The organism is Cupriavidus sp. 05L310 (genome assembly GCF_056398185.1).
In genome coordinates, this window is sequence record NZ_JBFTOX010000007.1 from 56,848 (window position 1) to 112,841 (window position 55,994).

Genomic DNA, 55,994 nt, shown 5'->3' on the forward strand with positions numbered 1-55,994 from the left:
CTTTACTCGCCCTCCATGTCAGGATACTTGTCGCCTCCGTTTCCTTAGTGAAGCAAAATGGAGGGCGGTGTGCGAATAGGTGATGACACGATATGCAACCGAGCATCGGGAATGGGTGGTGGAGCAGAGGCGGAGCAGATTCAGCAATGGCGTGAGGCGTGCGAGCAGGCCAATGCGGCTACGCCCGTCAAGCGAACGCTGGCGCAGCGGCGGGACGACGAAGCGGCGCGCAGGCGAGTGCGTGAGCTGGAACGCGAGCTCAAGCGCAAGAATGCGGCGCTTGCGGAGACGGCGGCACTGCTGGTCTTGCAAAAAAAAGCCGCAGCGATCTGGGGACGGGACGAGGAAGACTGATCAGCACCCCGGATCGCTTGGAAGCCATAGAGTTGATCGATGAAGCGGTGAGTGCCGGGGCCCGGCAGGAGAAGGCCTGCGAGGCGCTTGGTTTGACCGAGCGGACCTTGCAGCGCTGGCGGCACGCCCCCGCCGACGGGCGGCTGGAAGCGTGTCGCGAGGCACCGGCTAACAAGTTCAGCGAAGCAGAACGGCAGGCGGTGCTGAGGGCGGCGAACCAGCCAAGTTACGCGAGCCTGACGCCGCACCAGATCGTGCCAAAGCTGGCGGATGAGGGCATCTACGTGGGATCGGTATCGACGATCTACCGGGTGCTGCATGAAGCGGGACAAAGCCGTCGGCGTGGCCGCAGCAAGGCCCCGTGCACGCGCCCGCYGACGACGCAYCGGGCCACGGGTCCGAACCAGGTGTGGTGTTGGGACATCACCTGGCTGCCGACCACGGTCAAGGGCAAGTTCTTCTACTGGTACATGATGAAGGACATCTACAGCCGCAAGCTGGTAGCCAACGAGGTGCATGAGAGCCAGACGGCTGAGCACGCCAGCCGYCTGCTGATGCACGGCTGYTTGCGGGAGCAAACGGCAGGTCGTCCGCTGGTACTGCATTCGGACAACGGCAAGGCCATGAAAGGGGCCACCATGCTGGCAGCGATGTATGACCTAGGCGTGGTGCCGTCCTATAGCCGGCCTAGGGTGAGCAACGACAACGCCTATGCCGAAGCGTTGTTCCGTACGGCGAAGTACTGCCCRATGTGGCCGGAGCGCCCGTTCGATAGCCTGGAACAAGCGCGTGACTGGGTGTTGCGCTTCGTGCGCTGGTACAACGACGAGCACCGACACAGCGGCCTGAAATACGTCACGCCAARCCAGCGGCATCAGGGCAAAGCTACCGCACTGTTGGCGCAGAGAACGGCGCTGTATGAAGCCGCGCGCGCCCGGAATCCGCAGCGTTGGAGCGCGGGCATCCGCAACTGGGAACTCCCAGATGCGGTGTACCTGAACCCGGAGCGAGCGCAGAAAAACGCAGAGAATTACAAGCAAGCAGCGTAACGGCTGAGGCGACAACTACCTTGACACACGCCGCACCTCACCTCCAACCCCAACGACCGCTGCATCTGCGCAATAGCCTTATCAAGCGACCGGATCTGAAAACGCCCCGTCACATGCCTGGCCGCCACCTGCTTATCAAGCAACACCACCCTCCCCGGCCGATACCGATTAATCTCCTCAACCACCTCACGCAACGGCGCATCGGCAAACCGCAGGTAGCCATCCCGCCAAGCCGGCATCCACGTCGGATCGACACGCACAATCCGTCCGAGCGCAGCACTATCGTAGGTGAGTTGCTGCTTGCCGCTCAGCGTCGCGACACCCGCGGCATGCGCCACCTGCACCGTCCCCTCGACGCACGTCACGCACACACCGGCAGGCGTGACCCGCACTTCGAACCTGGCGCCCTGCGCAAACGCGCGCCCCGTCCCGGCGACGACCGCGAACGGCCGCGGCGCATTCAGGGTATCGACAGCGGCTTCGCCAGAGATCAGGTCGATGCCCTGCACGCGCCCCGCTCCGGAGCGCACGGCAATACTGGTGCGCGTATTCAGCTCGACGGTGACGTCCTCGGCCAGAGCCAGCCGGCGTTGCTCGCCGGTCGCGGTGCGGTAGTCCGCCCGCATCTCCTCCACGGAAGGCCACAGGCCCAGCGGCGGCTGGACGACGGCCACCGTCGCCGCCGCTGCCGCCGCGCTCATGGCGCCGCCGAGGAATGCGCGCCGCTGCCAGTCCGGCGCGCGCCGCGTCCCGGCAATGCGCCGGCTGGCCGGGTTGCGCGCCACCACCAGATGGCTGGCCTCGCCCAGTTGCTCCCATCGCTGCCGTGCCACGGCAAACGCAGCCCTGTGCGCGGGGTCCGCCATGCACCAGCGCCTGAGCGCCGCGCCGTCGGCCGGCGTCATCTCGCCCGCCGCCGCGCGGCGCACCCAGGCCAGCGCCTGCCGCTCGACCGCATCCAGCGCCCTGTCCTGTTGTCCCGGAAGATTCATCGTTCGTATCATGGCATCAAGCGAGCCGCCACCGTGGTTTGCCTGCACACATAGACAAGACGGTTGGGAAGCAACAGATCGGCATGCTTTTTTTCATCCATGCTTGGGCAGGTGCGCCATGCAGTATTCATGCGCCCGTTTCAGCTCCAGCCCGATCAGGCGCGGCGACACGCCGAAGCGCACCGCGGCCTCCTGGTTCGACAGTTCATCGACGCGCACCGCGAGGAAGATGGCCCGCCGCCGCGGCGGCATGCTCTCGATGAGACGGGCCACCGCTTCCACCTCGTCGCGTGCGGCCACGGTCTGCGCCGGGCCCGGGGCCGGGTCGGCGATCTCGGCCATCAGCGTCTCCACTTCTTCCGCGCTCATGTAGCGGCGGTCACGCTGCAGCCGATCCAGCGCCAGGTTGGTGGCCATGCGCATCAGGTAGGCGGCGGGGCTCTTGACCGGCTCGCCCTGTTCATTGCGTTCTTCCAGGTGTACCCAGGTGTCGTGCAACGCGTCGCTGGCGAGTTCGGCCGAACCCAGCCGCCACGTCAGGCGGCGTTTGAGGTCCTCGTAGCGCTGGGCCAGAAGGTCGCGCAAGGTCGAACGGCTGGAGTCGCTCATCTATCGGCTCATCTATCGGCTCGCCTGCCGGCCGCAGGGGAGCCTGCACGGTCCGGACTGCGCCGCTGCCGTATCGCAGCGGACGGGCTTGACCAGCAGCACGAAGGCTTTTGCCGGGTCCGCCGGCGGCTGGCCCAGGTCGACGCGCTCAACGGTTTCGACAATGGCCGCATCGCGTGCCTTGTCTCCCGTGGTGTCCAGCAGACGCACGCGCTGCACATGGCCGGACGCGTTGATCTGCACATAGAGCGCCAGCCGGTAATCCCCGAGCGCAAGGGCGGTACGCGCGCACAGCGCCTGGTAGATCTGCGACTGCACCGTGCCTTCGTATTGCCGCTGGGCACTGGCCGCTGGCTGGGCCACGGCCATGTCCGGGTTGGGCGCGCCGGGCACCAGCACGAAGGCATCGGCCGCCGTTGCCTGCACGTTCAGTCCCGTGCCCTCCAGCAATTTGCGCAGCGCCGCCTCCGGGCTGTAGCTCCCGTGAACGGCATTCGAGGTTCGCCCCGCAGCAAGCTCGGAGGAAAAGAAAACGGATAGGCTGGTCTGCGCATCGTATTGCGCCAGCGCCTGCTTCAATGGCTGGGCCGGCAGGTCGAATGCCATCTCCGTGGCGGGCTGCCCGGCGTGGACCTGCTGGCCGGCGAGGCTCAGAGCCAGGACCGCCATATAGCAGACCAGTGCACGCGCACCGGGGGATGCGACCAAGCTTGCCATCACGATCCAATGCCCTGTCCGTTGAGGAATCCATGCTGGGCCGGACGCACCGCCCGACCACATACCGGTCCGCATCGTAGGGATCCAATGTGACGCCGCCGTGACTCCATGGCAAGGATTGCCGTGACATGGCTCACTCCTCTTGCCCGGCGCCGGACGGCTGCTGCGTCTCGATGGCGATAAAGAGCCGCGCGCTGCCACGCTGGACCAGCAGCGCCACCGCGCCTTCCGCCGCGCTCACTTCTTCGGCCAGCGCCTCCACGCTGTCGACCGGCTGGCCGTTGAGCGCGAGGATCACGTCGCCGGTGTTCACGCCCGCGCGCAATGCTGCCGCGTTCACGCGCTGCACCAGCAGGCCGCCATCGATGCGCAGCACCTGCCGCTCCTGCGGCCACAGCGGCCTGACCATCATGCCCAGCGGCGCATGGCCCGGCGCGGCAACCCGTGCGACCCTGGGCGCGTCGAAGCGATCGGGCGTCACATGCAGCACCAGCGATGCACGTTCCCGCCAGATCCTGAACGGCGTTGCCGCGCCAGGCGGCAGGTCCGCGATAAAGATCAGCGCATCGGCGGACTGCGCGACGTCGCGCGGGCCCACCTGCAGGATCACGTCGCCCGGTTTCACACCGGCCCGGCTGGCGGCGCCGCCCGGCTGCACATAGCTCACCAGCGCCCCCGCCGGGCGCGGCAGGCGGAACGAATCGGCCAGGGCCTGCGTGACCTCCTGCACCGCCACCCCAATGCGGCCCCGCGTGACCGCGCCCTTGCTCTGCAACTGGTACTTGATGCGCATGGCCACATCGATCGGGATGGCGAACGACAAGCCCTGGTAGCCGCCGCTGCGGCTGTAGATGCGGGAGTTGATGCCGATCATTTCACCCTTCAGGTTGAACAGCGGCCCGCCGGAGTTGCCGGGATTGACCGGTACGTCGGTCTGCAGGAAGGGCATGTACTCGGCGCCCGGCAGCACCCTGCCCTTGGCGCTGACGATGCCGGCCGTGACCGAGTTGGAAAAGCCATAGGGCGAGCCGATGGCCAGTGCCCAGTTGCCGACCTCGACACTGGCGGGATCGCCGATCTTCACCGTCGGCAGGCCGGTCGCGTCGATCTTGAGCAAGGCCACATCGGCCACGGTATCCAGCCCGACCAGCCGCGCCTTGAACTCGCGCCGGTCGGTCAGCTTCACGCTGACCTGCGTGCCGCGCGCGACCACGTGCGCGTTGGTGAGGATGTAGCCGTCGCCGCTGAGGATAAAGCCGGAGCCCAGGCTGGTCTCGTCGACGTTGTCCTGGCGCGGCACGACGCCGGCGGAACGCCCGCGCGGCGGATCGGCGTAAAGACGCGCGGGCGACGCCTCGCGCGCGACGCCGATGTTGACCACGGCCGGGCCATTCTCCCGAACCAGCCGCGAGAAATCGGGTGCCGCCTGCAGCGGCGCGCATCCGGCGGTGCCGGTCGCCAGCACAAACAGGAGCGCCGCCGAGGCAGCCGCCAGCGCGCAACGCATGGCGCGGCTGCGGCCTGGTTCGAAAGCGTCCGCCACGTCAACTGGCCGTTGGGAAATCCAGCGCAAGCTCCATCACCATCGGCTGGCGCATATCCGGCGGCGGCGGCTCGGACAAGGCCTGCGTCATCAGCACGGCGCGCAGGTCCGCATCGGCCTGCGCATTGCCCAGCGAGTCGAACTCCACGCGCTCGACCCGGCCGCTGGGCGCCAGCCATACGCGCATCACCAACGACGCGGCCGGGTGCGGTGCGGCCTGCCGCGGCAGCAAGCGATCCTGCATCCAGCCTTGCAAGCGCAGCGCCGCCGCGTCGGCATGGTCGTCCAGCCGCGCCTGCAACTGCGTGCTGGCCAGTTGCGCATAGCGCATCCAGTGCTGCGGAAACGGCTGCGCGGGCGCCTGCCCGGAGGCGGAGGACACCGCGCCCAGGTCCACCAGCCCCAGGGTACGGCGCAGGCGCCGCCAGAACTGCCGCGGCGCGTCCCGCTTGCGGGCGACGGGGCTGGACTGCCGGCTTGGATCAATGGGGGAATACATCGGAGTTCCTGTCTGTCGTCATGGCATACGCTCGGCTGCGAGGGTCCGCACGCCGTCATACTGAGACGGAACTCACTGGCCGGAGATGTCGTTTGTCACAGAAACTTCATATGCCATGCGCATCAGCGCCCGTACCCGCACTTGCGCCAGCGCGCGGCAGTCGATCCAGATGTCGTTGCTGTTGAGGCCCTTGCGGTCGCGGTTGAGCGGCGCGTCGCGCTGCTCAACCGCGCTGCTGGCTGCTGGTGCAGATTGGTGTTTGGGGGCGGGGTTTTATTGCTTCTAGCTGCTAGAAGCAATAAAACCCCGCCCCCAAACGTCAGCAGCAACCAGAAACACCCAGACAAAACCCCACCCAAACCTCAACTCAAAACAACCAACCCACCAGGCAACAACCTGACCTGCAAATCAAAAGTATGCTGCAACTGAGCCAGCGCAAGATCCAGCGACGCCATAAAAAAACTCCCACTCACAGGCTTGTCACGCACAGCAGCATTCATCAGCACCACACGCCCGCGCCGGTAGCGATTGATCTCGTCAAGCACATCGATCAGCCGCGCCTGGCTAAACACCAGTTCACCGTTCCGCCATGCCGAAACGCCAGCCGGTTCGATCCGCGCAACGCCGCCGGCGGCAACATCGTCATAGACCGTCTGCTGGCGTGCCTGCAGCACCCGGTTGCCGGCCGGATGCTCCACCCTCAGCGCCCCCTCGATACATGTCACGCAGACCTTGTCCGCCAGGTGCCGGACCTCGAAGCGTCGGCAAGTCACCGGCACCATGTTGAAATCGCCATCGTGGCACCAGGACGTGACGACCTCGATACAAAAAGCCTGCTGGGTGAAACATTGGAGATGCACCGGCCCGCCCCGGCTGACGGCAGGCCGTACGTCAGATCACCATCGCGCGCAACGTCACGGGGAGGCAGTTTCCTCTTCCGCCAGCACGGCGGCGCCGGTGTCCAGCGCTTGCCCGTCTGCAGGCGCGTCGGACACGGCGGGCTGGAAGTTGCGCAGATGGAGGAAGAACTGCCCCATCATCTGCATCCACAGCTGCATCGCCACGGTGAGATAGTCGGGGCCCACGCCGCCGGAGATCACCACGTCCATTTCCAGGACCAGGAATTCGCCATGCTGCGCGACGCGTGCGAAGCGCTTTGCGCGATGCCAGTCGCCAAGCACGCCCTCGGGCAGGGCACCACCTTGCACCCGCAGCGGGCAGCTCAGCGTGAAGTCCAGGTACTCGCCCGGCGTTACCGAATTGCCCCACAGGACCTGGAAGCCGACCCCATGGCTGGCACTGTGCAGGCGCGGCACGCCGTCCTGCTCGATGGCCGCCACGGCGCATCCGGCGGCCTTGATGGCGTCAGCGACCTGGTCGGAAGTGGCCGCCATTAGCAGGGCGGGCTTGGTGTCTTCTGCGACTTCAACCTGGTTGGCATTTGCGTTCATGGTATTTCCTGAAACTTGAATGGGAAGGAGGATAGGTGGCTGGCCGGGGCAACATGCGCCCCGACCCGCGGCTTCAGTTCACTTTCTGCAGCACCGCGTCCAGCGCGGCGGTATCGATGCTCAACGTGCCCGCTTGCGTGAGTTTGGCAAGATAGGCCTGCACAAGCTGCTGCTGGCGCTGCTGGCGCATCGCCGCCACCAGCTGGGACTTGATCTCGTCCAGCGCCGCGGTACGGGCGGGCTGCGAATCCAGCAGCTTCACCACATGAAAGCCCGCGTCCGATTGCACCGGATCGCTGACCTGTCCGGCCTTGAGCCTGGCGACAACATCGCGCACTTCCGGCAGCATCTGGGCCAGCGGCAGCGTGCCGACTTCGCCGCCGCGCTCCGCGCCGCGGGCATCCTGCGAATGGCGCTTGGCCAGGGCGGCGAAATCGCCCTGGCGTGCCTGCCCGGCCAGCTTGCGCGCTTCATCGCGAACCCTGGCGGTGGCAGCCGCATCGCCGGCTTTGGTTGCCAGGAAAATCTGCGCGACGCGATACGTCGCTGGCACCTGGAAGTTCACCTTGCCCTCTTCGTAAGCCGCCTTGACCTCGGCCTCGGACGGATAGCCGGCCGGCACCTGCGTGACCGACTCCAGGTAGGTGGTGGATACGATCCGCGCGGAAATCTCGCGCACGGCGGCGTCCACGCGCGCCTTCACCTCCGGCTGGTCCGCCCATTCCTTGGCTTGCGCCTCGCGCAGCAGCGCTTCGCTGGCCAGGCGCTGGCGCAGCCAGTTCTCGATGCCCGCGCGGTTGCTCCTGGCGGCGGCCCGGTCCGCGTCGGGCAAGCCCTGCAGCAAGCGAGCCACATCGTCCTGGCCTACCGTGATCGTACCGAGGCGTGCCACGACAGGGGCGGCGGCGGGTTCCGCCGCCTGCACGGGTGCCGCGCTCAGCCAGGAAGCCAGCAAGATGCCGATGGCCGTACGCACCGGAGGCAGCACGGCCTGGACATGCAATTTCAATCGATTCATCTGCGTAGGTACCCTTTTCTCCGGACGCGCGGGCGCGCAGACGCGGGAACCGGCGGCGCCGCCCGGCCCACGCACAGCCGTGCGTTCCTCATTACAGCGCAGCAACATGACAAAGCACTCGCGCCCCAGCAACAGCAGGCTCGGCGCCACCGCGATGCACGGGCTGCTGCTGGATTCGCGGGTCACGGGCGCGCAGCCTCCGGCGCGCCTGTCGCCGCCCTGGCATCGGTCGAGGCGCTCGCCGCCGGCGCGGCCTGAGCCGCGCCGGCGGCCGAGAAGCGCCCTTCGTAGAGCTTGTCGCCATACTCCTGTGCGATCTGCTCGAACTTGACCCGGCTCTGCGCGGCAAAGGGCTGGCGAGCGATCATCACCGCGCCGATATCGACCGTCTCATACGCATGCAGGATCTCTTGCCCGACGGCGTACAACTGCGCGTTCTTGGCCTCGCATCGGGCTATCGCCGTGTTCCGCGACGTGGCCTCGACGGTCAGCCGCTGGCGCTCGGCCTCCGCCGCGCGCGCCAGCTTCAGCAGCTCGTCGTAGGCGTTGCGGTACTGGGCGACCTGCGCGCTCGCCTTCTCCGCGATGGCTTGCGCCTGCTGCTTTCCTTGCTGGTTCCTGTCGCTCAGCCTTTCGCGCTCCTGGCGCTCGGCCGCGAGCTGTGCGCGGGTGCGTTCCAGGTCTTTCCGGAGTGCCTCGGAATCCGTGGCGGGCGCAACGGCGCCGCCGCCCTGCGGCGCGCCGGCCTTGAGCGCAGCCAGTTCGTTCTGCGCCTGCTGCAATTGCGTGGTCGTGATGCGCAGCTGCGCACGCAAGCGCTCTTCCATGGTCTGGGCCTGCTGGGCGTGGGCGGTTGCCCCCGCCATCAGGAGGCTGGCGCATAGCGCCAGCGGACGCCAGGCGCCTCGGAGGCATGATGTGGATGACACGGTATCCCTCCTAGAAGCGCGTGTTGATCTCGACCTGCAAGATATCGATTGCCAGCGGCGGGCCATAGACTTCCTTGGTCGACGTCCAGCGGCCGGTGAACCAGGTGTTCTTGTCGACAGCGTACGAGCCGCCCACGTAATAGCCGCGCGCGTTGGTGCCGCCCAGGTGGAAAGTCGAATCGTTGTAGCCGTCCGGCATCGAATCCGGCTCGATGCGCTTGTAGCCAAGCAGCAGGTTCCAGTCGCCCCTGGCAACGGTAACGGGCTTGCCCAGCGTGGCCTGGAACATGTAGGCGTTGCCGCCGCTCTTGAAGTCGGCGCGATTGGTGCCGCCGCTGCCGCCGAAGTTGTTGACGATGCCGCCGTTGGCGCGCGTGAACATGCCGTTCTCGTCGTACGCCAGGTTGCGGACGTAGTTCGCATCCATGCGCAGGCCGAGGCTGCCGGCCACCTTGGTTTCCCAGCGGAAGTTCAGGTCGAGCAACTGGAACTTGGAAGCCAGGCCCACGTACTGGGGCTGCGGCGTGCCGGCCGGATCCAGCGGGTTGAGCGCGATATTGCGCAACAGCATCAACGTGTTGCCCTTCTGCATGAAGGCCGGCCGCGCCCAGTCCGTGCTGCAGCTGTCGGCGCCAGCGTACAAGGCGCAAGGCTGGGACACTTCGCCGCTGACATTGCGGAAGTCGTAATACGCCAGCGCTCCGCGCAGGCGGTTGTCGTTGTTGACCTTCCAACTGGCGCCGATCTGCGCGCCCAGCAGCCACTTCTTCTCGCTGCTCGCCTTGTTCTGGCTGCGGCTCGGGAAGTTGTCCGAGGAGTATTCGAGCGGAACCAGGCCGAGGGTGCCGAACAACGCCACGTCCCTGTTGGGCAGCGCCTTGTCGAACTGCGCCGCCAGGCCGTCGAAATTCAGGTCGTTCGAGAACAGCAGGTCGGACGACACGAACGGGTTGCCGAAGCGGCCAGCGGTCAGGTTGACCCACTCCGCCGGCCGGTATGACAGCCAGCCCTGGTCGAGCCACACGTTCTTCTTGGCAAGGCCGCCGCCAAGCGTCTGGTTGGTGGACACGGGGCTGTCGTCATTGCCGGTCGCGATGCGGATGCCCGCACGGGTGCTCTCGGAAATATCGGCGTAGACGCCGAACCTCGCACGGGCGCGCAGCAGGCTCACGCGGTTCTGGCGCGTGTTGAGCAGCGGCGGCAGCGACAGGTTGGTGTTCGGGTTGACGTCGAAGCCCGGGCCCTGGTTGATCGCCGACCAGTCGATGGCACTATCGGTGTTGTTGCTGGAGTAGAAGCGCGATTCGTCGCGCACGCGCACATCGCCTTCGATGCGGATGCGCTTGGTCCACTCCGGCGTCTCGTTCGGAGCCGCCCAGCCCTCGGCCTGCGCCTGGGCCATGACCTGCCCCTTGACCTCGTCGCGGATCTGGTCGCGGACCGTGTCCGAGATATAGGGCACACGCACATCGCCCGGCTCCACGCGCATGCCGCCGGCGGTAGCGGCCGGCGCCACCGACGCCACGCGCTGCGCCTGCTGGGCAGCGATCGCCTCGGTCTGGGCCTGGGCCAGCAGCGCCTCGCCGGCGTCCTTGTTCAGCGCGCCGCTCTGGATCAGGCTGCGGATCAGCCTGACCATGGAGGTGTCGCCGGGCGCCGCGGCTTGCACGTGGCCCGCGCCGCTCGCCGTCAGCAATGCGATCGCCATGGCCGCGGCCAGGACCTGCGTCTTGCGTATGGGCGCCGCCTGGTGTGAGGAGCGGCCCTTTGTTTCGTGCGTCTGCCACGCTGCACCACGGCCCAGATGTCGCTGGGGGATTGCTGGATGGTTCATCGGTTCGTTCAAGAGAATGGGATGGGATAGGTGGGACAGGCGGCGACGTGCCTCGGGCATCGTCACGGCCGGCGCCCCTTGATCGACATACGCATCGGAAAGCGCAGCGAAGCCGGCGGCCGCTCGTCGGCCCGGAAATCGCGCACCATGGCCAGCACGGCTTCGTCGGTCTGCGCGTTGCCGGTGCCGCGCACCAGTTGCGCGCGCGTCGCCTTGCCGTCGGCGTCCAGCCACAGATCGATGCGGATATCCTCGAACGCCAGTTGCCGGGTACGCTGGTCGCGCGCGAACGCCTGCTGCAAGGCATTCGAGACATAGCTCGCATAGGACCGGCTGCCGAGTCCGCCACCGCCGCCGGTCATGCCGCCGCCGCTCCCGGCCTGGATGCCGAAAGCGTCCGTGCCGGCTTGCGCCGCGCCGTCGATCGTGACCGGGTCGCCGAGGTCCTTCGACGGGCTTGGCGGCGCGTCGTCCTTCGGCGCTTCCTGCGGGTCCGCCGGTTTGGGCTCGACCACTTCCGGCTTGATCTTCTCCGGCTCCGGTTCGGGCAGCTTCTCGGGTTCGGGCGGCGGAGGCGGCGGCGGTGGCAGCACCAGCATCGGCGTGGCGGCCACCTCGCGCCTGGTGCTGGCCGTATCGGACAGCAGGCGCCAGACCAGCACAGCCAGCCCGACGATCACCAGCGCGCCGATGAGCAGCCCGCCCCAGCGGCGCCACAGGACGGCCGCGCGCTGCCGGGGGCGAGGAGTTGGATCGCGATGTTTCACCCGACTCTCCTCACGCCGGCTTGCCGGTGACGAGGCCGATCTGGTTCAGGTCGATGCGCCTGAGCAGGTCCAGCACCTCCACGACCTTCGCGTACTGCACGGCGGCATCGCCACGCACGATCACGGGGAAATCCGGTGTCAGGGCCTTCTCCGTGCGCAGGCGCTCCTCCAGTTCCGGCAGCGTCACCGGATAGGCATCGAGGAACACCTGGCCCGCGTTGTCGATCGTGATGGCCTTGGTCTTGGGCTTCTCCAGCGCGACCGACGAACTAGCCTTGGGCAGGTCCACCTTGATGCCCGGGATGCTGGCATTGCTGGTCAGGATAAAAATCACCAGCACCACCAGCAGCACATCGACGAAGGGAGTGATGTTGATGCCGCTCGAGCGCTTCTTGGTGCCGAACTTGGCTGCGTATGCCATGGCCGCGCGCTCCCCTTAAGCCCGGTGCAGGGCAGCGGGGACGCGACGTCCCTCGCCCTGCTCTTCGGCCAGGCGCGTGGCGAACTCATCCACGAACACCGCCATGTCGGCGCCGATCGAATCCGAACGAGAGGCCAGCCAGTTGTAGCCGAACAGCGCGGGAATCGCGACGCCCAGGCCGGCGGCGGTACACAGCAAGGCCGCGGCCATGCCCGGCGCCACCGAGTTGATATCCACCGCGCCGGCCATGGCCGCCACGACGAATACCAGCATGATCCCGATCACCGTGCCGAACAGGCCGACGTACGGCGCGCCCTCGATGGTGGTCGACAGCCAGTTCATGCGGGCCGCCATGCGTTCGCTCTCGCGCACCATCACGCCATCCATCGCCGCGCGGATCGCGCTGATGGTGGCATCGGAAACCGCATTGAGGTCGTAGCCCATCTGATGGCGGCGGTGCATTTCCTCGACCGCCATTTCATACAGGCGCCACAGCGACGAATCCGCCTTGACGTCCTCGGGGATCCGGTTGCTCTTGGCCAGTTGGTCCAGCGGCGCGCCGGACGCCTGGCGGAAGTGCACCATGAACGCGGCATTGGCGCGCGAGTTCGCACCGAAGCTGCGGCCCTTGCTGATCATGATGGCCCACGACAGCGCCATCATGATGCCGAGCAGGCCCACCACGATCCACGCGTCGAGCGGCATGGCCGCCAGGATGAAGCCGAAGTGGCTCTTGCCGGCCTGCTGCTCGTCGGCACCGAATACGGCAAGCCGCGACTCGGCGCCCTGCGATACGGCGTCCGCCAGGATCAGCGCATCCGGGCGTGCGATCTTGGACAGGCGCACTTCATCGATGGCGCCGGTGAAAGGGGCCAGTGCGGAGCCGGCAGCCGTGTCGGCACCCAGCGAGGCCGGCGTGTTCAAGGCCGGCAGGCTGGCCGCCAGCGACGCGGCGGGGCGTCCGCCGACATAGAGGGCCACGCTCTTGCCATCGGACTTGACCGCCAGGTGCGACCACTGTCCGGCCTGCACGGGCTGGCCGGGATTGCTGCGTTGGCCGTTGACCTGCACAAAGGGCACGCCCTGGTCGATGCCGATGACGAGTTCGCCCGCGCCATCGCGGCGGGCGTAGATGACTTGCAGCGGCCCAAGCTTCTCGGGGCGTACCCATGCGGAAAAGCCGAACTGCGCGCCGGCGGCCAGCGCCAGCGAAGGAGACGACGGCAGCACCAGCGGCGCGGCGCCGAGCTGCGCGCCCTTGCCGATGACCGTGCCATCGATGCTCACCACGGCGGTCTGGCTATGGTTGCCATAAGCCGTGGTATCGCGCGCCGGCACGCTGCCCTCGGCAAAGTGATAGACGAGGGTGTAGTCCGGGTCGAAGGTCCGCTGGCCATTGCCCGATGCCGGCGCCTTGGCATTGCCGTAGTACATCCACAACTGCTGCGGGCCGCCCGCCGATACCGCCGGCACATCGACCCAGACCAGCGCGATGCCCAGCAGCGGATCGAACTGTTCGATCTGGTGGTTGAGCACCGTCTTGTCGTCCGCCGCGACGAAGCGCAGGTCGGCGCCGGTCTCGCTCACGCCTTCGAAACTGAAGTTGCCGGTATGCAGGCGCAGCAGCACCGGAGTACGGCCCGCGTCGCCGCCGATCGCCCCGCCCTTGGGGCCGGCATCGATCGTGACCGGCTTGCGGTAAGCCCAGTCGGGCTGCCACCAGGCATGGGCCAGGTCAGGCAGTAGTGTGCTCAGCAGCGTGAGCACGAGCAAAAGGATGCGTCGCATGACAGTGGTTCTCGGTTAGCTCGTAAGGAATGGATGTAAAAGAGGCTGGAGCGAAGGTCAGTAGCTCGCGGTGACGCTGAAATTCACCCGCGGGTCGCCGCGCTCCGTGCGTGGCCCGGCCTTCAGCGGATAGCCCAGGTCCAGGCGCCCGGTGACTTTCTGGCCGAGGCGGAAGGTGGTGCCCATGCCCACCGAGGCGAGCGAGAAATTGCTCTGCTGCTCGGGCAACGGATCGCGCAGGCGCACCTGGCCGGCATCGGCGAACAAATAGGCGCGCCAGTTCTCGACCACGGAGGTAAAGAACGTGAGCGGCGGCGTGCGCATCTCGACGGAACCGACCACGCCGTAGTCACCCGTGGTTTCGGCCGACAGGTAGCCGCGCACGGAATTCATGCCGCCGGCGGCGATCTGCTCGTTCGACACCAGCGGGGAATCCGTGATCTGGGCAGCCAGGCGCCATCCCAGTTGCGCGTTCCCCGCAAAAGTGTACGTGCCATTGGTATCGCCCTTGAGCACCATGAAGCTCGGCGAAGCCTTGTAGCGCTTGTAGTCGAATTGCTGCGCCGTGCTGCCATAGCCGAGGAAACTGCGCGTGCCCGCGACCAGCGACAGGTTCAGGCCAAAGCTGCCGCGTTCCGTCTGCCCGAAGCCCGAATAGCCCAGGGTGATCGGCGCGTATTTGAGCGGCACGGTGTCGCCGCTGCTGCCCAGGCGCGTGACCTCCTCGTTGTCCTTGAAGTCCACGCCCGCGCTGAACGCGTGCCACCACGCGCCGGTGTTCGGCACGGTGTAGGTCGCCTTCACGCCGACCGCATAGCCCTTGCCCAGTACGTTCGTGCCGCCCACCGTCGCGACGTTGCTGTCCGACTTGTAGCCAGAAGCCTCGACGCCCCAGTTGGTCCCACGCAGCGGCGCCACATAAGAGCCCGACCACACCTGCGTCTGGTTCAGGTCCTGCGGCGCGCCAAAGAAGCTGACCGATGCGCTGTGGCCAAGTTGCCAGAGATTGTCGTGGCCAAGCGAAGCCGTGGCCCGCAGCTGTTTCGTGTCCGCGCTGTAGTCGTTGTTCAGGCCGACGCTAGCCCGCCACGGGCTGCTGTCGTCGACCTTGAGATCCACGTCCATCGTGCCGGGCAGCGTGCCCTGCCGGACCAGCGGCATCACCTGCCGGTTCCCGCCGCGGTTCAGCGCGGTCAGCTCCGTCTGCGCCTGGTTGAAATCCGGCACCGCGCCCTCCGCCAGCGCGGGCACCTGCTCACGCACCTCCACCGGCGAGTTGTATTGCGCGCCAACCACGCGCACGCGCCCCACCTTGGTCTCGCTCACCTGCAGGAAGACCACGCCGCCGACAGCCTGCTGCTCGGGCAGGTCCACGTACACCGACTGGAAACCCTTGGCCTGGTAAGCCGCGAGCAAGGCATCGCGCGCGCCCTCGATATCCTTCATGGTGCGTTTGGGGCCGAGGTAAGGCGTCACCGCGCGCTCGATCGAGCGTGCGTCCAGCACCGTGTTCCCACGCACGATGTACTCATTGATGTCGACGCGGCGTTCCGCTTCGGGCTGTACGGCAGGCGCCGGCGCCTCCGCCGCTGCATCGGCCGTAGCCTGCGCCATGGCTGTTCCCTGCGCCCCTAGTCCCAGTATCGCGAGACACACCGCCCTCCAGCGCCCGGACGCTTCTTTCTTGTTCTTGCCTTGCATGTGTTTACTCAATTCCTTGCGAAACAATTGCCGTCGTTCCCTTGCGCCGGCGCCCCCACCAGAGGCAAGTCGCATGCGATCGCATCCGCGAGGCCATGATGAGCGGTCATCATTTCAGCGCCGCGTACGAATGGTTAGACGAACGGCCCGCGCGGCGACTGTCGTTTGTCACGAAAGCTTCATGCGCGCAGGCGGGCGTTGGCGATGCGCTTTAAAGGCAGGTGTTCGCGGATAGGAAATTACGTGCCGCGCGGTCTGAAAGGCGGCGCTACACTTCAGGCATATCGCCAATGCCGTTTTTGGCGAGCAACGATGACGGAGCACGAAATGGGCAAGTGGCTGGCAGTTGCGGCAATGACCGTGGGTAGCCTTGGGACGGCCGGCTCCCTGCTCGCTTCGGAGGCGCCCCCACCGATGGGGGATGCCGCGGCGAGTTGTGTCGAGGTCGAAGTCGATGGCGTGCGGGCCCCGTCGTTTACCTGCCTGACGCAAAAGCTGATTCCCAAGCCCGGCCCGGGGGAGCCGCCCTCTGACCGGAAGCTGGCATCCGAAGCCATCGTGGAACGCCCCTCCAATGCACTGGGGCTGTTCAACTATTCGGCGACAAGCCACCGCATGGGCAACACCTTCGGTACATCGGTCACGCCGCAGCGGCCATCCAATCCGGCGCCATAGGCGGGCCGGTTAATTCATTTCCATTTTTTTAAAGGAAAAGACGTGCCATTCATCATCGCCGGCCTGGCATTGATCGGTGCCCTCATCTACGGCGCGGTCCGTCTCTACGCAACGGTAGCCGCCGCCTTTGGCTGGCTCGCCGGTACCGCTGCCGTCGTGTTCTGCGCGGCACTGCTTGCTGCATTCGTCGCAAGCCTGGTGCGCCGCTATCGCGCGATCCACGGCGTGACGGTCAAAGGGGAACGCATCCTGTCGCTGGAGGGATCGTGGGGAAAGGTCCGTGTGGACCCTGAGCGCAAACGTGGCGCACTGGACGTCGACGGCCAGCAGACGAAGTTTATTTTTGCGGATATCGCGGGCGCCAGCGCGCTGGAGAACGGCGGCGAATGGAAGCTTGCATTGCGTCTGGAACACAATGCGCAAGGCGGCTGGAATATACCGATGGCGAATCGGAAGGAGGCGTTGCGCTGGGCGAAGATATTCGACCTGGCTGCCGTGCAGAAGCTTTGAATGCTCGCATGGCAAGGATCGGCGGAGCACGCGCCGAGGCCATCGCAGAAAAGAAAAAGCCCCGCAGAAACTTGCGGGGCTTTTCTCAATAATGGTGGGCCTCCCGTGAGTCGAACACGGCACCAACGGATTATGAGTCCGCTGCTCTAACCAGGCATGAGCTAGAGGCCCAGGAAAGTCAGACCGGCATGATACCGATCAACTACCTTCGAGGAAACTCTTAAGCTTATCAGAGCGGCTCGGATGGCGCAGCTTTCGCAGTGCCTTGGCTTCTATCTGGCGGATCCGTTCGCGGGTGACGTCGAACTGCTTGCCGACTTCTTCCAGCGTGTGATCGGTGCTCATTTCGATGCCGAAACGCATGCGCAGCACCTTGGCTTCGCGCGGCGTGAGCGAGTCCAGCACGTCCTTGACGACGTCGCGCATGGAGCCGTGCAGCGCTGCTTCGGCCGGGGCCAGCGTGTTGGTGTCTTCGATGAAGTCGCCCAGATGGGAGTCGTCGTCGTCGCCGATCGGCGTTTCCATGGAGATCGGCTCCTTCGCGATCTTCATGATCTTGCGGATCTTGTCTTCCGGCATCTCCATCTTCTCGGCCAGCGTTGCCGGATCCGGTTCGTTGCCGGTTTCCTGCAGGATCTGGCGCGAGATGCGGTTCATCTTGTTGATCGTTTCGATCATGTGCACCGGGATACGGATGGTGCGCGCCTGATCGGCGATCGAACGGGTGATGGCCTGGCGGATCCACCACGTGGCGTAGGTCGAGAACTTGTAGCCGCGGCGGTATTCGAACTTGTCCACCGCCTTCATCAGCCCGATGTTGCCTTCCTGGATCAGATCGAGGAACTGCAGGCCGCGATTGGTGTATTTCTTGGCGATCGAGATCACCAGGCGCAGGTTGGCCTCGGTCATCTCGCGCTTGGCTTCGCGGGCGCGCTTCTCGCCCTCGCTCATCTTGCGGTTGACGTCCTTGAGCTCCTTCAGCGGCAGCACCACGCGCAACTGCAGGTCGATCAGCTTTTGCTGCAGTTCACGCACGGCCGGCACATTGCGCTCGACGGTGACGCTGTACGGCTTGCTGTCGGCGATGATCGTGTCGATCCACTCGAGGTTGGTTTCGTTACCCGGGAAGCGGGCGACGAAGTCGGCGCGCGGCATGCCGCACTTGTCCACCACGATCTTCAGGATGGAGCGCTCAAGCTTGCGCACTTCGTCCACCTGGCCACGCAGCGTGTCGCACAGGCGTTCGACGTTGCGCGCGGTGAAGCGGATGGTCATCAGTTCGTTCTGGATGGCTTCCTGGGCCTTGACGTAGGCCTTGGACTTGTAGCCCTCCTTCTCGAACGAGCGGCGCATCTTGTCGAACTGCTCGGCGATGACGCGGAATTTTTCCAGAGCGCCCTGCTTCAGTTCTTCAAGCTGGCGCGCGGAGGCAGCCAGGCCACCGGCATCGTCGTCCTCGTCTTCGTCGGACTCTTCATCGTCCGACTCCTCGTCGTCTTCCTCGGCCACTGGCGCGGCAACAGGCGCCGGCGGCGCCACGGGAACATCCTCGGCGTTGGGGTCGATCAGGCCATCGACGAACTCGTCGATCTTGATCTCGTCGCTGGCAACGCGTTCGGCCAGGGCCAGGATCTCGGAGATCGTGACCGGGCACGCCGAGATCGCCATCACCATGTCTTTCAGGCCGGCTTCGATGCGCTTGGCGATTTCGATTTCGCCTTCGCGCGTGAGCAGCTCCACCGTGCCCATCTCGCGCATGTACATGCGCACGGGATCGGTGGTGCGGCCGAACTCGGAGTCCACCGTGGAAAGCGCGGCCTCAGCTTCTTCCTCGGCTTCTTCCTCGCTGGTGGCGGACGGGGCATTGTCGTTGAGCAGCAGCGTTTCCGCGTCCGGCGCCTGCTCGTAGACGGCGATGCCGATGTCGTTCAGCGTGGCGACCAGGGTGTCGATCGTTTCCGAATCGACCATGTCGTCCGGCAGGTGATCGTTGATCTCCGCGTACGTCAGGTAACCGCGTGACTTGCCCAGCTTGATCAGCGCCTTGAGCTTCTGGCGGCGCACCTCCAGTTCTTCCTCGGTGCCCTGCTGGGTCGAGGCGAACTCCTTGAGCAGAGCCTTTTCCTTGGCCTTGCGGTCGCGAGCCTTCTGCTTTTCGGACTTGGGGGCGGCCGCGGGCGCTGCGGCGGGGATCTCGTCTTCGTAAAGCTCTTCAGTCACGTCGTCTGTAGTGCTGTCGTCGTGCTGCGATCCGGCCTTGGGCTTGCGGCCACGCTTCTTCGGCTCCGGCTTGACTGCCGGAGCGGCGGGACGCTCGGATGCAACGGGGGCGGAAGTTGTGGCAACCGGCGTGTCCTCGGACGCGGGCGCGCCTGACTTGGCGTCTCCCGTCTTGGCGCTGGCCGCTGCCGTTCGCTTGCTCTCGACTTCGGTATTCTGCTGTTTCGCCACGGTAATACTCTTGCCTTTCACAGGTACAGACGCGGCGTTCTTGCCGCTTGTATTGGCGCTATCGCCGCTCTCGCGTGCCGAAGTCGAGGGCCTCAAGTTCTCGGATATGCGAGTCCCGGTGGTGGTGGACGCTGCGGGCGCCTTGGCGCTTCGAGCAGTCTTAGCTGGCACAGGCTGGGCTGGCGTCTTGACTGACGCGGCTGTCTTCGCAGCCGCCGATGTCTTCGCGGACGCCTTGCCGCTCCCTGATTGGGGAGCATTAGTGGGAACCTTTTCGGTTGCTTTGGCCTTTGCCATTGGCACGCTCACTTTCACCAGAACGGGAGAGAAAGATTTCGCTATCCAAACCGGCTATTGTAGCACGTCGCAATTAGCCGGCTTCCCAACAGGTGAGGATTTCACCTGATAAATCAAGGCTTAAGCTCAACAAGGTCAAGCTAAACCTTCACCTATTTGTCACCACAAGCCTTGACCGACCTACCGGACGGTCAACCTAACTGGCGCCGGCGGTTGATCTCGCTGACCAGCCATCGCATCCGGCTCTTGCCAGCCTCGTCCGCCGTACCCATTACCACCGACTGCTGCAGGCTGGCGAGTTCCCGCTGCAACGGCCCCGCCAGCAGCTTGGCGATGGCCGCGTCGAATTCCTGCTCCGCCGGTTCCTCGTCGATCTCTTCGCGCAGTACCGCCGCACGCACATTGGCGTAGACCTCGGCATACGGCGACTGCGCCAGATGCTCGCTAAAGGCCGCGAAATTCACTTCACCCTGTAACTCGTCGCACGCGGACACCAGGTGCGACAGCACCTCGGCATCGGCTTGTTCATCCTCCAGCAGTAGCGCGCGGCTATCGGCGTCGAGCCGTCCGGAGAGCTGCGGATAGCACATCAGCAATTGCAGCACACGCTGCTCCAGCCCCGTGGGCGCCTGACGCTTGGTGCGCGGCCGCGGCTGGGCAAAGCGGCCGACCCGCGCCGGGTCGCTGGCCAGCCCGCAGACCGCCTCGATCTCGGCAGGCGTGGTGCCGGTAGCGTCGGCCAGTTCGCGCACGATCTGCAGGCGCAGGCCGCCGCTGGGCATGGCCTGCAGCAATGGCTTGGCCTCGTATTGAGCGCGGGCGCGGCCCTCTGGCTGGCGCAGCTCCTGGCCTTCCGTCACCACCTGCAACAGGAAGCGCGAGAGTGGCATGGCGTCGCGCACCTGGGCGGCGAAGGCATCGGTACCCTGCTCACGCACATAGCTGTCCGGATCGTGCTCGGTCGGCAGGAACAGGAAGCGGATGGTTTTGTTATCCGCCACATAGGGCAGGCATGCCTCCAGCGCCCGGCGCGCCGCGCGCCGCCCGGCGGCGTCGCCGTCGAACGAGAACACCACGGCGTCGGTCTGCCGCAACAGCTTTTGCACGTGCACGGGGGTGCAGGCCGTGCCCAGCGTGGCCACGGCGTTGGCAAAGCCCAGCTGAGCCAGTGCCACGACGTCCATATAGCCTTCGACCACCAGAACGTAGCCGGTTTCCCGGATCGCATGGCGTGCCTCGAATAAGCCATATAGCTCGGTACCCTTGCTGAACAGCGGGGTTTCCGGCGAGTTCAGGTACTTCGGTTCACCCTGCCCCATCACCCGGCCGCCGAAGCCAATCACCTGGCCCTTGGCATTGCGGATGGGAAACATGATGCGGTCGCGGAAGCGGTCGTAGCGGCGCGGCTTGCCGTCGGCGTCGCGCTTCTCGGCGCTTTCGATCATCAGGCCGGCTTCCACCAGCGGGCCGGCGATGGCGTCGTCGCGATAGCTGCCGAACACCGATTCCAGCCCCTGCCAGTCGTCAGGCGCATAGCCCAGCCCGAATTGCGCCGCGATCTCGCCGGTCAGGCCGCGGCCCTTGAGGTACTGGATCGCCTGGGGCGCGCTGCGCAGTTGCCGCCGGTAGAACTCGGTGGCGCGCGTCATGGCGTCGGTGAGCGCGAGCGAGCGCGCCTGCTGTTCGGCGCGCTGTGCCGGCGGCAGCCGGTCGCGGTCCTCGGGCACGGACAGGCCGACCGATTGCGCCAGTTCGCGCACCGCGTCGGGGTAGGACTGCCCGGAGTACTCCATCAGGAAGCCGATGGCCGAGCCATGCGCGCCGCACCCGAAGCAGTGGTAGAACTGCTTGGTCGGCGAGACGGTAAAGGACGGCGACTTCTCGTTGTGGAAGGGGCAAAGGCCCATGAAGTTGGCGCCGCCCTTCTTCAACTGCACGTACTTGCCCACCACATCGACTATGTCGACACGGTTGAGCAGGTCCTGAATGAAGGATTGCGGAATCACCCGGCTTGTCGTCCTCTGGCCAAACCGCCCGTTGCAGCGGGCGGCAATATTGTGAATGCGTGACCGGCACTGCGCTTTCCGGCTCTACAACACTACATTGTAGTGCAGACGCAACGGATTGCAGCCAGGGCCGGCGAGGGGTGTCGGATCAAAAGCGTTTTAAGACGCACTTCCAGCAAAAAGCCGGATCGGCGGCGACTGGCCCCGATCCAGCGGCTGCCAGAGCTAGCTCAGCGCGCCGTCAGGGCGGCCTTGACCAGCCCCGACACGGCAGTCATGTCGGCGCGGCCGGCCAGCTTGGCCTTGAGCACCGCCATGACCTTGCCCATGTCCTGCGGACCGGCGGCGCCGCTCTCCGCGACTGCGGCCTGTACTTCCGCGGCAATTTCGGCCTCCGACAGCGCGGCGGGCATATAGACCTTGAGCACCTCGATTTCAGCGCTTTCCTTGTCCGCCAGGTCGATGCGGCCGGCTTGCGTGAACTGCGAGAGGGAGTCCTTGCGCTGCTTGACCAGCTTTTCGATCACGGCCAGCACGGCGGTGTCGTCGAGTTCGATGCGCTCGTCCACTTCCTTTTGCTTGATGGCCGCCAGCAGCAGCCGGATGGTGCCGAGGCGATCGGTTTCGCGGGCCCGCATGGCGGCCTTCATGTCATCAGTGATACGGGCTTTGAGGGACATGGCAATTTTTCCAGGAAAGTGTGGGCGGGACATTGCCGGCCGGGCGAAACGCGCCGGCCGTCGGACCGCCAATGCAAAAACCCGCCGGAGCCTTGCCCACAGCGGGTTTTGATGCAGAAGCGAAGGGTGCGTTCAGTACAGCTTCTTCGGCAGCATCTGGCTGCGGATGCGCTTGTAGTGGCGCTTCTCGGCGGCGGCCTTCTTGCGCTTGCGCTCGGCCGTCGGCTTTTCGTAAAACTCACGTGCCCGCAATTCAGTAATCAAGCCGTTCTTTTCGATGGTGCGCTTGAAACGACGCATGGCGACTTCAAACGGCTCGTTTTCTTTGAGGTGGATCGTGGTCATCTTGCTGAAATATGTAGCAGCTGTTGGCGGTTTTACGAAAGCTACAAGTGTAGCACACACACTGTCAAGCCCGCGTGGCGCAAATTTTCCGCCGTGCCGCCTAGGCCACTCCCGCCGTCGCGGCGCGTGCGTTTTCCGCAACGGCCTGGCCGGCAGCCACGCCCGATGCCCAGGCCCACTGGAAGTTGTAGCCACCCAGCCAGCCGGTCACATCGACCACCTCGCCGATGAAGTACAGGTTGGGCACCGTCCGGGCCATCATGGTGGCCGATGACAGGGCCCGGGTATCCACCCCGCCGAGCGTGACCTCGGCCTTGCGATAGCCCTCGGTCCCCGCCGGGATCAACTCCCAGCTATTCAGCGCGGCCCCGAGCCGGCGCAGTGCCTTGTCCGGCATATCATGCAGGGGCTGCGCGCCGTTCAGGCCGGCAGCGGCGCACCAGGCATCGGCCAGGCGGGCCGGCAGGCGTTCGGCCAGCAGGTTGGCCAGGTGCTTGCGGCTGCTGCCCTTTTGCGCAAGCAGCCACTCACTTGCGTCGTTGCCGTCGAACAGGTCGATGGCGATGGGCGTGCCCGGCCGCCAGAAGCTGGAAATCTGCAGCACGGCGGGACCGGACAAACCGCGATGGGTCCACAGCAAGTCCTCACGGAAAGCGCCGGCCGTCTTGCCGCCGCCCGTAGCGATATCGACTTCCATCGATACGCCGGCCAGCGGCGCGAATGGCGCCCAGCCCTGTCCGTCGAAGGTGAGCGGCACCAGCGCCGGGCGCGTCTCGACCACGCCCAGGCCGAACTGGCGGGCGACGCGGTAGCCCAGGTCGGTGGCGCCGATCTTGGGAATGGAAAGTCCTCCGGTGGCCACCACCAGCGCGCCGGCGCGGATTGGCCCATTCGCCGTCATCAGCAGGAAATCGTCGCCTTCGCGCCTGACCTCGTCCACGCTGCAGCCGGTGCGCCAGTGCACGCCGCCGGCGCCGCATTCGGCGCGCAGCATCTCGATCACCTGCTCGGCGCTATCGTTGCAGAAGAGCTGGCCGCGGTGCTTCTCGTGCCAGTCGATCTCATGGCGCCGCATCAGGTCGAGGAAGTCCTGCGGTGTATAGCGCGCCAGCGCCGAACGGCAGAAGTGCGGATTACCAGACAGGTAATTGGCGGGCCCGGCCTGCAGGTTGGTGAAATTGCAGCGCCCGCCGCCCGAAATGCGGATTTTCTCTGCCAGCTTCGTGGCATGGTCGATCAGCACCACGCTGGCACCGCCCTGGCCCGCCACGGCGGCGCACATCATGCCGGCGGCCCCGGCGCCAAGCACTGCCACATCGAAGCGCCCTGCGCGCGCGCCAGCGTGGCCGGTCTGTGCGGTCTGCTTGCTGCCCATGTTTTTCTTGCCTACTGAATGCCCGCTGAAGAAGCGGCGATTGTAGCGAAAAGCAGGGCAATCGCCGCTGTGCTACCCTGCTGGCCTCACGCCAGGCTGCCGGTCCGATGGTCCGCCGCCCGCGCCAACCCCTTGATTTGCCGGCTTCCTTTGGTACCGGCCTTAGCTTCCCCCCATGCTTGTCCTTGGCATCGAATCTTCCTGCGACGAAACCGGCCTCGCCCTTTATGACACCGAGGCCGGGCTGCTCACCCACGCCCTGCACTCGCAGATCGCCATGCATCGCGACTACGGCGGCGTCGTGCCTGAACTCGCCTCCCGCGACCACATCCGCCGCGTGCTGCCACTGCTGCGGCAGATACTCGACGAAGCCGGCCGCACCCGTAAGGACATCGATGCGATCGCCTTCACGCAGGGGCCCGGCCTGGCCGGCGCATTGCTGGTGGGCGCGTCGGTGGCCAACGCCCTGGGCTTTGCCCTGAACGTGCCGATGCTGGGCGTGCACCATCTCGAGGGCCACCTGCTGTCGCCGCTGCTGACGCGCGATCCGCCGCCGTTCCCTTTCGTGGCCCTGCTGGTTTCCGGCGGGCACACGCAGTTGATGGAAGTGCGCGGCATCGGCGACTACGCCTTGCTGGGCGAAACGCTGGACGATGCCGCCGGCGAGGCCTTCGACAAGACCGCCAAGCTGCTGGGCCTGAGCTACCCTGGCGGCCCCGAGGTATCGCGGCTGGCCGAGTTCGGCACGCCCGGCGCGTATGCCCTGCCCCGCCCGATGCTGCATTCGGGCAATCTCGATTTCTCCTTCGCCGGCCTCAAGACGGCGGTGCTGACGCAAACCCGCAAGCTGGGCAACGTTTGCGAGCAGGACCGGGCCAATCTGGCGCGCTCCTTTGTCGACGCCATCGTCGACGTGCTGGCGGCCAAGTCCATGGCAGCGCTCAAGCAGACCGGGCATCGCCGGCTGGTGGTGGCCGGCGGCGTGGGCGCCAACCGGCAGCTGCGCGAGCGCCTGGACCAGCTGGGCGCGCAGAAGAAGATCCAGGTCTACTACCCGGACCTGGCCTTCTGTACCGACAACGGGGCCATGATCGCCTTTGCCGGCGCGATGCGGCTGCAGGCCGCGCCCGAACTGGCGCAGCACAGCTACGGCTACGGCGTGACGCCGCGCTGGGAACTGTCGGATATTCGCCTGCCGGCACGCTAGTCTTCCGCCGCTAAGCGAACAAAAAAGCCACCTTCGCGGTGGCTTTCTTGTTGGCTGAAGCGCCGGCTTACCGCACCGTGCGCTTGTCGCGCTCGATCACGGCATAAGCGCTGTGGTTGTGGATGGACTCGAAATTCTCGGCCTCCAGCACATACGCCACGATGCGATCGTCCGCATTCAGGCGCATGGCGATGTCGCGCACCAGGTCCTCGACGAACTTGGGATTCTCGTAAGCGCGCTCGGTGACGAACTTCTCGTCCGGACGCTTGAGCAGGCCCCACAACTCGCACGAGGCTTCTTCCTCGGCCATGCGCACCAGCGCCTCCACGGGCAGGTCGCCCGCCAGCTCGACATTCATGGTGATATGCGAGCGCTGGTTGTGCGCGCCGTACTGCGAAATCTTCTTCGAGCACGGGCACAGGCTGGTGACCGGCACCAGGGCCTTCAGGAAGACCTTGGTGGCACCGCCGCGCACTTCACCGATCAGCGTGACTTCGTAGTCCATCAACGATTGCACGCCCGACACCGGCGCGATCTTGTTGATGAAATAGGGGAAGGTGACTTCGATGCGCCCGGCCTCGGCCTCCAGCTTGACCAGCATCTTGTCCAGCAGCGAACGGAAGGTCGCCAGTTCGAGCGGCTCGCGTTCTTCCTCGAGCAAGGCGACGAAGCGCGACATATGCGTGCCTTTCTGGTCGGCAGGCAGGTGCACGTCGAGGTTGAAGGTGCCTACCGTGGCCAGCACGCCGGCAGGTGTCTTCAGCGACAGGGGATAACGCACGCCCTTCACGCCCACCCGCTGGATCGGGATCTGGCGGGTATCGAGGCTCGACTGCACGTCGGGCATCACAAAGGCGGGATTGATGTCATTCATATTGATCAGGTTTCCTCTACGGTCGCGGCATTTTTCGCAGTCAACCTTGCCGCGCAACGAGTGTGAAACCGCGGGCGAGGGCAAGGGATGCCTTCCCGCAGCTGCGAACACAGAACTTGCGATTCTAAGGGAAATTGCCTGGTGCTGCCCATGAACGGGCGATACCCGCACGAACCATGCGGTGATAGCGGCAGAACGACAGTCGTACGATGACGAAACGCGAAGATTGCCGGCGCGCCCGCCTGCGGCGGGCACGCCGGCACCGGGATGGATCAGGCCGCGCGCGTGGCGACCGCCGCCTGAGTCAGCTTGAAGCGCTCGCGCACGGAGTGCTCGATGCCCTTGGCGTCGAGCCCGCATTGCGACAGCAGGAAGGCCGGATCGCCATGGTCGACGAAGCGGTCGGGCAGGCCAAGCTGCAGCACCGGCACGGCGATGCCGGCGGCGGCCAGCGCTTCAAGCACCGCGCTGCCCGCGCCACCCATCACACAGCCTTCTTCGACGGTGACGAGATAGTCGTGCTCGTCCGCCAGCTTCTTCACCAGTTCTTCGTCGAGCGGCTTGACGAAGCGCATGTTGGCCACCGAAGCATCGAGCGCCTCGGCTGCGCCCAAAGCCGGGTGCAGCATCGAGCCGAACGCCAGGAAGGCCACGCGCTGGCCGGCGCGCGCGCCGCCGGTACGGCGCATCTCGCCCTTGCCGACCGGCAGCGCGGTGAGCGCGGTCTCGGTCGCCACGCCGGCGCCGGCGCCGCGCGGATAGCGCACGGCGGTCGGGCAGTCCTGCTGGAAGGCCGTGGTCAGCAACTGGCGGCATTCGTTCTCGTCGGCCGGCGTCATCACCATCATATTGGGGATGCAGCGCAGGAAGGCGATGTCGTATGCGCCGGCGTGGGTGGCGCCATCGGCGCCCACCAGGCCCGCACGGTCGAGCGCGAACACCACCGGCAGGTTCTGCAGCGCCACGTCGTGGATCAGCTGGTCATAGCCGCGCTGCAGGAAGGTGGAGTAGATCGCCAGCACCGGCTTGAGGCCTTCGCAAGCCAGGCCGCCCGCGAACGTCACGGCGTGCTGCTCGGCGATGCCCACATCGTAGTAACGATTCGGAAAACGCTTTTCGAACTCCACCATGCCCGAGCCTTCGCGCATGGCCGGCGTCACGCCGACCAGCTTGGGATCGGCGGCAGCCATGTCGCACAGCCAATCGCCGAACACCTGGGTATAGGTCTTGCGGGCCGGCTTGGGCGACGGACGGATGCCTTCAGCCGGGTTGAACTTGCCGGGACCGTGGTAGAGGATCGGGTCGGCTTCGGCCAGCTTATAGCCCTGCCCTTTCTTGGTGACCACGTGCAGGAACTGCGGGCCGCCGCCCTCGAGGGCGCGCTGGCGGATGTTCTGCAGCGTCGGCACCAGCGACTCGAGATCGTGGCCATCGATCGGGCCGATGTAATTGAAGCCGAATTCCTCGAACAGCGTGGCCGGCACAACCATGCCCTTGGCATGTTCCTCGAAGCGCTTGGCGAACTCGAGCACCGGCGGGGCCACCGACAGCACCCGTTCGATGCCCTTCTTGGTGGCGGCGTAGAACTTGCCGCTCATCAGCCGAGCCAGGTGGTTGTTGAGCGCGCCGACTGGCGGCGAGATCGACATGTCGTTGTCGTTGAGCACCACCAGCAGCGGCAGGTCCTTGTAGACGCCGGCGTTGTTCATGGCTTCGAAGGCCATGCCGGCGGTCATCGCGCCATCGCCGATCACGGCGATGGAGACGCGCTTCTCGCCCAGCGTGCGGGCGCCCAGCGCCATGCCCAGCGCGGCCGAGATGGACGTGGAGGAATGCGCGGTGCCGAAGGTGTCGTATTCGCTTTCGCTGCGGCGCGGGAAACCCGAGATGCCGCCCCACTGGCGCAGCGAATGCATGCGATCGCGGCGCCCGGTCAGGATCTTGTGCGGATAGCTTTGGTGGCCGACGTCCCATACCACGCGGTCGTCCGGTGTATGGAAGACGTAGTGCAGCGCGATGGTCAGTTCGACCGTGCCAAGGTTGGACGACAGGTGGCCGCCGGTTTGCGACACCGATTCGAGCACGTAGGCGCGGAGTTCGTCGGCCAACGTCTTGAGCTGGCGGCGGTCCAGCCGGCGGAGGGCTGCGGGGTCGTCAATAGTTTTGAGCAGTGCGTAGGTCATGATGTCCGTTCGGCGGCCGGATTCTTGTGCCCGGTTGTCGGTTTTCCTGCTTGTCAATTCAGCTCGCGCTCAATTCGAGCGCAGCACGATGAGATCGGCCAGTTCGGCCAGGCGTCCGGCGCGCGCGCCGAAGCCTGCCAGCGCCTCGTGCGCGGTGGTCCGGAGCTGCCCGGCCAGCTGGCGGGCAGGTTCGAGTCCCATCAACGACACATAGGTCGGCTTGTCATGGGCCGCGTCCTTGCCGGCGGTCTTGCCCAGCGTGGCGGTATCCGCGGTCACGTCGAGGATATCGTCCACCACCTGGAACGCCAGGCCCACGGCCGCGGCATAGCGGTCGAGCGCGGCCATGCCTGCCTCGTCCACCGTCCCGCAATAGGCGCCCATGCGCACGCTGGCCCGCAACAAGGCACCGGTCTTCATGCGGTGCATTGCCTCGAGTTCGCCCAGCGACATCGCCAGGCCGACATGCTGCAGGTCGATTGCCTGCCCGCCCGCCATGCCGACCGAGCCCGAGGCCCGGGCCAGCTCGGCCACCAGGCGCAAGCGCGCGGCGGCGTCCAGTGAGGCAAGCGACGCCGACTCGGCCAGCACCACAAATGCCTGCGTTTGCAGCGCGTCGCCCACCAGCAGCGCCGTCGCTTCATCGTAGGCCTTGTGCACGGTAGGACGGCCGCGACGCAAATCGTCATCGTCCATGCAGGGCATATCGTCGTGCACCAGCGAGTACGCGTGGATCATCTCCACCGCACTGGCGGCCGCGTCGCAAGCCTCGGGCGCTGCACCGGCCACTTCGCCGGCCGCATGCACCAACAAGGGGCGTACACGCTTGCCGCCGCCGAGCACAGCATACCGCATGGCTTCGTGCAGCGTGCAAGGCACTGTTGCATTCGTGGGCAACGCGGCATCGAGCGCAGCCTCGGTCCTGGCGCCCTGGGCGCGCATCCAGGCGGCGAAATCGCCGGCTTCCACATTCTGGCGCGAGTCGCTCATTCCGCGTCTCCCTGGATGCCGGCTTCGGCGGGCATGGGCTTGAGGACGTCGCCTTCCAGCACCTTGACCTGCTGCTCCACGCGCTCGAGCATCTGTTGGCAGTACCGGACCAGTTCAGCCCCGCGCTTGTACGCCGCCAGCGAATCTTCCAGCGGCAATGCGCCACCTTCCATGCTGGCTACCAGCCCCTCCAGTTCGGCCATGGCGGCTTCGTAGGAGGCGGGCGGCGCGGAGGCGGACCGCTGGTCGGTCGCGGCCGGATCGGTCTGGGCCGGGGAGCTCGTTGTCTTTGGCATTGCGGACATGGAATCTGGGGAAGCAGGGATTTTACGCCAAAGCGAGGCGATGCCCGCATCCCTTGCATAGGGATGCCCCTCAGGCCGTTGCCCGAAAGTGACTTGTGCGCTTGGGTCGTCTTTCCGAATGCGCCCTGAACGGCACCTTCATGACGACCCGGGTCGACTTTTTCGCTAAAAAGGCAAAAAAATCAGTCCCTTAACTTTTTGCCTCGGGTACAATCCGCGGTTCGTCAGCGCGAACTAAATCCACTGGCCCGGAAGCGGACCAGCGCGCGGCTGACTGTCTTTCCCATATCGATTATCTTTTCGATGGTTGGGTTGTTCACTGCTTTCGCCTGTCATAGGGAGTGGGGATAATGTCCAATCTCAGCACCGCGCTGAAACTGGTGCCGGCTGATACGCAACTGCCCGTCAACGTCTACATCGACGAGGCACTGCACCAACAAGAACTGGAACTGCTGTTCAAGAAGGGCCCTGGCTATGTCGGCCATGAACTGATGATCCCCGAGCCGGGCGATTATCACGCGCTCGCGGCAGAGGATGAGGGCCGCATCCTGGTACGCAATGCCGACGGGATCGAGCTCATGTCCAACGTCTGCCGCCACCGGCAGGCCATCATGCTCAACGGCCGCGGCAATGCGAAAAACATTGTCTGCCCCTTGCACCGCTGGACCTACGACCTGAAGGGCGAACTGCTCGGCGCACCGCATTTCGCCGAGCAGCCGTGCGTCCACCTGAAACGCTCGCCGCTGCAAAACTGGAACGGCCTGCTGTTCGAGGGCGAGCGCGATGTGCGTGCCGACCTGGCGCGCCTGGGCGTGGCCGAGGACCTGAACTTCGACGGCTACCTGCTCGACCACGTCGAGATCCACGAGTGCAACTACAACTGGAAGACCTTCATCGAGGTCTATCTGGAGGACTACCACGTCGTACCGTTCCACCCGGGCCTGGGCAGCTTTGTCTCCTGCGACGACCTGAGCTGGGAGTTCGGCGACTGGCACAGCGTCCAGACGGTGGGACTGCACGCCGGCCTCAAGCGCCCCGGCAGCCCCACGTACCAGAAGTGGCATGAGGCTGTCCTGCGCTTTAACAACGGCGTGCTGCCCAAGTACGGCGCGATCTGGCTCACCTACTACCCCAACATCATGGTGGAGTGGTACCCGAACGTGCTGGTGATATCGACCCTGCACCCGCTCGGGCCGAACAAGACGCGCAATGTCGTGGAGTTCTACTACCCCGAGGAAATCGTGCTGTTCGAGCGCGAGTTCGTCGAGGCGGAGCGCGCAGCGTATATGGAAACCTGCATCGAGGACGACGAGATCGCCGAGCGCATGGACGCCGGGCGCCGCGCACTGGCAAAGCGTGGCGTCAGCGAAACAGGACCCTACCAGTCGCCGATGGAAGACGGCATGCAGCACTTTCATGAATGGTATCGCCGCGCCATGTCCTTTACCGGCTGACCGGCGGGACAAGGCTTTGCGGGCCGCACAGGCATCGCGGCGAACAAAACGGACCGCCCGGGCGGTCCGTTTTGCGTTTGGTGCGGTGCACTCGCGCTGCTACAATCGCCGCTTCCGGTGTGCGCCCGGCGCCTCGCCGTCCCTGCACCGGCCATTCGCTTCGCGCGAAGCCTTTCGCGATGCCGCCCTGTTTGTCCATCACCAGGCGCGGCTCGCGCGCTGTTCATTCTTCCTTTCGCCTCGCCATGCAATCGCTCTGGATGCTGTTCGCCGCCTTCGCCTTTTCGTTGATGGGGGTGGGCGTCAAGCTGGCGTCCGAGTTCTATGCCACCGGCGAGATCGTGTTCTACCGCAGCCTGATCGGCGTGATCATCATGTGGACGGTGCTGGCTTCGTCGGGTACCTCGGTACGCACGCCGCATATGTCCATGCACATCAAGCGCAGCCTGTTCGGCGTGACCGCCCTGCTGCTGTGGTTCACCTCGATCACCATGCTGCCCCTGGCCACGGCGATGACCCTGAACTACATGTCGCCAGTCTGGATCGCGCTGATCCTGGGCGCCGGCGCCGCGCTGGCGGGCACGGGCGGCGCAGACCGCAAGCTGATCGGCGCCATCCTGATGTCGTTCGCCGGCGTGCTGTGCCTGCTGCAGCCGTCCGTCGGCCACAACCAGCTCACCGGCGGCCTGATCGGCCTTATCTCCGGCATCTTCACCGCGCTGGCCTATGTCGAGGTGCGCCAGCTCGGCCAGCTGGGCGAGCCCGAAGGCCGCATCGTGTTCTATTTCTCGGCAGTCGGGATGGTGGTGGGCCTGGCCTGGATGCTGCTCACCGGCCCAAGCGCCCACACCTGGCATGGGGCGGGCCTGCTGCTGGCCATCGGCATCCTTGCCACGCTCGGGCAGACCGCGATGACGCGCGCCTACAAGCGCGGCAACACGCTGCTCACCGCCAACCTGCAATACGCCGGCATTGTGTTCTCCAGCTTCTGGGGCATGATCATCTGGCGCGACCAGCTCAACTGGCTGTCCTGGGTGGGCATGGCGCTGATCATCGCGAGCGGCATCGCCACCACCCTGACCCGGGCCCGCGAAAGCTCCAACAAGCAGCCGACCGCCGATACCCCGGTCAAGTCCCCCGAGGCGGAAGTGCACCCCGAGGTGTAGCATCGAAGGTGGCGAACGGTGCTCACCCGCCGATGCCGTACAGCCCTCCCAACCCAAGGTTATGCCATGTTCACCACCCTGATCTCCAGCCAGGACCTGCGCGCGCTGCGCGAAGACAGCAGCCGCCACAGCGTCGTGATTGACTGCAGCTTCGACCTGGCCAACCCCGCCGCCGGACGCGATGCCTACCATGTGGGCCACCTGCCGGGCGCCTTCTACCTGCACCTGGACAACGAATTGTCCGGCGAGAAGACGGGGAGCAACGGCCGCCACCCCTTGCCCGATCCCAATACGCTGGCCGCGCGCCTGCGCGCGCTCGGCGTGAATGAAGACACCCAGGTCATCGCCTACGATGCGCAGGGCGGCATGTACGCGGCACGCGCCTGGTGGCTGCTGCGCTGGCTGGGCCACGGCGCGGTGGCGGTACTGGATGGTGGCAAGAACGCATGGGTGGCAGCCGGCCTGCCGCTCGAGGCCGGCAATACGCCGGACCCCGAAACGCCCGGCAACCTGATGCGCAAGGCCTCGCTGGTGCCCACGGTGGATGCCGACGCGGTGCTGGCCAACCTGGCAAACCCGACGCGGCTGGTGGTGGATGCCCGCGCAGCGGACCGTTTCCGCGGCGAGAACGAAACGCTCGATCCCGTCGGCGGGCATATCCCTGGCGCGGTCAACCGCTTCTTCAAGGACAACCTGGAAGGCAATGGCAGCTTCAAGCCGGCCGCCACGCTGAAGCAGGAGTTCGGCCAGGTGCTGGCCGGAACGCCGGCCAGCGAGGCGGTCATGCAATGCGGCTCGGGCGTGACCGCCTGCCACAACCTGCTGGCGCTGGAGGTGGCGGGCTTGCCGGGCGCCGCGCTCTATCCGGGCTCCTGGAGCGAGTGGTGCGCCGACCCGGCGCGGCCGGTGGCGAGCGGCGCCTGAACGCGGGCGTCCTTATCTGGCGGGAGCCGCCACGCCGTGCGCATGGGCATGGCCATGCGCCTCGTGCACGCCATTGGTGATGAAGAAGATCGCGCAAATCCCGGTGGCCACCAGCACTACCTGGATGATCGACTCGCGCCAGCGCGGCTTGCGCTGCATCTGCGGCATCAGGTCGCTGACGGCGATATAGACGAAGCTGCTCGATGCGATCACCAGCACATAGGGAATCCAGCCGCTCATCTGGTCGAGCAGGAAGTAGCCCACCACGCCGCCGGCAATGGCAGCCAGGCTGGACAGCAGGTTGAAGGCAAAGGCGCGCGCCTTGGAGAACCCCGCGTTGAGCAACACGATGAAATCGCCCACTTCCTGCGGGATCTCGTGGGCGGCAATGGCCAGCGCGGTGACCAGGCCGATATGCGGATCGGCCAGGAAGGCGGCGGCGATCACGATGCCATCGGCAAAGTTGTGGAAGGTATCGCCCACCAGGATGGCCATGCCGCTGCGGCCGGCTTCCTCGCGGTCGTGGCCGTGATGGTGGTGGTGCCCGTCGCCTTCGTGATGGTGCGAGTGGCGCAGCAGCGCGACCTTCTCCAGCAGGAAGAAGCCGAGCAGGCCGGCCAGCAGGGTGCCGAACAAGGCACGCGGATCGGCGCCCGATTCGAAGGCCTCCGGCAGGGAGTGCAGCAGCGCCGTGGCCAGCAGCACGCCTACCGAGAAGCTCACCATGCGCTCGACCACGCGCGAGGCTACCGTCAGCGACAGCAGCGCCGCCCCCAGGATACTGCCCACCCCCGAGATGGTGGCGGCAAGCAGGATGTAGACAAGCGTGGAATGGATGATGGGCTCCCGGGACCGGCTATCCGCTCAACAGTAGCGGCACCGACCTTAGACGCAACACTGTTGCAAGAAACGAAGCACGCATTGTACGTAGATTGGCGCCGACTTTGCAAATCCTGCGGCACAAGCCGTATTTGCCGCTCGCTCCGCCGGCGCCAGGATTCAACGCAAGCTATCGCACCGCCCTACACACCGTGTTGCTTGAACCACGCCAGGCAGCGCTGCCAGCCATCCTTGGCGTCGGCTTCCCGGTAGCTGGGCCGGTAGTCCGCATTGAAGGCATGGCCGGATTCCGGATAGACCACGAAGGTGGAGGCCTTGGCAAAGGGATCGCTCGATGCCGCCAGCGTCGCCTTCATTTTCTCGACCTGTTCCTGCGTGATGCCGGTGTCCTTTCCGCCATAGAGGCCCAGCACCGGCACCTTGAGCTGGCTGGCCAGGTCGATCGGATTCCTGGGCTTGACCGGGGTCGGCTCGCCCACCAGCTGGCCATACCAGGCCACGCCCGTCTTGACCTGCTGACTATGCGCAGCGTACAGCCAGGTGATGCGTCCGCCCCAGCAAAAACCGGTGATGGCCAGTCTGCTGGCATTGCCGCCGTTGGCCTTGGCCCAAGCCACCGCTGCGTCGAGATCGCCCATGACCTGCTCATCCGGCACCTTGGAAATCAGCTTGGACTGCAGTTCCTGGATGGTGCCGAAGCTGCTGGGATCGCCCTGGCGCGCGAACAACTCCGGCGCGATGGCGAGGTAGCCCAGCTTGGCGAAGCGCCGGCAGATATCGGCGATATGTTCGTGCACGCCGAAGATCTCGCTCACCACCAGTATCACCGGCAGGTTGGTCTTGCCTTCCGGCTGGGCGCGATAGGCGGGCATATTGAAGCCGCCCGAGGCAATGGTGACCTCGCCGGCGGTGAGGCCGGCGAAATCGGTCTTGATGGCCTGCGCCATCACGGGCATGGCGGCCGCGGCAAATGCCGAGCCCAGCGCTGTCTTGACGAAGGCGCGGCGGTCATAGGACTGGCCGGGTACGAGGCTTTCCACTTCTGGCTTCAGCATGCGGTCTCCTGTTTGGCTTGGATGGCGAATCCGGGTGGGCAAGACATGGGGCGGCGCTGCCGGTCAATACTGGCAGCGCCGGGAGTCCGATTCTAAGCAAACATGGAGTTCAGCGCACGCGGCCGGCAAGAGGGGCGAACCTCGCCCTAACACGGCTCATGCGGCTCATGCGGCTCAACTTAGTGCAGCTTGACGCGCGGGCTGGTCTTGCTGCGCAGCCAGTGGGTCACGGTATCCAGTCCCATGCCCACGGCACCGTGCAGCGCCATGACATGCATGCGGTACAAGGAGGTGTACATCACCCGGGCCATGAGGCCTTCGATGAACATCGAGCCGCCGATCAGGCCGCCCATCAGGCTGCCGACCGCGCTGAAGTGCCCCAGCGACACCAGCGAGCCCAGATCCTTGAAGGCGAACGACGGCAGCGGCTTACCGGCCAGCCGCGCGCGCAGCGCGTTGTAGAGGAACACGGCTTGCTGGTGCGCGGCCTGGGCACGCGGCGGCACGGTGCCCTGTTTCTCGGGCCAGGGGCAGCTGGCGCAATCGCCGAAAGCGAAGATATCGGGATCGGCTTCGCTTTGCAGCGTGGGCTTGACCACGATCTGCCCCATCCGGCTCACCGGCAGGCCAAGCGTGGAGAGCACCGGCGGCGCGGTGATGCCCGCGGCCCACACCGTCAGGTCGGCATCGATGTGCTTGCCGCTGGCGGTCAGCACCGCATCCTCCGTGACTTCGGTGACGCGCTCGGCGGTGAGGACCTCAATGTCGAGCTTGTGAAGCAGTTTGGTGGTTTCCGCGGAAACCCGCTCGGAAAGCGCGGGCAGGATGCGCGGGCCGGCCTCGACCACGTGGATGCGCACGTCGCGGCGCGGATCCAGCTGGTGCAGCCCGTAGGCGCTGAGCACATGCGCGGTGTTGCGCAACTCGGCCGAGAGTTCGACGCCGGTAGCGCCGGCCCCGATGATGGCGACATCCACGCGCGGGCGGCCGTCGTCGCCGATGCGCCCGCGTCCGTTCTGGGCGCGCACGCAGGCCGAGATCAGCTTGCGGCGGAAGCGTTCCGCCTGGTCCACGGTGTCGAGCGCGATGGCGTTGCCCGCGGCGCCGGGCACGCCGAAGAAATGCGTCACGCAGCCGATGGCCAGTACCAGGGTGTCGTAGGGCAGTTCGCGCGCGGGCAGCAGCTCCGTGCCGTCGAGGTCGACGCAGGCCGCCACCGCGATGGTCTTGCGGGTGCGGTCGATGCCGGTCAGCTCGCCTTGCTGGAACTCGAAATGGTGCCAGCGCGCCTGCGCTACGTATTCCAGCTGATGGGTGTGGGGATCCATGCTGCCGGCGGCGACTTCATGCAGCAGCGGTTTCCAGATATGCGTGGGGGAGCGGTCCACCAGTACCACCTGCGCGGCCCCGCTCTTGCCGAGCTTGTCGCCCAGCCGCGTGACCAGTTCCAGACCGCCTGCTCCTCCTCCGACTACGATGATTCGATGCGCCCTTCCCTCTGTGCTCATGATCTACCCAGTGTCGTCGATATTCTTTTGCGGGGCCTGACGCGAGCCAGTGACCCCGGCTTTCCGCCAGTCTGCTGCACAGCAGCAAGACTGGCAAGACGCCAATCACCGATTCAGCGGTCGCTTCAATCGGAACCAGAATGCAGGAATAGCGGGACGGGGGCAATCCCGGAGCGGCCCCAGGGGCCGCCCCGTCGTTTAGTGCGCCTCCTCCCAGTTGCTGCCGGTACCGACCTCGGCCACCAGCGGCACGCGCAGCTCAGCCACCGAGCACATCAGCTCCGGCAGCTTCACCTTGACCAGTTCCAGCTCGGCCTGCGGTACTTCCAGCACCAGTTCATCGTGTACCTGCATCACCTGGCGCGTACCCAGGCCGTCGCGCTCCAGCCAGTTCTGCACGGCGATCATGGACAGCTTGATCAGGTCGGCGGCGGTGCCCTGCATCGGCGCATTGATGGCAGCCCGCTCGGCGCCCTGGCGGCGCGGGCCGTTGCCGCCATTGATGTCCGGCAGCCACAGGCGGCGGCCGAACACGGTCTCGACGAAGCCCTGCTCGCGCGCGGTCTGCCGCGTTTCCTCCATGTACCGCGCCACGCCGGGGTAGCGCATGAAATAACGGTCGATATAGTGCTTGGCCGCCTCGCGCTCGATGCCGAGGTTGCTGGCCAGGCCAAATGCGCTCATGCCGTAGATCAGGCCGAAATTGATGACCTTGGCGTAGCGGCGCTGCTCGCTGCTGACCGCATCCGTGCTGACGCCGAAGATCTCGGCCGCAGTGGCGCGGTGCACGTCCTCGCCTTCGGCGAACGAGCGCATCAGGTTCTCGTCGCCCGAGATATGGGCCATGATGCGCAGCTCGATCTGCGAATAATCGGCCGACACGATCACATTGCCGGGGGCTGCGATGAAGGCCTCGCGGATGCGGCGGCCTTCCTCGGTACGCACCGGGATGTTCTGCAGGTTGGGCTCGGTCGAAGCCAGCCGGCCGGTCACCGCGGTGGTTTGCCCATAGCTCGTATGCACGCGCCCGGTGGCCGGGTTGACCATCTTGGGCAGCTTGTCTGTATAGGTGGACTTGAGCTTGGCCAGGCCACGGTAGTCCAGCAGCAGCTTGGGCAGCGGGTAATCCTCGGCCAGCTTCTGCAGCACTTCCTCGTCGGTGGAAGGCGCGCCGCTGGCGGTCTTCTTGACCACCGGCAGCTTCATCTGGCCGAACAGGATCTCGCCGATCTGCTTGGGCGAGCCAAGGTTGAAGGGCTGGCCCGCGGCCTCGTAGGCGGCTTGCTCCAGCTCCAGCATGCGCTGGCCGAGCTGCGCGCTCTGTGCGCCCAGGCGGTCGGAATCGATCAGCACGCCGTTGCGCTCGATCTTCTGCAACACCACGGAAACCGGCATCTCGATCTGCTCGTAGACGTAGCGCACGCCCTGCAAGGCCTCCACCTGCGGATACATGTTGCGGTGCAGGCGCAGCGTGACGTCGGCGTCCTCGGCGGCGTATTCGGTGGCGCGCGCAATGTCGATCTGGTCGAAGCCGATCTGGCTGGCGCCCTTGCCGCACACTTCCTCGTAGCTGATGGTCTTGAGGCCGAGCAGGCGCTCGGCAAGGCTGTCCATGCCGTGGTTGCGGTGGGACGCCAGCACGTAGCTCTGCAGCATGGTGTCATGCGCGATGCCACGGAAATTCACGCCGTGGTTGGCGAAAACATGCGAGTCGTATTTCAGGTTCTGGCCTACCTTGGCGCGCGACGGATCCTCCAGCCAGGCACGCATGCGCTCCAGCACGGCCTCGCGCCCGAGCTGGCCGTTGGCCTCCAGGCCGACCACATCGGGGCCGCGGTGGGCAACCGGGATATAGCAGGCTTCGCCCGGCTCGATCGACAGCGAGATGCCGACGAGTTGCGCCTGCATCGGGTCCAGCGAGGTGGTCTCGGTATCGATGGACACCAGCGGCGCGGTTTCGATACGCCGCATCCAGGCCTCCAGCGCCGCCTCGGTCGCCACGGTTTCGTAGCGGATCTCCGCGGGCGCCGGAGCGTCGTCGAACAGACCGCCCTGGGCCGGGCCCGCCTCTGCCGCCGCCGTACCGCCGGCAGCGGGCTGCGCCGCGCTGGCGCGCGCCTGGGCACGGGGGTTCGGCAGGCTTTCGCCGGTCGCCTCGCGCAGCCAGGTCTTGAAACCATAGCGCGCAAAGAAATCGATCAGCTTTTCCTTGTCCTCGCCGCTTTCCCGGAGCTGGTGGAAATTGGCCAGCGAGCTCTTCAGGTCGCAGTCGGTCTTGACCGTCACCAGCTCGCGCGCCTTGGGCAACCACTCCAGCGTATTGCGCAGGTTCTCGCCCACCACGCCCTTGATGCCGGCGGCGCCGGCCATGATGTCGTCGAGCGTGCCGTATTCGGTGAGCCATTTGACCGCCGTCTTGGGGCCGACCTTGGGCACGCCGGGCACGTTGTCCACCGCATCGCCGATCAGCGAGAGGTAGTCGACGATGCGCGCCGGCGGCACGCCGAACTTGGCCACGACGCCGGGCGGGTCGAGCACTTCGCCGCTCATGGTGTTGACCAGGGTGACATGGTCGTCGACCAGCTGGGCCAGGTCCTTGTCGCCGGTGGAGACCACCGTGCGCATGCCTTCGGCGGTAGCCTGGCGGGCCAGCGTGCCGATCACGTCGTCGGCCTCCACGCCCTCCACCACCACGATCGGCCAGCCCAGCGCGCGCACCGCCTCGTGGATCGGCTCGATCTGCCTGGCAAGGTCTTCGGGCATCGACGGGCGATGCTCCTTGTAGGCAGGATAAAGATCGTCGCGGAAGGTCTTACCCTTGGCGTCGAACACGCAAGCGCTATACTCTGCCGGGAAATCGTTGCGCAGCTTGCGCAGCATATTGATCATGCCGTAGATTGCCCCTGTGGGCAGCCCCTCCCCGTTCCTCAGATCCGGCAGGGCGTGATACGCGCGATACAAATAGCTCGACCCATCGACGAGCAAGAGTGTTTTTGGACTATCCGACATTCCCATGGACTCAAAATTGACTGGTGCCGCCGCAGGCGGTGCGAACGCCGCCCCCCTCTCCGACGCAGCCGGCGCCGAAAACCCGGCGGCGGCCCTCAAGCAGGCCGCGGAAGGCAGTATTACCACCGCGGCCGATATGGACGTGAACGTGACGGTCAGCACTGCCGCCGAAGGCCCGGGAGATACGGCTCCCGCCTCCGGCATCCGCGCCAACCCGCGCAAGATGATTCCCAGCCTGCGTGCGCTGGCCGACGAAGACCGCGCGACTGCAAAGAAGGCGCGCGCCTCGTGGCAAATGTTCACGATTATGGCAGAGTTCATCGAGGCGACCGAGTACCTTTCGGAGATCCGCCCGGCCGTCTCGATCTACGGCAGCGCGCGCCTGCGCGAGGATTCCCCCTACTACCAGCGCACCATCGAGATCGCCCGGCTGTTCTCCGACGCCGGCTTCGCGGTCATCTCGGGCGGCGGCCCGGGCATCATGGAAGCGGCCAACAAGGGCGCCCACGCAGGCAAATCGGCCAGCGTCGGCCTGAACATCGAGCTTCCGCACGAGCAGCAAGGCAATCCCTACCAGGACATCGCCATGCGCTTTCGCCACTTCTTCACGCGCAAGGTGACCTTCGTCAAGAATTCGGACGCCTTTATCGTGATGCCGGGTGGCTTCGGCACGCTCGACGAGCTGGCCGAAGTGCTGACCCTGGTACAGACCGGCAAGTCCCGTGCCGTGCCGGTGGTGCTGTTCGGCAGCCGTTTCTGGAAGGGCCTGCTCGACTGGTTCCGCTTCACGCTGCTGCCGATGGGCCTGATCGCCGAGCATGACCTCGACCTGATGAAAATCGTGGACGAGCCGCATGAAGTGCTCGAAGCGGTCTATGAGTACTACGAGCAGCGCGGCGGCGACAACCCGATCCCGCCCAAGGAAGAGATGTTCTACCTGTAAGCAGGGCTTGCACCGGGGCCGCCCGCCCTTCCGGAGCCGCAAGGCCCCGGAGGCGGCATGTTGCACCGCCGACCGACAGCCCCCGCCATTTCCGGACCCGTGCCCGGGCGGCCGCCTCTTAAAGGTGGCCGCCGGGTCACCGCAAGGGGCCCGGCGCGGGCAGGAATTGCTAGAATGGAAGCCTGACACACTGCCAAAGCCCGGCGCCGCCGGACTGCAGCGCCATTCGTGGTGCCGCATGCCCAGAGCCTGCAGCACTGCACAGGAGCCTTCAATGACCTCCCCCACTCTCCTGGCCACCGCGCGTGCGGAAGAGCCGGAGCCGTTCCCGGCCGCCGCCCGCGCGCTGGGTTTTGCAGCCCTGCTGGCGCTTTGCGCCCCCGCTGCGGTGATGGCGCAGCCGAACACCGAGCAGGCAGGCGGCGCCCTGACCCAGCAAGAGCTGAACCAGATCAACAACCGGCCGATCACCTCGCCGGCCAAGACCCAGCTGAACCAGCCGCGCGAACCGAGCTTCCAGCTCAATGAGCGGGATGGCACCCAGGTCCGGGAATACAAGAACAAGGGCCAGGCCACCGATATCGAGGTCAAGTCCGGCATGGGCACCAAGTACCAGATGAGCAAGCCGGAAGACAGCTCGCCGAAGATCCGGGACCATGACACGAACCGCGTACCATCGGTCAAGGTGCTGCAATTCTGAGCACCGGCCGCCGGGTTTTAGCACCCCGGCTCCCGGGCCCTGGTTTTCGCTGTCTGCTGTCTGCTTTCTGCTTCTTGTTTTCTGATTTCTGATTTCCCACGACCCCGCCAGACGATCACGGCGGGGCCGCGCCGGCGTTTCCGGCATCCATGCCGCGAGAGCCAAGCTTGCTTGCGCCCGCCGCCATCCGTTTCGATTCAAAAAAAGAGTATGGCCGTATTCACCACGGTCTCGCCGGACGAGATCGCCAGTTGGCTCCTTGATTACAACCTGGGCGAAATGCGCAATTTGCGCGGCATTGCCTCGGGCATCGAGAACAGCAATTTCTTCCTGACCATGGAGCAGGATGGCTGCACGCATGAATATGTGCTGACCATCTTCGAGCGCCTGACGTTTGAGCAGTTGCCGTATTACCTGCACCTGATGGCCCACCTGGCGGCGCACGGCATCCGCGTGCCGGCCCCGGTCCCGGACCGCGACGGCGAAATCCTGCGCACCCTCAAGGGCAAGCCGGCCACCATCGTCACGCGCCTGCCGGGCGGCTCGCAGCTGGCCCCCGGGGCCGGGCATTGTGCGGAAGTGGGCGACATGCTCGCCCGCATGCACCTTGCCGGCCAGAGCTATCCGCGCCAGCAGCCGAACCTGCGCAGCCTGCCCTGGTGGCAACAGACGGAGGGCGAGATCCTGCCTTTCCTGGATGCCGGCCAGCAAGCGCTGCTGCGGCAGGAACTGGCCCACCAGACCGCCTTCTTCGGCAGCACCGCTTACGCGGCCTTGCCGGGCGGCCCCTGCCATTGCGACCTGTTCCGCGACAATGCGCTGTTCGAGGACGACCAGGGCGGCCAGGACAAGCTGGGCGGCTTCTTCGACTTCTACTTCGCCGGCAACGACAAGTGGCTGTTCGACCTGGCGGTCACCGTCAATGACTGGTGCATCGACCTGGCCACCGGCACGCTCGACGATGCCCGCGTCCAGGCCTTGCTGCGGGCTTATCATGCTGTGAGACCGCTGGGGCCCACCGAGGCGCAGCACTGGCGCGACATGCTGCGCGCCGGCGCGCTGCGTTTCTGGATTTCCCGGCTGTGGGACTTCTACCTGCCGCGCGAGGCCGACATGCTGCAACCGCACGACCCAACCCATTTCGAACGCATCCTGCGCCGGCGCATCGAAGCCGACGCGCTGCCCTGGACCTGACCGTCATGCAATTACTGGAAGTCTCCGCCAAGGAAGGTTATGTCTGGTTCCGCCAGGGTGTCTGGCTGTTCCGCAAGAACCCGCTCGCCTTCCTGATGCTGTTGTTTGTCTACCTGATCGCCGCGCAGCTCGCGGTGTTCGTGCCGCTGATCGGCATCATCGCGCTGCTGGTGGTCACGCCTGGCCTGTCGGTCGGCATCATGACCGCCTGCCGCGAGGTGATTCTGAACAAGCGCGTGCTGCCCACCGTGCTCTTGGCCGGTTTCCGCGGCAACGGCAAACAGGCCAGCCGCAACCTGCTGGTGCTGGGCGGCATCTATGCGGGGCTGGTGTTCGTGCTGAGCCTGATCGCGGGCAGCCTGGTGGATATCAGCACGCTGGTGCCCATCCTGCTCAAGGAAGAAGCGCCGTCGGCCGAGGCCGTGCGCCAGCTCTACTTCGCGCTGATGATCGGCGCCGCGCTGTACACGCCGATTGCCATGCTGTTCTGGTTTGCCCCCCTGCTCACGGCATGGCACAACGTGCCGCCAGTCAAGGCGCTGTTCTTCAGCTGGACCGCGTGCTGGCGCAACCGTGGCGCGTTCCTGGCCTACGGCGTGGTGTTCGCGGTATTGCTGGTGGCGGTGCCTTTTTTCCTCGAGGCGTTGTTCGGCGCGCTGGGGGCCGAAGCGGTGCTGTCCTTCCTGGTCACGCCGTATTCGCTGCTGATGCTGGCGATCATGTATTGCTCGTTCTACGCCACCTACCGCGGCTGCTTCAATGTGGTGCCGGAGCAAGCGGCGGGCAGGACGGACGTGGCCGCCTGAAGACCTGACGGCTGGCGCCGGCCCAGGCGTGACCTGCCCCCGTCACGCGGCCGGCAGGTCGAACAACCGCGCCGCATTGCGGTCCGGCGCTGCCGCCAGCGGCCCCAGCCACTCCCATACCTTGCGCTGCAGGCCGCCATAGTCGGCCTCGGCCTCGTGATTGGTCCACGGCCAGTCCGATCCCCATAGCAGGCCTTGCTCGCCCAGGCAGTGGTGCCAGCCGGCCACCACGCCCGCCAAGTCGGCCGCCACGCGATATGGCGCGCTCAGCTTGACATAGACCTCCCTCTGCCCGCGCCACTGCGCGGCACAGGCCAGCATCGGCGCATCGCCCTGCGCGCCGGCCGCCGGCTTGCCGAAATGATCCAGCACCAGCGCAATCGGCACCGCCGGCAGCCAGGCCTGCAACTCGTGCAACCGGCCGGGATCGGTGTGCAACTCCAGGTGCCAGCCCAGCGCGTGGGCCGCCTCCAGCAGCGCGGGCCAGCGCGCATCACGCCATGATGCGTCTGCGTGCCGTCCCACCATATTCCAGCGCAGGCCGCGCACGCCCAGTCCATGCAGGCGCGCCAGCTCGCCAGCGGACACCGCCGGGTCCAGCACGCAAACGCCTCGCAGCGCGCGCGAAGCCGCCAGCGCCGCCTCCAGTTCGCTGTTGTCGCTGCCAAAGAAACTCGGCTGCACCACCACGCCCGCGCGCACGCCGTGCGCGCGGGAGATGGCTTGCCACTGCGCCAGGCTGGCGCCGTAGGCAGGCCGGTAGCGCGCACCGCCCACGGCGGGGGCATCTGCGGAAAACACGTGGAAATGGGTATCGATCTGGAACATGTTCTGGCCTGGGGGACGGCGCATGCCGCGCATGGATGTTAGCGCCTGCCACCTTGCGCCGGCCAGGCGCGCGATGGTTGACACCAGTGCCCCTCCATTCTATGCTCTAGTCCTATAGATGACTAGATACCTCGGCAATGAACATCGGCCGGGGCACGCACCCCGGAGACACGAATGCCCGACCGCTCCACCCTGCCCGCCCCGACGGGAGCCGGCCTTGACGCCTCGCCCGCCAGCCTGGCCGCGCCACGCTGGGCCCGCATCGCAACCGCGCTCAAGGGCCGCATCCTGGCCGGCGAATGGGCTTCCGGCACCGCCATTGCGGCGGAGAGCGCACTGGCGGAGCACTACGGCGTGGCGCTGGGCACCATGCGCGCCGCCATCCAGGCGCTTGTGGACGAAGGCCTGCTGGAACGCGTGCATGGCCGCGGCACCTTCGTGCGCGGCGCGCTGACGGGCGCCACCATGGCGCGGTTCTTCCGCTTTGGCGATGCCGGCTCGGAGATCCCGGAGTCGCGCATCGTGTCGCTGCGCACGCTGGCTGCCCCGGCGGATGTAGCGGCGCAGCTTGGACTGGCAACGGGCACGGCAGTGCTTCGCGTAATGCGCCAGCGCGGCTGGGAAGGCCAGGTCCGGCTGCTGGAGACCATCTGGCTGCCAGCGGCGCTGTTCAGCGAACTGGCCGCTCTCAAGCCCGCCGAGTTCGCACCCCTGCTCTACCCGATGTATGCCGGGCGCTGTGGGGTCACGGTCGGCCGCGCCGTCGACGACTTGCGCTTCACCCGGCTTGGCGCGCGCGAGGCCGCCCAGCTGGCCTTGCCGGAGGGCCATCCGGCGCTGGCGGTCAGCCGCGTAGCCTTCGACCTGGCGGGGCGGCGTGTGGAGTTCCGCCAGACGCTGGGCAATGCCGACGATTTCCACTATCGCGCCGAGGTTCGCTGAACTTCCCGAGAGCGCGCCGCCGCAAGCGCGGGCCGGCGCAGCTTCCCATACCGATACCGACCCGAGGAGACCCATGCGATTCCCAACCCGTCTTTGCGCCAGCGCCCTGTGCTGGCTCGCCGCCGGCACCAGCGGCTTTGCGCACGCGCAGGCCTGGCCTGCCGCCAAACCCATCCGGCTGGTGGTCACCTACGCGCCCGGCGGCGGCGCAGACACCATGGCCCGCATGATCTCGCCGCGCCTGGGCCAGGAACTGGGCCAGACCATCGTGGTCGACAACCGGCCAGGCGCGGGCGGCCAGATCGGCACGGACCTGGTGGCCAAGTCGGCGCCGGATGGCTACACGGTGTTGCTCGATGCCGCCTCGTTCGCGGCCAACCCGTCGCTCTACAAGCGGCTGCCCTACGACCCGGTCAAGTCCTTCGTCCCGGTCTCGGTGCTGGCGCTTTATCCCAATATGCTGGTGGTGAATCCGAAGTTCCCGGCCAAGTCCACGCAGGAGCTGGTCGCGATGGCCCGCGCCAAGCCGGGCAGCATTGCCTATGCCTCATCGGGCAACGGCTCGGCCCAGCACCTGGCGGGCGCGCTGTTCGCGCAGCGCATGAAACTGGACTTGCTGCATGTGCCGTACAAGGGCGGCGGCCCCGCCATGGCCGATGTGATTGCCGGGCAGGTGCCGGTGTTCTTTGCCAATACAGCCTCCGGCCTGCAACATGTGCGCGCCGGCAAGCTGCGCGTGCTCGGCGTGACCGGCGCCAGGCGCACGCCCATCCTGCCGGACACGCCGACGCTGGCCGAGTCAGGCGTGCCGCAATATGAAGTCTACGAGTGGAATGGGGTGTTCCTGCCGGCAGGCACGCCGCCGGAGATCGTCAAGCGCTTGTCGGATGCGATCCGCAAGGTCATCAACCTGCCAGAGAACCGCGAGCGCGTGACCAGCCTGGGCGGGGAGATCGTGGCCGGCACGCCGGCCGAGGCGGCAAAGTTCATCCAGGCCCAGACGACCGAATGGGCCAAGGTGATCAGGGAAGGCAACATCCAGCTGGACTAGCCGCCTCCCTGATCGCCAGGCCGTTCAGTCGATCGGGTCCAGCTTGGCCACCGACAGCACCAGCCACTTGGCGCCGTGGCGCTTGAAATTGATATTGGCGCGCGCCCCCTCGCCCTCGCCTTCCAGCCCGGTGATCACCCCCTCCCCGAACTTGTTGTGGAAGACGCTCTGGCCGATGCGCAGGCCCGCGCCGGCCTGGCGCTTGGCGTCGGCATAACCGTTGCCGGTGTCCATGCCGCCGGTGGGCTGGGTGCCCGAGTAGGGCACGTCCTCCGCCCGCTTGAACCAGTCGCGGCCCCAGCCGCCTTCGCTCTGCTGGCGGCGCTGCTGGGTGCCGCCGCCATAGGCCTGCGCCGGCGGCATGAGCCACTTCAGCGATGCGTCGGGCAGCTCCTCGAAGAAGCGCGACCGCACGTGGTAACGCATCTGCCCGTGCAGCACGCGGCTTTGCGCGAACGAGAGGTAGAGCCGTTCGCGCGCGCGCGTGATCGCCACGTACATCAGGCGGCGCTCTTCCTCCAGCCCGTCGGATTCCTTGGCGCTGTTCTCGTGCGGGAACAGGCCTTCTTCCAGCCCGGTGATAAAGACCGCGTTGAACTCCAGCCCCTTGGCGGCGTGCACCGTCATCATCTGCACCGCATCCTGGCCGGCCTGGGCCTGGTTGTCGCCGGCTTCCAGCGAGGCATGGGTGAGGAAGGCCACCAGCGGCGTCATCACGGCCGGCAGCGCTTCGGGATCGAGCACCTGCTGGGCCTGGTCGCCGTCGGCCAGCACCGGCAACTGCGCGCCCTCGCGCCCGACCGGGATCGCGCTGGCCAGCGCGTCCAGCCCGTAGCCTTCTTCCGTCACGAACGCCTGCGCCGCCGTCACCAGTTCCTGCAAGTTCTCAATGCGGTCCTGGCCTTCTTTCTCGCCGCGATAGTAGTTGATCAGGCCACTGGTGTTGGTCACGTACTCCACCGTTTCCGGCAGCGTCATGCGGCGCGTCTCGGCGCGCATCTGCTCGATCAGCCGCACAAAGGCGCCCAGCGTGCTGCCGGCCTTGCCGGGCACGTAGGCTACCGCCTCCGCGAGCGAGCAGTCGTACTGGCGCGCCGCATCCTGCAGCGATTCCAGCGAACGCGCGCCGATGCCGCGCGCCGGGAAATTCACCACGCGGCCGAAGGCGGCGTCATTGCGCGGGTTCTCCAGCAGTTGCAGGTAGGCCAACGCGTGCTTGACTTCGGCGCGCTCGAAGAAGCGCAGGCCGCCGTACACGCGATAAGGGATGCCCGACGAGAACAGCGCGTGCTCGATCACCCGCGACTGCGCGTTGCTGCGGTAGAGAATGGCAATCTCCGAGCGGCTCATGCCCTGCGCGATCAGGTCGCGGATCTCTTCCACCAGCCAGGAAGCTTCCTGGCCGTCGGAGCCGGCCTGGAACACCCGCACCGGCTCGCCGTGACCGGCATCGGTGCGCAGGTTCTTGCCCAGGCGCCGCGCGTTGTGGGCAATCAGGTGGTTGGCCGAATCCAGGATGTGGCCGTGCGAGCGGTAGTTCTGCTCCAGCTTGATCATGTGGCGCACGCGGAATTCATCCTCGAAGTCCCGCATGTTGCCGACATTGGCGCCGCGGAAGGCGTAGATGCTCTGGTCGTCGTCGCCCACGGCGAACACCGCGGCCGGGCTCTGCGTGCCGAAGCCCGCTAGCATCTTTAGCCACCGGTATTGCAGCACGTTGGTGTCCTGGAACTCGTCCACCAGCACGTGGCGGAAGCGATGCTGGTAGTGCTGGCGAATGGCGTCGTTGTAGCGCAGCAGTTCGTAGCAGCGCAGCAGCAGTTCGGCGAAATCGACCACGCCTTCGCGCTGGCACTGCACGTCATAGGCGGCGTAGAGGTCAACGAAGCGGCGGTTGAAGTCGTCGTTGGCCTCCACATCGGCCGGGCGCAGGCCTTGCTCCTTGGCGTTGTTGATGAAGTACTGCAGGTTCTTGGCCGGGTACTTCTCGTCATCGACGTTGAGCGACTTGAGCAGGCGCTTGAGCGCGGAGAGCTGGTCCTGGCTGTCGAGGATGGCGAAGGTCTGCGGCAGGCCGGCGTCGCGGTAATGGGCGCGCAGCATGCGGTTGCACAGGCCGTGGAAGGTGCCGATCCACATGCCGCGCGTATTGATGGGCAGCATCGAGGTCAGCCGCGTCATCATCTCCTTGGCGGCCTTGTTGGTGAAGGTCACCGCCAGCAAGCCCGCCGGGGACACCCGGCCGTTCTGGATCAGCCACGCGATGCGGGTGGTCAGCACGCGCGTCTTGCCGCTGCCCGCCCCGGCCAGGATCAGCGCCGGTTCGTCAGGCAAAGTGACGGCGGCTAGTTGTTCGGCATTGAGATTGGCAAGCAGGTCGGACATCGGGGAGGCCTTGTGGAGTGCCCCGAATTATACCGGGGTACCCGCCGGCCTCCCCGGCGCTTCGCCGCGCGTGGCGCCATGACGCAAAAACAGCACAATCCCTCTGACATCCCACCTTCCCCCCTCCCGGCAAGGCCGGGCGGCACGCCAGGGAAGGCACTAATCGTCGCCGGCGCACCGGTCCCGGCCCGAAATCGCGCGCCCTCCACCCGCCTCCCCTATAATTTGACGTTTTCCCGGCGCGTTGCCCTTGCCCGCCTGGCCCGCAGAATCCGACGTAATCATCGACATCCGAGCATGACCGCCCAAGACCAGTCCCTTGCCAAGAGCTTCGAACCCGCCGCCATTGAGGCCAAGTGGGGCCCAGAGTGGGAGAAGCGCGGCATCGCGAAGCCGACCCTAGATCCGGACCGCCCGGACTTCTGCATCCAGTTGCCGCCGCCGAATGTGACCGGCACGCTGCACATGGGCCATGCCTTCAACCAGACCATCATGGACGGGCTGGCCCGCCACGCCCGCATGACCGGCGCCAACACGCTGTGGGTGCCCGGCACGGACCACGCCGGCATCGCCACCCAGATCGTGGTGGAACGCCAGTTGGAAGCGCAGGGTGTGTCGCGCCATGATCTTGGCCGCGAGAAATTCATCGAGAAGGTATGGGCCTGGAAGGAAGAGTCCGGCTCGACCATCACGCGCCAGGTCCGCCGCATGGGCGCCTCGATCGACTGGAGCCGCGAGTACTTCACCATGTCGCCGGAGATGTCCAAGGCGGTGACGGAAGTGTTCGTGCGCCTGTATGAGCAGGGCCTGATCTACCGCGGCAAGCGCCTGGTCAACTGGGATCCGGTGCTGGGCACCGCGGTGTCCGACCTGGAAGTGGAGAACGTCGAGGAAGAAGGCTCGATGTGGCACATCCGCTATCCGCTGGCCGAGCCCGATACCGTGCACGGCCTGACCCACCTGACCGTGGCCACCACCCGTCCGGAGACCATGCTCGGCGACGTGGCGGTGATGGTGCACCCGGAAGACGAACGCTACGCCCACCTGATCGGCAAATCGGTGCGCCTGCCGCTGACCGGCCGCGATATCCCGGTGATCGCCGACGATTACGTCGACCGCGAATTCGGCACCGGCGTGGTCAAGGTAACGCCCGCCCACGATTTCAACGACTATGCCGTGGGCCAGCGCCACAAGCTGCCGCAGTTGTCGATCCTGACGCTGGACGCAAAGATCGTCGCCGATGCGCCCGCTGCCTACGCTGGCCTGGACCGCTTCGAGGCGCGCACCCGCATCGTCGCCGACCTCGAGGCGCAAGGCCTGCTGGCCGAGGTCAAGAAGCACAAGCTGATGACGCCGCGCAGCGAGCGCACCGGCAGCGCCATCGAGCCGATGCTGACCGACCAGTGGTTCGTTGCCATGAGCAAGCCGGCGCCGGAAGGCACCTTCAATCCGGGCCGCTCGATTGCCGAAGTCGCGCTGGATGCCGTGCAGAGCGGCGAGATCAAGCTGATCCCGGAAAACTGGAACAGCACCTACAACCAGTGGCTGGAGAACATCCAGGACTGGTGCATCTCGCGCCAGCTGTGGTGGGGCCACCAGATCCCGGCCTGGTACGACGAGTCCGGCAAGTGCTTCGTCGCCCGCACCGAGGAAGACGCGCAGGCCCAGGCGCGCGCGGCCGGCAGCACCGGCCCGCTACGCCGCGAGGATGATGTGCTCGACACCTGGTTCTCGTCGGCCCTGGTGCCTTTCTCCTCGCTCGGCTGGCCTGCCGAGACGCCGGAGTTGCAGCATTTTCTGCCTTCGTCGGCACTTGTTACCGGCTACGACATCATCTTCTTCTGGGTGGCGCGCATGGTCATGATGACCAAGCACTTCACCGGCAAGGTGCCGTTCCACACCGTGTATGTGCACGGCCTGGTGCGGGATTTCGAAGGCAAGAAGATGAGCAAGTCCGAGGGCAATACCCTGGACCCGGTCGACCTGATCGACGGCATCGACCTCGACACCCTGGTCAAGAAGCGCACCACCGGCCTGCGCCGTCCCAAGGACGCGCCCAAGATCGAGAAGAAGACCAAGAAGGAATTCCCCGAAGGCATTCCCGCCTTTGGTGCGGATGCACTGCGCTTCACCTTTGCCTCGCTGGCCACGCTGGGCCGCAATGTCAACTTCGACACCGGCCGCTGCGAAGGCTATCGCAACTTCTGCAACAAGCTGTGGAACGCCACGCGCTTCGTGCTGATGAACACCGAAGGGCACGACTGCGGCATGGGTCCGTGCAGCCATGACTGCGGCCCCGACGGCTACCTGCACTTCTCGCAGCCGGACCGCTGGATCGTGTCGCTGCTGCAGCGTGTCGAGGCCGAGGTGGAGAAAGGCTTCGCCGAGTACCGCTTCGACAACATCGCCAGCGCCATCTACAAATTCGTCTGGGACGAATACTGCGACTGGTACCTGGAACTGGCCAAGGTACAGATCCAGAACGGCACGCCCGCGCAGCAGCGCGCCACCCGCCGCACGCTGTTGCGCGTGCTGGAAACGGTGCTGCGCCTGGCCCACCCGATCATCCCCTTCATCACCGAAGAGCTGTGGCAGAAGGTGGCGCCGCTTGCCGGCCGTGCCAAGGGCGACGGCAGCGAGACGCTGGCGCTGCAAGCCTACCCGCTGCCGGCCATGGCCAAGATCGACGAAGCCGCCGAGCAATGGACCGCGCAGCTCAAGGCCGTGGTCGATGCCTGCCGCAACCTGCGCGGCGAGATGAATATCTCGCCGGCGCAGCGCATTCCGCTGTACGCCGAGGGCGACAGCGCCTTCCTGACGTCGGCCCAGGCCTATGTGCAAGCGCTGGCGAAACTCTCCGAGGTCAAGGTATTCGAAGACCAGAATGCCCTGATGGCCGAAGGTGCGGGCGCTCCGGTGGCTATCGTCGGCGGCAACCACCTGCTGCTGAAGATCGAAATCGACGCGGCCGCGGAACGCGTGCGGCTGGCCAAGGAAATAGAGCGCATCAGCGCCGAAATCGGGAAATGCCGCGGCAAGCTCTCCAATGAGAGCTTCGTCGCCAAGGCACCTCCCGCCGTTGTCGCGCAAGAAACCCAGCGTCTGTCGGATTTCGAACAGACGCTGGTCAAGCTGCAGGATCAAATACAGCGATTGCCGGCATGAGCTTTGCGTCACCAGCAGGGCTATGTACACCGAAATGATAAGGAAACCTGATATGGAAACCCGTGTCACCAAGGCTGTCTTCCCGGTAGCCGGTCTCGGCACTCGTTTTTTGCCGGCTACCAAGGCGAGCCCGAAGGAAATGCTGCCCGTGGTCGACAAGCCGCTGATTCAGTACGCCGTGGAAGAAGCCATGGCCGCTGGCATCACCGAGATGATCTTCGTGACCGGCCGCTCCAAGCGCGCCATTGAGGATCATTTCGACAAGGCCTACGAGCTCGAGGCGGAACTGGAGGCCAAGAACAAGCAGGCCCTGCTCACCCTGGTGCGCTCGATCAAGCCGTCGCACGTGGAGTTTTTCTACGTGCGCCAGCCCGAGGCCCTCGGCCTTGGCCACGCCGTGCTGTGCGCGGAAAAGCTGGTGGGCGACGCACCGTTCGCCGTGATGCTGGCCGATGACTTGCTGGATGGCGAGCCCCCGGTGATGAAGCAGATGGTGGACCTGTACGGCCACTACAACTGCTCGGTGCTGGGCGTGGAAGAGATCGCGCCGGAGCAGAGCCGCTCCTATGGCGTGGTCGCCGGCCGCGAATGGGACGAAGGCGTGATCAAGGTATCCGACATCGTCGAGAAGCCCGCGCCCGAGAACGCACCGTCCAACCTGGGCGTGGTGGGCCGCTACATCCTCACGCCGCGCATCTTCGACCATATCCGCAATCTCAAGCCGGGCGCCGGTGGCGAGTTCCAGCTCACCGATGCGATCCAGTCCCTGCTCAGCCAGGAGCAGGTGCTGGCTTACCGCTACAACGGCGTTCGCTACGATTGCGGCAGCAAGCTGGGCTACCTGAAGGCTACCGTGGAGTTTGCACTCAAGCACCCGGAAGTCATGGACGAGTTCGGCGCCTACCTGCGCGCGCGCACCGACAACATCTGAAGCGCGGCCATCCTTGTCGCCATGAAAAAAGCCGCGAAAACGCGGCTTTTTTCATGGCGACGGCACTGAACCGGATTTAGCGCCTGCGCATGTAGAACACAAACACCTTGTCGACTTCCTGATGCGACAGCAGTTCGTTGCCGGTCTGCTTGGCAAAAGCCTGGAAATCGCGCGTGGCGCCGGGGTCGGTGGCAAGCACCTTGAGCACGTCGCCGCTGGCCATGTCGGCCAGCGCCTTCTTGGTACGCAGGATCGGCAGCGGGCAGTTCAGCCCCCGCGCATCCACTTCTTTCTGGAACTCCATTCCTCTCTTCCTTGGTTCAGGGCTTTCAGGGCCTGTCATGACCGTCGTGGCCACGGCAGCCATGCCTGCCTCTATCGATGTCTATGACCGGTATTGTAGCGAAATGCCCGGCACTCCCAAGCCATCGCGCCGGCGCGGATCGGGAATGTCCTCGCCGGTCTGGCGATCGAAGAAACGCACCGGATGCCCGCGCGAGGCCAGCCAGTCCGCCACCGCGAAGCCCGTGCCCGCCGACCAGATCCGCATGTCCTCGGGCGCCACCAGCTTGTAGTCGGCCAGCTCCTCCGACAGCGCGATCTCGCCGCTCGCCTGCACATGGTAGGCAATGATCAGCTCGTTCTTGCGCATGAACTCGTAGACGCCGATCAGCGATACCGATTGCGCGTCGAGGTTGGTTTCCTCCTTCAGCTCGCGCGCCACGCCCTGCTCCGGCGTTTCGTCACGTTCCAGGAAACCGGTCACCAGCGCAAACATTTTCTCCGGCCAGGCGGCGTTGCGCGCCAGCAGCAGCTTGCCTTCGTATTCCACCACTGCGGCAAGCACCGGCAGCGGATTGTTCCAGTGGACAAAGCCGCACTCTGGCTGAATGCAGGCATCGCGCTCGCGGCCGGAGTGCGGCAGCAATTCCAGCGGCGAGCCGCATTGCGGACAGTATCGGTAGACGGACATGCGGGGGCTCCTTCCTTTATGTGGTCTTGTTATGGTGGGCGCGTTCAGGCGCCGCAGGCAATGCGCATATCGGCCGCCAGCGCCTCGACGGTCTCCGGCTGCAGATCCCACGCGCACATGAAGCGGCAGCCGCCGGCACCGATAAAGGTGTAGAAGCGCCAGCCCTTGGCACGCAGGGCCTCGATCGCGGGAATCGGCAACTCGGCAAAGACCGCGTTGGACTCGGTCGGGAACATGATGCGCACGCCGGGAATGCCGGCGATACGCTGGTGCAGCAACTGCGCCATGGCGTTGGCGTGGCGGGCGTTGCCCAGCCACACGTCGTTCTCCAGCAAGCCCAGCCACGGCGCCGAGATAAAGCGCATCTTGGAGGCCAGCTGCCCGGCCTGCTTGACGCGGTAGGCGAAATCCTCGGCCAGCTTGCGGTCGAAGAAGACCACCGCCTCGCCCACCGGCAGGCCGTTCTTGGTGCCGCCGAAGCACAGCACGTCGACACCCGCGCGCCAGGTGATCTCCGACGGATGCACCCCGAGCGAAGCCACGGCGTTGGCAAAGCGAGCGCCATCCATGTGCACGCGCAACTGGCGACGCTTGGCGATGGCGGCGATGGCGCGAATCTCCTCCACCGTGTACACCGTGCCAACCTCGGTCGACTGCGTCAGCGACACCACCTTGGGCTTGGGATAGTGGATATCGGAGCGGCGCGTCACCAACGCTTCGATCGCGTCAGGCGTGAGCTTGCCGTTGGCGCCCGGCGCGGTCAGCAGCTTGGAGCCGTTGGAGAAAAACTCCGGACCGCCGCACTCGTCGGTCTCGATGTGCGCCAGCTCATGGCAAATCACTGAATGGTACGACTGGCACAGCGCCGACAACGCCAGCGAATTCGCCGCTGTGCCGTTGAAGACGAAGAACACCTCGCAGTCGGTCTGGAACAGATCGCGGATGCGGTCGCAGACTTTCTGCGTCCACGAATCGTCGCCGTAGGCCTGTTCGTGGCCGCTGCCGTTGGCTTCGAGGAAATACTTGAGCGATTCCGGACAGAAGCCGGCGTAGTTGTCGGAGGCGAAATGCTGCATGGGGAAATCCGTGGCGGGTGGCGAGGCGCGAGCCGCTGGCGTTGGGGCTTGTGGCCTTTGGCCTGGCGGCTGGCTGGTTTGAAGCTGGCTCCGGTCTGGCTTGCCGTGGCCTGGCGTGGCTTATTTCTTGTCAGCCCACAGTTCCCCGCCGGTGGCCCAGTTCTCGCGCTTGATGTCGGTAATGATGATATCCACGGCCGAGGCCGAGCAGCCGAGCGTTTCGCAGGTAACGCGGGTGACTTCCTCGACCAGCTTGCGCTTTTGCTCGATGGTGCGGCCTTCGAAGAGTTCTACATGGTAAGTCGGCATGGTTTGATTCCTGTTGTCTGGTTATATTGCCGGGCCTGGGGATGCGGGGTGGACGCGCATCCCGACCGACGGGCCCGGGTCCGTCAATCGCGGTACGAACCATCGATTCTATCCAGTTTGCGCAACAACGATGGCCATTCCAGCGCGCCTTCGACGGCGCCGTCGTCGTGAAGCTGCTCGGAAGCCCGTTGCGCCAGCGCGTGCGGCGGCTGCACGACCTGTCCGCCGGCCTGCGCGCCCAGCTGGATCTCGCACGCCTTGATGAGGGTCGCCATCAGCACATAAGCCTCGGCCACGGTCCGGCCCACCGTCAGCGTGCCGTGGTTGCGCAGCAGCATGGCGGGATGCTGGCCCAGCGAAGCGGTCAGCCGCGCGCCCTCGGCGGGCGTGAAAGCCAGCCCCTCGTAGTCGTGGCAAGCCAGGCGGCCATAGAAACGCATGGCATGTTGCGACAGCGCCAGCAGGCCGCAGGCCTGGGCCGATACCGACACGCCGGCGCTGTTGTGCAGGTGCATCACGCACACCGCATCCGGGCGCGCGGCATGCACCGCGCCGTGCAGCGCGAAGCCGGTGACATTGACGGGATGCGCGCTTTCGCCCACCACCTCGCCACGCCCGTTGATCTTGACCAGGTCGCTAGCGCGGATCTCATCGAAGGCAAAACCGAAGGGATTGATCAGGAAGTGACCGGGCTCGCCAGGCACGGTGGCCGAGATATGCGTGTAGATCAGGTCATCCCAGCCCTGCAGGGCGCACAGGCGGTAAGCCGCGGCCAGGTCGGCGCGCATGCGCAGTTCGGCCTGCGTGGCGGGCTGGGTGGCGCCCGCGGCACGGGCGGGCTGCAAGGCAAAGGACATGGACGGTCTCCTGCGCCGCCCCGCGCGCCGGTTCTGCCAACCGGCACCGTGGACGGCGAAGGCGATACTGTAGCGCAAGCCAGGTGCGGCGTCAGGGCGTCCCGCAACGGCCCGGCCCCGCCCTCACGCCGCGGCCGGGGTGGACTCCGTCCGGCTCATCCAGGCGAAGATCGCGCCCCCCAGCAGCAGGGCCGCGACCGCGCAGCACAGCGAAGCCGCGAAGCCGCCGCTGCGCGCCACCAGGGCCGTGGCCAGCGGCGGCCCGACGATCTGGCCGAGGCCATAGCTGGCGGTCATCAGGCCCATCA

52 protein-coding genes and 1 tRNA gene (1 of these 53 running past the window's edge) are annotated in these 55,994 nt (G+C 66.0%); 17 read left to right on the forward strand and 36 right to left on the reverse strand.

What is annotated here, in order from left to right:
* Window positions 1–111 precede the first annotated feature (111 nt).
* The gene (locus AC1DS6_RS06280; protein ID WP_477102283.1) at window positions 112–354 is read left to right on the forward strand and encodes a hypothetical protein; all 243 of its coding nucleotides are present in this window, start codon (window positions 112–114) and stop codon (window positions 352–354) included.
* Window positions 354–1,403: an IS3 family transposase gene (locus tag AC1DS6_RS06285; RefSeq protein ID WP_477102344.1), complete on the forward strand. Its 1,050-nt coding sequence runs from the start codon at window positions 354–356 to the stop codon at window positions 1,401–1,403. Before AC1DS6_RS06280 ends, AC1DS6_RS06285 begins: the two co-directional genes overlap by 1 nt.
* On the opposite strand, the gene AC1DS6_RS06290 is transcribed toward AC1DS6_RS06285, so the two are convergent.
* From AC1DS6_RS06290 to AC1DS6_RS06355, 14 genes are all read right to left on the reverse strand, one after another.
* A complete protein-coding gene (locus AC1DS6_RS06290; RefSeq protein WP_477102284.1) occupies window positions 1,385–2,395 on the reverse strand; it encodes a FecR family protein in 1,011 nt (336 codons plus the stop codon). The two genes, AC1DS6_RS06285 and AC1DS6_RS06290, sit on opposite strands and share 19 nt — an antisense overlap.
* 93 nt (window positions 2,396–2,488) lie before the next feature.
* The gene (locus tag AC1DS6_RS06295) at window positions 2,489–3,004 is read right to left on the reverse strand and encodes an RNA polymerase sigma factor (protein WP_035860935.1); all 516 of its coding nucleotides are present in this window, start codon (window positions 3,002–3,004) and stop codon (window positions 2,489–2,491) included.
* A 12-nt stretch (window positions 3,005–3,016) separates the two neighbouring features.
* Window positions 3,017–3,721: a secretin and TonB N-terminal domain-containing protein gene (locus AC1DS6_RS06300; RefSeq protein WP_441637606.1), complete on the reverse strand. Its 705-nt coding sequence runs from the start codon at window positions 3,719–3,721 to the stop codon at window positions 3,017–3,019.
* Window positions 3,722–3,854: 133 nt separating this feature from the next.
* On the reverse strand, window positions 3,855–5,228 hold the full coding sequence (locus tag AC1DS6_RS06305; protein ID WP_477102285.1) for a trypsin-like peptidase domain-containing protein: 1,374 nt from the start codon (window positions 5,226–5,228) through the stop codon (window positions 3,855–3,857).
* A gap of 37 nt (window positions 5,229–5,265) precedes the next feature.
* Complete coding sequence (locus tag AC1DS6_RS06310) at window positions 5,266–5,763, reverse strand: YbaB/EbfC family DNA-binding protein (protein ID WP_477102286.1); 498 nt, start codon at window positions 5,761–5,763, stop codon at window positions 5,266–5,268.
* A gap of 362 nt (window positions 5,764–6,125) precedes the next feature.
* Entirely contained in the window at window positions 6,126–6,545 is a 420-nt protein-coding gene (locus tag AC1DS6_RS06315; RefSeq protein WP_441631529.1) for a FecR family protein, read from the reverse strand.
* Window positions 6,546–6,677: 132 nt separating this feature from the next.
* On the reverse strand, window positions 6,678–7,214 hold the full coding sequence (locus AC1DS6_RS06320) for a YbjN domain-containing protein (protein ID WP_441631531.1): 537 nt from the start codon (window positions 7,212–7,214) through the stop codon (window positions 6,678–6,680).
* 73 nt (window positions 7,215–7,287) lie between these two features.
* A complete protein-coding gene (locus AC1DS6_RS06325; protein ID WP_441631532.1) occupies window positions 7,288–8,418 on the reverse strand; it encodes a peptidylprolyl isomerase in 1,131 nt (376 codons plus the stop codon).
* Complete coding sequence (locus tag AC1DS6_RS06330; protein WP_477102287.1) at window positions 8,415–9,161, reverse strand: hypothetical protein; 747 nt, start codon at window positions 9,159–9,161, stop codon at window positions 8,415–8,417. Before AC1DS6_RS06330 ends, AC1DS6_RS06325 begins: the two co-directional genes overlap by 4 nt.
* Before the next feature lie 10 nt (window positions 9,162–9,171).
* Window positions 9,172–10,869 carry a putative porin gene (locus AC1DS6_RS06335; RefSeq protein WP_477102288.1) on the reverse strand — a complete coding sequence of 566 codons (1,698 nt, stop codon included), beginning with the start codon at window positions 10,867–10,869 and terminating at the stop codon, window positions 9,172–9,174.
* A 188-nt stretch (window positions 10,870–11,057) separates the two neighbouring features.
* On the reverse strand, window positions 11,058–11,762 hold the full coding sequence (locus AC1DS6_RS06340; protein WP_441631538.1) for an energy transducer TonB family protein: 705 nt from the start codon (window positions 11,760–11,762) through the stop codon (window positions 11,058–11,060).
* A gap of 10 nt (window positions 11,763–11,772) precedes the next feature.
* Window positions 11,773–12,183 (reverse strand): ExbD/TolR family protein, encoded by a 411-nt coding sequence (locus AC1DS6_RS06345; RefSeq protein WP_035866382.1) that lies wholly within the window; start codon window positions 12,181–12,183, stop codon window positions 11,773–11,775.
* A 15-nt stretch (window positions 12,184–12,198) separates the two neighbouring features.
* On the reverse strand, window positions 12,199–13,971 hold the full coding sequence (locus AC1DS6_RS06350) for a DUF2341 domain-containing protein (protein WP_035866386.1): 1,773 nt from the start codon (window positions 13,969–13,971) through the stop codon (window positions 12,199–12,201).
* 57 nt (window positions 13,972–14,028) lie between these two features.
* Window positions 14,029–15,585: a ShlB/FhaC/HecB family hemolysin secretion/activation protein gene (locus AC1DS6_RS06355; protein ID WP_477102289.1), complete on the reverse strand. Its 1,557-nt coding sequence runs from the start codon at window positions 15,583–15,585 to the stop codon at window positions 14,029–14,031.
* A gap of 399 nt (window positions 15,586–15,984) precedes the next feature.
* On the opposite strand from AC1DS6_RS06355, the gene AC1DS6_RS06360 reads away from it, so the two are divergent.
* Window positions 15,985–16,347: a hypothetical protein gene (locus tag AC1DS6_RS06360; protein ID WP_477102290.1), complete on the forward strand. Its 363-nt coding sequence runs from the start codon at window positions 15,985–15,987 to the stop codon at window positions 16,345–16,347.
* A 42-nt stretch (window positions 16,348–16,389) separates the two neighbouring features.
* The gene (locus AC1DS6_RS06365) at window positions 16,390–16,857 is read left to right on the forward strand and encodes a hypothetical protein (protein ID WP_441631546.1); all 468 of its coding nucleotides are present in this window, start codon (window positions 16,390–16,392) and stop codon (window positions 16,855–16,857) included.
* 92 nt (window positions 16,858–16,949) lie between these two features.
* On the opposite strand, the gene AC1DS6_RS06370 is transcribed toward AC1DS6_RS06365, so the two are convergent.
* Together AC1DS6_RS06370 and rpoD are read right to left on the reverse strand one after the other, a co-directional pair.
* Window positions 16,950–17,028: transfer RNA gene (locus AC1DS6_RS06370), tRNA-Ile, on the reverse strand.
* 27 nt (window positions 17,029–17,055) lie between these two features.
* Entirely contained in the window at window positions 17,056–19,329 is a 2,274-nt protein-coding gene (rpoD, locus tag AC1DS6_RS06375) for an RNA polymerase sigma factor RpoD (protein ID WP_035866396.1), read from the reverse strand.
* Between rpoD and AC1DS6_RS06380 the strand changes: the two genes are divergently transcribed.
* Window positions 19,319–19,714 (forward strand): hypothetical protein, encoded by a 396-nt coding sequence (locus AC1DS6_RS06380; RefSeq protein WP_441631550.1) that lies wholly within the window; start codon window positions 19,319–19,321, stop codon window positions 19,712–19,714. The two genes, rpoD and AC1DS6_RS06380, sit on opposite strands and share 11 nt — an antisense overlap.
* Before the next feature lie 82 nt (window positions 19,715–19,796).
* Here the strand turns inward: AC1DS6_RS06380 and dnaG are convergent, their stop codons facing one another.
* The 4 genes from dnaG to AC1DS6_RS06400 form a co-directional block, all read right to left on the reverse strand.
* The gene (gene dnaG, locus AC1DS6_RS06385) at window positions 19,797–21,611 is read right to left on the reverse strand and encodes a DNA primase (protein WP_441631552.1); all 1,815 of its coding nucleotides are present in this window, start codon (window positions 21,609–21,611) and stop codon (window positions 19,797–19,799) included.
* Between the two features lie 230 nt (window positions 21,612–21,841).
* A complete protein-coding gene (locus AC1DS6_RS06390; RefSeq protein ID WP_477102291.1) occupies window positions 21,842–22,291 on the reverse strand; it encodes a GatB/YqeY domain-containing protein in 450 nt (149 codons plus the stop codon).
* A 132-nt stretch (window positions 22,292–22,423) separates the two neighbouring features.
* A complete protein-coding gene (rpsU, locus tag AC1DS6_RS06395) occupies window positions 22,424–22,636 on the reverse strand; it encodes a 30S ribosomal protein S21 (protein WP_035866409.1) in 213 nt (70 codons plus the stop codon).
* Between the two features lie 100 nt (window positions 22,637–22,736).
* Window positions 22,737–24,011, reverse strand: a complete 1,275-nt coding sequence (locus tag AC1DS6_RS06400) for a BaiN/RdsA family NAD(P)/FAD-dependent oxidoreductase (protein WP_441631556.1) — start codon at window positions 24,009–24,011, stop codon at window positions 22,737–22,739.
* 175 nt (window positions 24,012–24,186) lie between these two features.
* On the opposite strand from AC1DS6_RS06400, the gene tsaD reads away from it, so the two are divergent.
* Window positions 24,187–25,218, forward strand: coding sequence for a tRNA (adenosine(37)-N6)-threonylcarbamoyltransferase complex transferase subunit TsaD (gene tsaD / locus AC1DS6_RS06405; protein ID WP_441631558.1), 1,032 nt, complete (start codon window positions 24,187–24,189; stop codon window positions 25,216–25,218).
* Window positions 25,219–25,285: 67 nt separating this feature from the next.
* On the opposite strand, the gene folE2 is transcribed toward tsaD, so the two are convergent.
* The 4 genes from folE2 to AC1DS6_RS06425 form a co-directional block, all read right to left on the reverse strand.
* Window positions 25,286–26,092, reverse strand: a complete 807-nt coding sequence (folE2, locus tag AC1DS6_RS06410; RefSeq protein ID WP_035866417.1) for a GTP cyclohydrolase FolE2 — start codon at window positions 26,090–26,092, stop codon at window positions 25,286–25,288.
* Between the two features lie 272 nt (window positions 26,093–26,364).
* A complete protein-coding gene (gene dxs / locus AC1DS6_RS06415) occupies window positions 26,365–28,275 on the reverse strand; it encodes a 1-deoxy-D-xylulose-5-phosphate synthase (RefSeq protein WP_441631561.1) in 1,911 nt (636 codons plus the stop codon).
* Between the two features lie 69 nt (window positions 28,276–28,344).
* Window positions 28,345–29,265 carry a polyprenyl synthetase family protein gene (locus AC1DS6_RS06420; protein ID WP_035866425.1) on the reverse strand — a complete coding sequence of 307 codons (921 nt, stop codon included), beginning with the start codon at window positions 29,263–29,265 and terminating at the stop codon, window positions 28,345–28,347.
* Window positions 29,262–29,561 (reverse strand): exodeoxyribonuclease VII small subunit, encoded by a 300-nt coding sequence (locus tag AC1DS6_RS06425; protein ID WP_035866429.1) that lies wholly within the window; start codon window positions 29,559–29,561, stop codon window positions 29,262–29,264. The genes AC1DS6_RS06420 and AC1DS6_RS06425 overlap by 4 nt, the downstream gene beginning before the upstream one ends.
* 359 nt (window positions 29,562–29,920) lie before the next feature.
* Between AC1DS6_RS06425 and AC1DS6_RS06430 the strand changes: the two genes are divergently transcribed.
* The 3 genes from AC1DS6_RS06430 (at window position 29,921) to AC1DS6_RS06440 (ending at window position 33,114) form a co-directional block, all read left to right on the forward strand.
* Window positions 29,921–31,024: an aromatic ring-hydroxylating oxygenase subunit alpha gene (locus AC1DS6_RS06430; protein ID WP_035866432.1), complete on the forward strand. Its 1,104-nt coding sequence runs from the start codon at window positions 29,921–29,923 to the stop codon at window positions 31,022–31,024.
* Between the two features lie 245 nt (window positions 31,025–31,269).
* Window positions 31,270–32,190: a DMT family transporter gene (locus AC1DS6_RS06435; RefSeq protein ID WP_035866435.1), complete on the forward strand. Its 921-nt coding sequence runs from the start codon at window positions 31,270–31,272 to the stop codon at window positions 32,188–32,190.
* Between the two features lie 66 nt (window positions 32,191–32,256).
* Window positions 32,257–33,114, forward strand: a complete 858-nt coding sequence (locus AC1DS6_RS06440) for a sulfurtransferase (protein WP_441631564.1) — start codon at window positions 32,257–32,259, stop codon at window positions 33,112–33,114.
* Window positions 33,115–33,126: 12 nt separating this feature from the next.
* On the opposite strand, the gene AC1DS6_RS06445 is transcribed toward AC1DS6_RS06440, so the two are convergent.
* The 4 genes from AC1DS6_RS06445 to polA form a co-directional block, all read right to left on the reverse strand.
* Window positions 33,127–33,954: a ZIP family metal transporter gene (locus tag AC1DS6_RS06445; RefSeq protein WP_276286147.1), complete on the reverse strand. Its 828-nt coding sequence runs from the start codon at window positions 33,952–33,954 to the stop codon at window positions 33,127–33,129.
* A gap of 182 nt (window positions 33,955–34,136) precedes the next feature.
* Window positions 34,137–35,009: a dienelactone hydrolase family protein gene (locus AC1DS6_RS06450; RefSeq protein WP_477102292.1), complete on the reverse strand. Its 873-nt coding sequence runs from the start codon at window positions 35,007–35,009 to the stop codon at window positions 34,137–34,139.
* A gap of 179 nt (window positions 35,010–35,188) precedes the next feature.
* Window positions 35,189–36,517 (reverse strand): NAD(P)/FAD-dependent oxidoreductase, encoded by a 1,329-nt coding sequence (locus AC1DS6_RS06455; RefSeq protein ID WP_441631568.1) that lies wholly within the window; start codon window positions 36,515–36,517, stop codon window positions 35,189–35,191.
* A 198-nt stretch (window positions 36,518–36,715) separates the two neighbouring features.
* Complete coding sequence (gene polA, locus AC1DS6_RS06460) at window positions 36,716–39,526, reverse strand: DNA polymerase I (protein ID WP_477102293.1); 2,811 nt, start codon at window positions 39,524–39,526, stop codon at window positions 36,716–36,718.
* Between the two features lie 4 nt (window positions 39,527–39,530).
* On the opposite strand from polA, the gene AC1DS6_RS06465 reads away from it, so the two are divergent.
* From AC1DS6_RS06465 to AC1DS6_RS06480, 4 genes are all read left to right on the forward strand, one after another.
* Window positions 39,531–40,469, forward strand: coding sequence for an LOG family protein (locus AC1DS6_RS06465; RefSeq protein ID WP_441631572.1), 939 nt, complete (start codon window positions 39,531–39,533; stop codon window positions 40,467–40,469).
* A gap of 274 nt (window positions 40,470–40,743) precedes the next feature.
* Window positions 40,744–41,169 (forward strand): hypothetical protein, encoded by a 426-nt coding sequence (locus AC1DS6_RS06470; RefSeq protein ID WP_045239542.1) that lies wholly within the window; start codon window positions 40,744–40,746, stop codon window positions 41,167–41,169.
* A 210-nt stretch (window positions 41,170–41,379) separates the two neighbouring features.
* Entirely contained in the window at window positions 41,380–42,363 is a 984-nt protein-coding gene (locus AC1DS6_RS06475) for a homoserine kinase (protein WP_477102294.1), read from the forward strand.
* Between the two features lie 5 nt (window positions 42,364–42,368).
* The gene (locus AC1DS6_RS06480) at window positions 42,369–43,169 is read left to right on the forward strand and encodes a BPSS1780 family membrane protein (protein ID WP_035866458.1); all 801 of its coding nucleotides are present in this window, start codon (window positions 42,369–42,371) and stop codon (window positions 43,167–43,169) included.
* Window positions 43,170–43,211: 42 nt separating this feature from the next.
* On the opposite strand, the gene AC1DS6_RS06485 is transcribed toward AC1DS6_RS06480, so the two are convergent.
* Window positions 43,212–43,997 (reverse strand): amidohydrolase family protein, encoded by a 786-nt coding sequence (locus AC1DS6_RS06485; protein ID WP_477102295.1) that lies wholly within the window; start codon window positions 43,995–43,997, stop codon window positions 43,212–43,214.
* Between the two features lie 174 nt (window positions 43,998–44,171).
* Between AC1DS6_RS06485 and AC1DS6_RS06490 the strand changes: the two genes are divergently transcribed.
* Together AC1DS6_RS06490 and AC1DS6_RS06495 are read left to right on the forward strand one after the other, a co-directional pair.
* The gene (locus AC1DS6_RS06490; RefSeq protein WP_441631579.1) at window positions 44,172–44,939 is read left to right on the forward strand and encodes a GntR family transcriptional regulator; all 768 of its coding nucleotides are present in this window, start codon (window positions 44,172–44,174) and stop codon (window positions 44,937–44,939) included.
* A 73-nt stretch (window positions 44,940–45,012) separates the two neighbouring features.
* Window positions 45,013–45,990, forward strand: coding sequence for a tripartite tricarboxylate transporter substrate binding protein (locus AC1DS6_RS06495; protein WP_441631581.1), 978 nt, complete (start codon window positions 45,013–45,015; stop codon window positions 45,988–45,990).
* Between the two features lie 24 nt (window positions 45,991–46,014).
* Here the strand turns inward: AC1DS6_RS06495 and AC1DS6_RS06500 are convergent, their stop codons facing one another.
* Window positions 46,015–48,375: a UvrD-helicase domain-containing protein gene (locus AC1DS6_RS06500; RefSeq protein WP_441631583.1), complete on the reverse strand. Its 2,361-nt coding sequence runs from the start codon at window positions 48,373–48,375 to the stop codon at window positions 46,015–46,017.
* A 297-nt stretch (window positions 48,376–48,672) separates the two neighbouring features.
* On the opposite strand from AC1DS6_RS06500, the gene AC1DS6_RS06505 reads away from it, so the two are divergent.
* Complete coding sequence (locus AC1DS6_RS06505) at window positions 48,673–51,540, forward strand: valine--tRNA ligase (RefSeq protein ID WP_477102296.1); 2,868 nt, start codon at window positions 48,673–48,675, stop codon at window positions 51,538–51,540.
* Window positions 51,541–51,592: 52 nt separating this feature from the next.
* A complete protein-coding gene (gene galU, locus AC1DS6_RS06510; RefSeq protein WP_441631587.1) occupies window positions 51,593–52,471 on the forward strand; it encodes a UTP--glucose-1-phosphate uridylyltransferase GalU in 879 nt (292 codons plus the stop codon).
* A 76-nt stretch (window positions 52,472–52,547) separates the two neighbouring features.
* Here galU and AC1DS6_RS06515 read toward each other — a convergent pair whose 3' ends face one another.
* The 6 genes from AC1DS6_RS06515 to AC1DS6_RS06540 all read right to left on the reverse strand — a co-directional run.
* Window positions 52,548–52,775: a sulfurtransferase TusA family protein gene (locus AC1DS6_RS06515; RefSeq protein ID WP_011297045.1), complete on the reverse strand. Its 228-nt coding sequence runs from the start codon at window positions 52,773–52,775 to the stop codon at window positions 52,548–52,550.
* An 81-nt stretch (window positions 52,776–52,856) separates the two neighbouring features.
* A complete protein-coding gene (locus AC1DS6_RS06520; protein WP_045236076.1) occupies window positions 52,857–53,444 on the reverse strand; it encodes an NUDIX hydrolase in 588 nt (195 codons plus the stop codon).
* Between the two features lie 44 nt (window positions 53,445–53,488).
* Complete coding sequence (locus tag AC1DS6_RS06525; RefSeq protein WP_441631592.1) at window positions 53,489–54,520, reverse strand: threonine aldolase family protein; 1,032 nt, start codon at window positions 54,518–54,520, stop codon at window positions 53,489–53,491.
* Between the two features lie 120 nt (window positions 54,521–54,640).
* A complete protein-coding gene (locus tag AC1DS6_RS06530; RefSeq protein ID WP_035866483.1) occupies window positions 54,641–54,829 on the reverse strand; it encodes a 4-oxalocrotonate tautomerase in 189 nt (62 codons plus the stop codon).
* Window positions 54,830–54,912: 83 nt separating this feature from the next.
* Window positions 54,913–55,686 carry a class II aldolase/adducin family protein gene (locus tag AC1DS6_RS06535; protein ID WP_477102297.1) on the reverse strand — a complete coding sequence of 258 codons (774 nt, stop codon included), beginning with the start codon at window positions 55,684–55,686 and terminating at the stop codon, window positions 54,913–54,915.
* A gap of 123 nt (window positions 55,687–55,809) precedes the next feature.
* Window positions 55,810–55,994: the 3' portion of a YbfB/YjiJ family MFS transporter gene (locus tag AC1DS6_RS06540; RefSeq protein ID WP_477102298.1), read on the reverse strand. 1,036 nt of this gene lie beyond the right edge of the window; only the last 185 of its 1,221 coding nucleotides appear in the window; its start codon lies off the right edge, out of view; it ends in the stop codon at window positions 55,810–55,812.

What these genes read in the sequence shown, in the direction of transcription:
- AC1DS6_RS06530 (WP_035866483.1), bottom strand. Translation starts at nt 54,829, where the DNA reads ATGCCGACTTACCATGTAGAACTCTTCGAAGGCCGCACCATCGAGCAA.
- AC1DS6_RS06420 (WP_035866425.1), bottom strand. Translation starts at nt 29,265, where the DNA reads ATGAGCGACTCGCGCCAGAATGTGGAAGCCGGCGATTTCGCCGCCTGG.
- AC1DS6_RS06310 (WP_477102286.1), bottom strand. Translation starts at nt 5,763, where the DNA reads ATGTATTCCCCCATTGATCCAAGCCGGCAGTCCAGCCCCGTCGCCCGC.
- AC1DS6_RS06495 (WP_441631581.1), top strand. Translation starts at nt 45,013, where the DNA reads ATGCGATTCCCAACCCGTCTTTGCGCCAGCGCCCTGTGCTGGCTCGCC.
- AC1DS6_RS06465 (WP_441631572.1), top strand. Translation starts at nt 39,531, where the DNA reads ATGGACTCAAAATTGACTGGTGCCGCCGCAGGCGGTGCGAACGCCGCC.
- AC1DS6_RS06490 (WP_441631579.1), top strand. Translation starts at nt 44,172, where the DNA reads ATGCCCGACCGCTCCACCCTGCCCGCCCCGACGGGAGCCGGCCTTGAC.
- AC1DS6_RS06475 (WP_477102294.1), top strand. Translation starts at nt 41,380, where the DNA reads ATGGCCGTATTCACCACGGTCTCGCCGGACGAGATCGCCAGTTGGCTC.
- AC1DS6_RS06435 (WP_035866435.1), top strand. Translation starts at nt 31,270, where the DNA reads ATGCAATCGCTCTGGATGCTGTTCGCCGCCTTCGCCTTTTCGTTGATG.
- polA (WP_477102293.1), bottom strand. Translation starts at nt 39,526, where the DNA reads ATGTCGGATAGTCCAAAAACACTCTTGCTCGTCGATGGGTCGAGCTAT.
- AC1DS6_RS06315 (WP_441631529.1), bottom strand. Translation starts at nt 6,545, where the DNA reads ATGGTGCCGGTGACTTGCCGACGCTTCGAGGTCCGGCACCTGGCGGAC.
- AC1DS6_RS06520 (WP_045236076.1), bottom strand. Translation starts at nt 53,444, where the DNA reads ATGTCCGTCTACCGATACTGTCCGCAATGCGGCTCGCCGCTGGAATTG.
- AC1DS6_RS06480 (WP_035866458.1), top strand. Translation starts at nt 42,369, where the DNA reads ATGCAATTACTGGAAGTCTCCGCCAAGGAAGGTTATGTCTGGTTCCGC.
- AC1DS6_RS06355 (WP_477102289.1), bottom strand. Translation starts at nt 15,585, where the DNA reads ATGGCGCAGGCTACGGCCGATGCAGCGGCGGAGGCGCCGGCGCCTGCC.
- dxs (WP_441631561.1), bottom strand. Translation starts at nt 28,275, where the DNA reads ATGACCTACGCACTGCTCAAAACTATTGACGACCCCGCAGCCCTCCGC.
- AC1DS6_RS06280 (WP_477102283.1), top strand. Translation starts at nt 112, where the DNA reads ATGGGTGGTGGAGCAGAGGCGGAGCAGATTCAGCAATGGCGTGAGGCG.
- AC1DS6_RS06345 (WP_035866382.1), bottom strand. Translation starts at nt 12,183, where the DNA reads ATGGCATACGCAGCCAAGTTCGGCACCAAGAAGCGCTCGAGCGGCATC.
- AC1DS6_RS06515 (WP_011297045.1), bottom strand. Translation starts at nt 52,775, where the DNA reads ATGGAGTTCCAGAAAGAAGTGGATGCGCGGGGGCTGAACTGCCCGCTG.
- AC1DS6_RS06290 (WP_477102284.1), bottom strand. Translation starts at nt 2,395, where the DNA reads ATGAATCTTCCGGGACAACAGGACAGGGCGCTGGATGCGGTCGAGCGG.
- AC1DS6_RS06335 (WP_477102288.1), bottom strand. Translation starts at nt 10,869, where the DNA reads ATGGCGATCGCATTGCTGACGGCGAGCGGCGCGGGCCACGTGCAAGCC.
- galU (WP_441631587.1), top strand. Translation starts at nt 51,593, where the DNA reads ATGGAAACCCGTGTCACCAAGGCTGTCTTCCCGGTAGCCGGTCTCGGC.
- AC1DS6_RS06485 (WP_477102295.1), bottom strand. Translation starts at nt 43,997, where the DNA reads ATGTTCCAGATCGATACCCATTTCCACGTGTTTTCCGCAGATGCCCCC.
- AC1DS6_RS06505 (WP_477102296.1), top strand. Translation starts at nt 48,673, where the DNA reads ATGACCGCCCAAGACCAGTCCCTTGCCAAGAGCTTCGAACCCGCCGCC.
- AC1DS6_RS06455 (WP_441631568.1), bottom strand. Translation starts at nt 36,517, where the DNA reads ATGAGCACAGAGGGAAGGGCGCATCGAATCATCGTAGTCGGAGGAGGA.
- AC1DS6_RS06500 (WP_441631583.1), bottom strand. Translation starts at nt 48,375, where the DNA reads ATGTCCGACCTGCTTGCCAATCTCAATGCCGAACAACTAGCCGCCGTC.
- folE2 (WP_035866417.1), bottom strand. Translation starts at nt 26,092, where the DNA reads ATGAATGACATCAATCCCGCCTTTGTGATGCCCGACGTGCAGTCGAGC.
- AC1DS6_RS06390 (WP_477102291.1), bottom strand. Translation starts at nt 22,291, where the DNA reads ATGTCCCTCAAAGCCCGTATCACTGATGACATGAAGGCCGCCATGCGG.
- AC1DS6_RS06400 (WP_441631556.1), bottom strand. Translation starts at nt 24,011, where the DNA reads ATGGGCAGCAAGCAGACCGCACAGACCGGCCACGCTGGCGCGCGCGCA.
- tsaD (WP_441631558.1), top strand. Translation starts at nt 24,187, where the DNA reads ATGCTTGTCCTTGGCATCGAATCTTCCTGCGACGAAACCGGCCTCGCC.
- AC1DS6_RS06320 (WP_441631531.1), bottom strand. Translation starts at nt 7,214, where the DNA reads ATGAACGCAAATGCCAACCAGGTTGAAGTCGCAGAAGACACCAAGCCC.
- AC1DS6_RS06470 (WP_045239542.1), top strand. Translation starts at nt 40,744, where the DNA reads ATGACCTCCCCCACTCTCCTGGCCACCGCGCGTGCGGAAGAGCCGGAG.
- AC1DS6_RS06440 (WP_441631564.1), top strand. Translation starts at nt 32,257, where the DNA reads ATGTTCACCACCCTGATCTCCAGCCAGGACCTGCGCGCGCTGCGCGAA.
- AC1DS6_RS06450 (WP_477102292.1), bottom strand. Translation starts at nt 35,009, where the DNA reads ATGCTGAAGCCAGAAGTGGAAAGCCTCGTACCCGGCCAGTCCTATGAC.
- rpsU (WP_035866409.1), bottom strand. Translation starts at nt 22,636, where the DNA reads ATGACCACGATCCACCTCAAAGAAAACGAGCCGTTTGAAGTCGCCATG.
- AC1DS6_RS06535 (WP_477102297.1), bottom strand. Translation starts at nt 55,686, where the DNA reads ATGTCCTTTGCCTTGCAGCCCGCCCGTGCCGCGGGCGCCACCCAGCCC.
- AC1DS6_RS06295 (WP_035860935.1), bottom strand. Translation starts at nt 3,004, where the DNA reads ATGAGCGACTCCAGCCGTTCGACCTTGCGCGACCTTCTGGCCCAGCGC.
- AC1DS6_RS06300 (WP_441637606.1), bottom strand. Translation starts at nt 3,721, where the DNA reads ATGGCAAGCTTGGTCGCATCCCCCGGTGCGCGTGCACTGGTCTGCTAT.
- AC1DS6_RS06305 (WP_477102285.1), bottom strand. Translation starts at nt 5,228, where the DNA reads ATGCGTTGCGCGCTGGCGGCTGCCTCGGCGGCGCTCCTGTTTGTGCTG.
- AC1DS6_RS06430 (WP_035866432.1), top strand. Translation starts at nt 29,921, where the DNA reads ATGTCCAATCTCAGCACCGCGCTGAAACTGGTGCCGGCTGATACGCAA.
- AC1DS6_RS06425 (WP_035866429.1), bottom strand. Translation starts at nt 29,561, where the DNA reads ATGCCAAAGACAACGAGCTCCCCGGCCCAGACCGATCCGGCCGCGACC.
- AC1DS6_RS06360 (WP_477102290.1), top strand. Translation starts at nt 15,985, where the DNA reads ATGACGGAGCACGAAATGGGCAAGTGGCTGGCAGTTGCGGCAATGACC.
- AC1DS6_RS06525 (WP_441631592.1), bottom strand. Translation starts at nt 54,520, where the DNA reads ATGCAGCATTTCGCCTCCGACAACTACGCCGGCTTCTGTCCGGAATCG.
- AC1DS6_RS06350 (WP_035866386.1), bottom strand. Translation starts at nt 13,971, where the DNA reads ATGCGACGCATCCTTTTGCTCGTGCTCACGCTGCTGAGCACACTACTG.